This is a genomic window from Desulfoplanes formicivorans (genome assembly GCF_001748225.1).
GTDB classification, from domain to species: Bacteria; Desulfobacterota; Desulfovibrionia; order Desulfovibrionales; family Desulfomicrobiaceae; genus Desulfoplanes; species Desulfoplanes formicivorans.
Genome location: NZ_BDFE01000017.1, coordinates 403,295 through 460,077, shown reverse-complemented (window position 1 = coordinate 460,077; position 56,783 = coordinate 403,295). Strand labels below are relative to the sequence as shown.

At 52.6% G+C, this 56,783-nt stretch carries 57 protein-coding genes and 1 pseudogene (2 of these 58 running past the window's edge); 33 read left to right on the top strand and 25 right to left on the bottom strand.

Features of this window, described 5'->3' with window-relative positions:
* The 4 genes from DPF_RS11375 to DPF_RS11360 form a co-directional block, all read right to left on the bottom strand.
* Positions 1-723, bottom strand: the 5' portion of a protein-coding gene (locus DPF_RS11375) for an NAD(P)/FAD-dependent oxidoreductase (protein ID WP_069859754.1). It extends 180 nt beyond the left edge of the window; 723 of the gene's 903 nt are visible here — the first part of the coding sequence; the start codon lies at positions 721-723; the stop codon falls past the left edge of the window.
* Positions 724-809: 86 nt separating this feature from the next.
* Positions 810-2,384, bottom strand: coding sequence for a signal recognition particle-docking protein FtsY (gene ftsY / locus DPF_RS11370; protein WP_083254668.1), 1,575 nt, complete (start codon positions 2,382-2,384; stop codon positions 810-812).
* Between the two features lie 44 nt (positions 2,385-2,428).
* Entirely contained in the window at positions 2,429-3,085 is a 657-nt protein-coding gene (locus DPF_RS11365; RefSeq protein ID WP_069859753.1) for a Smr/MutS family protein, read from the bottom strand.
* Complete coding sequence (locus DPF_RS11360; protein WP_069859827.1) at positions 3,078-3,737, bottom strand: LOG family protein; 660 nt, start codon at positions 3,735-3,737, stop codon at positions 3,078-3,080. The genes DPF_RS11365 and DPF_RS11360 overlap by 8 nt, the downstream gene beginning before the upstream one ends.
* Before the next feature lie 361 nt (positions 3,738-4,098).
* Here DPF_RS11360 and DPF_RS11355 point away from each other — a divergent pair, with 361 nt between their 5' ends.
* The 9 genes from DPF_RS11355 to DPF_RS11320 all read left to right on the top strand — a co-directional run bounded on the left by DPF_RS11355 (position 4,099) and on the right by DPF_RS11320 (position 11,570).
* Positions 4,099-5,742 carry an MBL fold metallo-hydrolase RNA specificity domain-containing protein gene (locus DPF_RS11355; RefSeq protein ID WP_069859752.1) on the top strand — a complete coding sequence of 548 codons (1,644 nt, stop codon included), beginning with the start codon at positions 4,099-4,101 and terminating at the stop codon, positions 5,740-5,742.
* 6 nt (positions 5,743-5,748) lie between these two features.
* The gene (rsmD, locus tag DPF_RS11350; protein WP_069859751.1) at positions 5,749-6,318 is read left to right on the top strand and encodes a 16S rRNA (guanine(966)-N(2))-methyltransferase RsmD; all 570 of its coding nucleotides are present in this window, start codon (positions 5,749-5,751) and stop codon (positions 6,316-6,318) included.
* On the top strand, positions 6,294-6,806 hold the full coding sequence (gene coaD / locus DPF_RS11345; RefSeq protein WP_069859750.1) for a pantetheine-phosphate adenylyltransferase: 513 nt from the start codon (positions 6,294-6,296) through the stop codon (positions 6,804-6,806). Before rsmD ends, coaD begins: the two co-directional genes overlap by 25 nt.
* Positions 6,803-7,744, top strand: a complete 942-nt coding sequence (miaA, locus tag DPF_RS11340; RefSeq protein WP_069859749.1) for a tRNA (adenosine(37)-N6)-dimethylallyltransferase MiaA — start codon at positions 6,803-6,805, stop codon at positions 7,742-7,744. The genes coaD and miaA overlap by 4 nt, the downstream gene beginning before the upstream one ends.
* 537 nt (positions 7,745-8,281) lie before the next feature.
* The gene (locus DPF_RS11335; protein ID WP_069859748.1) at positions 8,282-9,259 is read left to right on the top strand and encodes a TP0624 family protein; all 978 of its coding nucleotides are present in this window, start codon (positions 8,282-8,284) and stop codon (positions 9,257-9,259) included.
* A 129-nt stretch (positions 9,260-9,388) separates the two neighbouring features.
* Complete coding sequence (locus tag DPF_RS14135; RefSeq protein WP_176724251.1) at positions 9,389-9,547, top strand: hypothetical protein; 159 nt, start codon at positions 9,389-9,391, stop codon at positions 9,545-9,547.
* A 178-nt stretch (positions 9,548-9,725) separates the two neighbouring features.
* Entirely contained in the window at positions 9,726-10,661 is a 936-nt protein-coding gene (locus DPF_RS11330; RefSeq protein ID WP_141721118.1) for a hypothetical protein, read from the top strand.
* Between the two features lie 87 nt (positions 10,662-10,748).
* Entirely contained in the window at positions 10,749-10,964 is a 216-nt protein-coding gene (locus tag DPF_RS11325) for a hypothetical protein (RefSeq protein ID WP_141721117.1), read from the top strand.
* A 30-nt stretch (positions 10,965-10,994) separates the two neighbouring features.
* Positions 10,995-11,570 carry a CDP-alcohol phosphatidyltransferase family protein gene (locus tag DPF_RS11320; protein ID WP_231702175.1) on the top strand — a complete coding sequence of 192 codons (576 nt, stop codon included), beginning with the start codon at positions 10,995-10,997 and terminating at the stop codon, positions 11,568-11,570.
* Between the two features lie 209 nt (positions 11,571-11,779).
* On the opposite strand, the gene DPF_RS11315 is transcribed toward DPF_RS11320, so the two are convergent.
* On the bottom strand, positions 11,780-11,980 hold the full coding sequence (locus DPF_RS11315; protein WP_069859826.1) for a twin-arginine translocase TatA/TatE family subunit: 201 nt from the start codon (positions 11,978-11,980) through the stop codon (positions 11,780-11,782).
* Between the two features lie 152 nt (positions 11,981-12,132).
* Here DPF_RS11315 and DPF_RS11310 point away from each other — a divergent pair, with 152 nt between their 5' ends.
* From DPF_RS11310 to DPF_RS11255, 12 genes are all read left to right on the top strand, one after another.
* Positions 12,133-12,537: a hypothetical protein gene (locus tag DPF_RS11310; protein ID WP_069859744.1), complete on the top strand. Its 405-nt coding sequence runs from the start codon at positions 12,133-12,135 to the stop codon at positions 12,535-12,537.
* 9 nt (positions 12,538-12,546) lie between these two features.
* Complete coding sequence (locus tag DPF_RS11305) at positions 12,547-13,371, top strand: hypothetical protein (protein ID WP_069859743.1); 825 nt, start codon at positions 12,547-12,549, stop codon at positions 13,369-13,371.
* A gap of 133 nt (positions 13,372-13,504) precedes the next feature.
* Positions 13,505-14,074: a helix-turn-helix domain-containing protein gene (locus DPF_RS11300; protein WP_069859742.1), complete on the top strand. Its 570-nt coding sequence runs from the start codon at positions 13,505-13,507 to the stop codon at positions 14,072-14,074.
* Positions 14,075-14,143: 69 nt separating this feature from the next.
* Positions 14,144-15,796, top strand: coding sequence for an AMP-binding protein (locus DPF_RS11295; protein ID WP_069859741.1), 1,653 nt, complete (start codon positions 14,144-14,146; stop codon positions 15,794-15,796).
* A gap of 81 nt (positions 15,797-15,877) precedes the next feature.
* Complete coding sequence (locus DPF_RS11290) at positions 15,878-16,549, top strand: HAD family hydrolase (RefSeq protein WP_069859740.1); 672 nt, start codon at positions 15,878-15,880, stop codon at positions 16,547-16,549.
* A 74-nt stretch (positions 16,550-16,623) separates the two neighbouring features.
* Positions 16,624-16,929, top strand: a complete 306-nt coding sequence (locus tag DPF_RS11285) for a YggT family protein (RefSeq protein ID WP_069859739.1) — start codon at positions 16,624-16,626, stop codon at positions 16,927-16,929.
* Between the two features lie 39 nt (positions 16,930-16,968).
* Positions 16,969-17,280: a DUF167 domain-containing protein gene (locus DPF_RS11280; protein ID WP_069859738.1), complete on the top strand. Its 312-nt coding sequence runs from the start codon at positions 16,969-16,971 to the stop codon at positions 17,278-17,280.
* A gap of 149 nt (positions 17,281-17,429) precedes the next feature.
* Positions 17,430-17,663, top strand: a complete 234-nt coding sequence (locus DPF_RS11275) for a DUF465 domain-containing protein (protein ID WP_069859737.1) — start codon at positions 17,430-17,432, stop codon at positions 17,661-17,663.
* A gap of 49 nt (positions 17,664-17,712) precedes the next feature.
* Positions 17,713-19,404, top strand: a complete 1,692-nt coding sequence (ilvB, locus tag DPF_RS11270; protein ID WP_069859825.1) for a biosynthetic-type acetolactate synthase large subunit — start codon at positions 17,713-17,715, stop codon at positions 19,402-19,404.
* A gap of 60 nt (positions 19,405-19,464) precedes the next feature.
* Positions 19,465-19,953, top strand: a complete 489-nt coding sequence (gene ilvN, locus DPF_RS11265) for an acetolactate synthase small subunit (protein ID WP_069859736.1) — start codon at positions 19,465-19,467, stop codon at positions 19,951-19,953.
* A 90-nt stretch (positions 19,954-20,043) separates the two neighbouring features.
* Positions 20,044-21,033, top strand: coding sequence for a ketol-acid reductoisomerase (ilvC, locus tag DPF_RS11260; protein ID WP_069859735.1), 990 nt, complete (start codon positions 20,044-20,046; stop codon positions 21,031-21,033).
* 229 nt (positions 21,034-21,262) lie between these two features.
* Entirely contained in the window at positions 21,263-22,879 is a 1,617-nt protein-coding gene (locus tag DPF_RS11255) for an FAD-dependent oxidoreductase (protein WP_069859734.1), read from the top strand.
* Between the two features lie 194 nt (positions 22,880-23,073).
* On the opposite strand, the gene DPF_RS11250 is transcribed toward DPF_RS11255, so the two are convergent.
* From DPF_RS11250 to DPF_RS11230, 4 genes are all read right to left on the bottom strand, one after another.
* Positions 23,074-24,432, bottom strand: coding sequence for an aryl-sulfate sulfotransferase (locus DPF_RS11250; RefSeq protein ID WP_141721116.1), 1,359 nt, complete (start codon positions 24,430-24,432; stop codon positions 23,074-23,076).
* A gap of 93 nt (positions 24,433-24,525) precedes the next feature.
* Positions 24,526-25,035: a hypothetical protein gene (locus DPF_RS11240; protein ID WP_069859731.1), complete on the bottom strand. Its 510-nt coding sequence runs from the start codon at positions 25,033-25,035 to the stop codon at positions 24,526-24,528.
* A 49-nt stretch (positions 25,036-25,084) separates the two neighbouring features.
* Positions 25,085-25,414, bottom strand: a complete 330-nt coding sequence (locus tag DPF_RS11235) for a helix-hairpin-helix domain-containing protein (protein WP_083254667.1) — start codon at positions 25,412-25,414, stop codon at positions 25,085-25,087.
* 11 nt (positions 25,415-25,425) lie between these two features.
* The gene (locus DPF_RS11230) at positions 25,426-26,523 is read right to left on the bottom strand and encodes an aryl-sulfate sulfotransferase (protein WP_231702174.1); all 1,098 of its coding nucleotides are present in this window, start codon (positions 26,521-26,523) and stop codon (positions 25,426-25,428) included.
* Positions 26,524-27,474: 951 nt separating this feature from the next.
* Between DPF_RS11230 and DPF_RS11225 the strand changes: the two genes are divergently transcribed.
* From DPF_RS11225 to DPF_RS11180, 11 genes and pseudogenes are all read left to right on the top strand, one after another.
* Positions 27,475-30,384 carry a hypothetical protein gene (locus DPF_RS11225; protein ID WP_069859728.1) on the top strand — a complete coding sequence of 970 codons (2,910 nt, stop codon included), beginning with the start codon at positions 27,475-27,477 and terminating at the stop codon, positions 30,382-30,384.
* A 15-nt stretch (positions 30,385-30,399) separates the two neighbouring features.
* A complete protein-coding gene (locus tag DPF_RS11220) occupies positions 30,400-31,557 on the top strand; it encodes a putative sulfate exporter family transporter (RefSeq protein WP_069859727.1) in 1,158 nt (385 codons plus the stop codon).
* Positions 31,558-31,567: 10 nt separating this feature from the next.
* Positions 31,568-31,720: a hypothetical protein gene (locus DPF_RS14130; RefSeq protein ID WP_176724250.1), complete on the top strand. Its 153-nt coding sequence runs from the start codon at positions 31,568-31,570 to the stop codon at positions 31,718-31,720.
* Positions 31,721-31,729: 9 nt separating this feature from the next.
* Positions 31,730-31,933 carry a hypothetical protein gene (locus tag DPF_RS11215; protein ID WP_069859726.1) on the top strand — a complete coding sequence of 68 codons (204 nt, stop codon included), beginning with the start codon at positions 31,730-31,732 and terminating at the stop codon, positions 31,931-31,933.
* 33 nt (positions 31,934-31,966) lie between these two features.
* On the top strand, positions 31,967-32,263 hold the full coding sequence (locus tag DPF_RS11210) for a ComEA family DNA-binding protein (protein ID WP_069859725.1): 297 nt from the start codon (positions 31,967-31,969) through the stop codon (positions 32,261-32,263).
* A 20-nt stretch (positions 32,264-32,283) separates the two neighbouring features.
* Complete coding sequence (locus DPF_RS11205; protein ID WP_069859724.1) at positions 32,284-32,754, top strand: cytochrome c family protein; 471 nt, start codon at positions 32,284-32,286, stop codon at positions 32,752-32,754.
* An 11-nt stretch (positions 32,755-32,765) separates the two neighbouring features.
* Positions 32,766-32,960, top strand: a complete 195-nt coding sequence (locus DPF_RS11200) for an Ig-like domain-containing protein (protein ID WP_069859723.1) — start codon at positions 32,766-32,768, stop codon at positions 32,958-32,960.
* Between the two features lie 15 nt (positions 32,961-32,975).
* Positions 32,976-33,458, top strand: a pseudogene (locus DPF_RS11195) (hypothetical protein); the annotation flags it as partial.
* A gap of 96 nt (positions 33,459-33,554) precedes the next feature.
* Positions 33,555-35,525 (top strand): ATP-binding protein, encoded by a 1,971-nt coding sequence (locus tag DPF_RS11190; RefSeq protein WP_069859721.1) that lies wholly within the window; start codon positions 33,555-33,557, stop codon positions 35,523-35,525.
* A gap of 17 nt (positions 35,526-35,542) precedes the next feature.
* A complete protein-coding gene (locus DPF_RS11185) occupies positions 35,543-36,925 on the top strand; it encodes a sigma-54-dependent transcriptional regulator (RefSeq protein ID WP_069859720.1) in 1,383 nt (460 codons plus the stop codon).
* A gap of 204 nt (positions 36,926-37,129) precedes the next feature.
* On the top strand, positions 37,130-38,482 hold the full coding sequence (locus tag DPF_RS11180; RefSeq protein ID WP_069859719.1) for an MATE family efflux transporter: 1,353 nt from the start codon (positions 37,130-37,132) through the stop codon (positions 38,480-38,482).
* 255 nt (positions 38,483-38,737) lie between these two features.
* On the opposite strand, the gene DPF_RS11175 is transcribed toward DPF_RS11180, so the two are convergent.
* From DPF_RS11175 to DPF_RS11165, 3 genes are all read right to left on the bottom strand, one after another.
* Positions 38,738-39,034: a thioredoxin family protein gene (locus tag DPF_RS11175; RefSeq protein ID WP_069859718.1), complete on the bottom strand. Its 297-nt coding sequence runs from the start codon at positions 39,032-39,034 to the stop codon at positions 38,738-38,740.
* A 38-nt stretch (positions 39,035-39,072) separates the two neighbouring features.
* Entirely contained in the window at positions 39,073-40,206 is a 1,134-nt protein-coding gene (locus DPF_RS11170) for a permease (protein WP_231702173.1), read from the bottom strand.
* Between the two features lie 89 nt (positions 40,207-40,295).
* On the bottom strand, positions 40,296-40,649 hold the full coding sequence (locus DPF_RS11165; protein WP_069859823.1) for an ArsR/SmtB family transcription factor: 354 nt from the start codon (positions 40,647-40,649) through the stop codon (positions 40,296-40,298).
* A 511-nt stretch (positions 40,650-41,160) separates the two neighbouring features.
* Between DPF_RS11165 and DPF_RS11160 the strand changes: the two genes are divergently transcribed.
* Entirely contained in the window at positions 41,161-41,817 is a 657-nt protein-coding gene (locus DPF_RS11160) for a divalent metal cation transporter (protein ID WP_176724248.1), read from the top strand.
* Positions 41,818-41,982: 165 nt separating this feature from the next.
* Here the strand turns inward: DPF_RS11160 and DPF_RS11155 are convergent, their stop codons facing one another.
* From DPF_RS11155 to DPF_RS11095, 13 genes are all read right to left on the bottom strand, one after another.
* Entirely contained in the window at positions 41,983-42,495 is a 513-nt protein-coding gene (locus DPF_RS11155; protein ID WP_069859717.1) for a ferritin, read from the bottom strand.
* 228 nt (positions 42,496-42,723) lie between these two features.
* A complete protein-coding gene (locus DPF_RS11150) occupies positions 42,724-44,010 on the bottom strand; it encodes an amidohydrolase family protein (RefSeq protein WP_069859716.1) in 1,287 nt (428 codons plus the stop codon).
* Between the two features lie 157 nt (positions 44,011-44,167).
* Entirely contained in the window at positions 44,168-45,109 is a 942-nt protein-coding gene (locus tag DPF_RS11145; RefSeq protein WP_069859715.1) for an ABC transporter permease, read from the bottom strand.
* A gap of 4 nt (positions 45,110-45,113) precedes the next feature.
* The gene (locus tag DPF_RS11140; protein WP_069859714.1) at positions 45,114-46,163 is read right to left on the bottom strand and encodes an ABC transporter permease; all 1,050 of its coding nucleotides are present in this window, start codon (positions 46,161-46,163) and stop codon (positions 45,114-45,116) included.
* The gene (locus DPF_RS11135; protein ID WP_069859713.1) at positions 46,160-47,695 is read right to left on the bottom strand and encodes an ABC transporter ATP-binding protein; all 1,536 of its coding nucleotides are present in this window, start codon (positions 47,693-47,695) and stop codon (positions 46,160-46,162) included. The genes DPF_RS11140 and DPF_RS11135 overlap by 4 nt, the downstream gene beginning before the upstream one ends.
* Before the next feature lie 94 nt (positions 47,696-47,789).
* A complete protein-coding gene (locus DPF_RS11130; RefSeq protein WP_083254664.1) occupies positions 47,790-48,782 on the bottom strand; it encodes a BMP family protein in 993 nt (330 codons plus the stop codon).
* A 299-nt stretch (positions 48,783-49,081) separates the two neighbouring features.
* Entirely contained in the window at positions 49,082-50,218 is a 1,137-nt protein-coding gene (locus DPF_RS11125; RefSeq protein WP_069859712.1) for a PQQ-dependent sugar dehydrogenase, read from the bottom strand.
* A gap of 267 nt (positions 50,219-50,485) precedes the next feature.
* Entirely contained in the window at positions 50,486-51,589 is a 1,104-nt protein-coding gene (locus DPF_RS13785) for an FRG domain-containing protein (protein WP_083254663.1), read from the bottom strand.
* Positions 51,590-52,320: 731 nt separating this feature from the next.
* Positions 52,321-52,731 (bottom strand): cupin domain-containing protein, encoded by a 411-nt coding sequence (locus tag DPF_RS11115; RefSeq protein WP_231702172.1) that lies wholly within the window; start codon positions 52,729-52,731, stop codon positions 52,321-52,323.
* 198 nt (positions 52,732-52,929) lie between these two features.
* Positions 52,930-54,078, bottom strand: coding sequence for a pyridoxal phosphate-dependent aminotransferase (locus DPF_RS11110; protein WP_069859709.1), 1,149 nt, complete (start codon positions 54,076-54,078; stop codon positions 52,930-52,932).
* Positions 54,079-54,103: 25 nt separating this feature from the next.
* Positions 54,104-55,129, bottom strand: coding sequence for a sugar kinase (locus DPF_RS11105; RefSeq protein ID WP_069859708.1), 1,026 nt, complete (start codon positions 55,127-55,129; stop codon positions 54,104-54,106).
* A 9-nt stretch (positions 55,130-55,138) separates the two neighbouring features.
* Entirely contained in the window at positions 55,139-56,059 is a 921-nt protein-coding gene (gene eda / locus DPF_RS11100) for a bifunctional 4-hydroxy-2-oxoglutarate aldolase/2-dehydro-3-deoxy-phosphogluconate aldolase (protein ID WP_069859707.1), read from the bottom strand.
* Positions 56,060-56,082: 23 nt separating this feature from the next.
* A protein-coding gene (locus tag DPF_RS11095; RefSeq protein WP_069859706.1) for an amino acid ABC transporter ATP-binding protein crosses the window boundary here: on the bottom strand, positions 56,083-56,783 show its 3' portion. It continues 34 nt past the right edge of the window; only the last 701 of its 735 coding nucleotides appear in the window; its start codon lies off the right edge, out of view; its stop codon occupies positions 56,083-56,085.

Sequence of the window (56,783 nt, the reverse complement as noted above, 5' to 3'; positions counted from 1 at the left end):
CAGGCCCAGGGAATAGGCAAAGTCCAGGGAAGAGGCCTCACCCCTGGCTACGAAAATCCCGTCCATGGGTTCGGTGGTGCCGTCATCGTACAAGACGGCTTCAAGACCGTTTTCCCCAAGGGCCTTGGTCACGGTCTTGTCCAGGATGGGGATGTCGGCTTTTTCCAGACGTTGCAAAAACGCGGGGGTCATGGTCAGGGCGCGTCCCTGGGTACAGATGGAAACATGAGGTGTGTATTCCTTGAGTTCCAGGGCCTGGTTGGCGGCAAAAATACCTTCGCCAACGACCATGACCTTTTTGTTCCGGTAAAAAAAGGCGTCGCAGCTGACGCAATAGGAGATCCCCTTGCCCTCGTAATCGGATGCGTTCTGGATCATGGATTTGACCCTGGCCACACCCGTGGCCAGGATGATGGCATCGGCCGTAATGGTTCCCTTTTCCGTCTTGACCTCGAAAGTGCCCTTGTCCGTGGGGTGAATACCCAGAACCCGTTCGCACCGCATGTCCACCCCGAACCGTTTGGCCTGGGCCTTGCCGCGTTCAATGAGTTCGCTTCCGGTAATGGGTTCCGGGAAGCCGAAGTAGTTGTCGATATCGTAATCCCCGGCGATTTTGGGCGCACATCCCAGAATCTGGGTGCTCAGGCCTGCTCTGGCCGTGTAGATGGCAGCTGAAAGGCCTGCCGGTCCCTGACCTACGATGAGAATCTGAACGTGGTTCATGTAGTGCTCCTAGTGGTGGGTATTCCTACCTGTTGTGCCGGGCACGCTGGACCCGGCAAGAAGCGTGTTGCTGGCGTGCCCGGGGATCAATCCAGAAGGGCCTTGGCAAAGTCCTCGCCGCTGAAGGGGCGCAGATCTTCCATTTGTTCGCCAAGACCGATGAAGGAGATGGGTATTTTGTATTCCAGGGCCACGGCCACGATGATACCGCCCTTGGCCGTACCGTCGAGTTTAGTAAGAACGATTTCGTCGAGGTCAACCGCTTCAGAGAACAGCCTGACCTGGGAGAGGGCGTTCTGCCCGGTGGTGGCGTCCAGCACGAGAATGGTTCTGTGGGGGGCACCGTCCATTTTTTTGCCCAGAACTCGCTTGATTTTTTTGAGCTCCTCCATCAGGTCCACCTTGGTGTGGATGCGTCCGGCCGTATCCATGAACACCTGATCATATCCCTGCTCAATGGCCATGTTCATGGCTTCAAAGGCAACAGCCGCGGGATCGGCACCATGTTCCTTGGCATAGAATCCCGCACCCACCCGTTTGGCCCAGATGTTCAGCTGTTCGATGGCTGCCGCCCGGAAGGTGTCGCCGGCGGCAACAAGGGTTTTTTTGCCCTGCATCTGGGCGCGATGGGCCAGCTTGGCAATGGTTGTTGTCTTGCCCACGCCATTGACCCCCACCATGAGTACGACCTCGGGGGTGCCTGTCTTGGCCGGACGCCGGGCCTCTTCAAAGATCTGGACCAGTTCGGCCTTGAGCATGTCCTTGAAGGCCTGGGCATCGGTGATGTCCTCACGACGTACCTTGGGGCGCAACCGTTCAAGAAGCTTGTGCGAGGCCTCGTAGCCCACGTCGGCCATGATCAGAATCTCTTCCAGCTCTTCCCAGAATTCGTCGTCAAAGGAGCCGGTCATGCTCAGCAGGTGATCAATCTGCTTGGAAAGCTGTTCCCGGGTCTTGGAGAGCCCCTGGGAAAGTTTCAGAAAAAGGCGACTCTGTTCATCTTCCTCGTCCTCAAGATCCAGGGCCAGGGCCAGCCGGTATTGGAGCTCCGACCTGAATTCTTCAACGCGTTCATACTCCATGTCCTCGAGCCATCGATCAAAACGATCGATGAAATCATCGGCCTCTTCGCGTGGAACTTCCAGTTGGGCCAGAAGAAAATGGAGTCGTTCCCAGAGTTTTTCCCCGCGTTCACTGACATCGGTCAGAAGGTGGGTCAGCCAGATGCTCAGCTTGGGCTCGGCATTGTCCAGGGCGTGGACCAGGTCCTGCTGCCAGGGCTCAAGCTGCGGGGCCTTGGGCTTTTCCTGGGTAAAGGTTTCGGGCAGGGGTTCCTGTTTGCCGGCAGGCTCGCCATGCGTTGTGTCCCCGGCTGCCTGGGCGGATGGAGCGTCCGGTTCTCCTGATTCAGACTTTTCTGGCTGGCTGGCCTGAGGATGAATGAGTTTTCGGAAAAAGGAGGGCGCTTCGTCGGGCTGGTGATCCGGTGCAGAGGATTCCTGCCGGGTTTGGGGGGCGGCAGCATCCGGGATTGTCGTGACCTGGGGCTGGCTGTCTATTGCCGCGTCCGTTGCTTTGTCAACGGATGCGGGTTCGTTCACGGCCCCGTGATCCTGGGTGTCCTTTTTCCAGATTTTTTTGATTTTCGAGAAAAATCCCATAGAAACTCCTTGAAGATGAATGCGTGCGGAAAGGTTCGTTGGTCTTAGAGCTTGTCAAAATGCATCTTGTTCCAGAAGATTTTGCCCTGCCCCTTTTTGCGTTTGCGTAAAAGAACATACAGGGCGCCGGCTCCACCGTGTCGGGGTTGGGCCGTACAAAACGCGAGCACGATCCGTTTGACCGGGTCCCTGGTCAGCCATGTCTGGACTCCCTGCCTGAGAATGCCCATGCCCAGCGGAGAGTTCTTGCCGCGCCCCGGAATGACCAGCACGCATCGCATCCCCTTGAGATAGGTTTCACGCATGAAGTCCAGAAAGGAAACCTGCGCCTGGTCAAGGGTCTGGCCATGCAGATCCAGATGCGCTTCCACGCTGAATGATCCGGCTTTCAGTTTGCGAAAGGTTTTCGGATCCATCCCCCTGACGTAGCCCTGGATGAAATCATGGGTGCTTTCCAGATCAAATTCGATTGTCTGGTGCACAAGTTCCCCGAAAGAGGGAGTTGTTCGGGGTGCAGCAACCTGTTTTTTTTCAGCGGATGGCAGGGGCGCAATATCCCGTCCCTGGCCGCGCAAGGGTGCCACATCCTGCATGGCACGGTTGAAAAGCTCTTCTTCCGAAGGAACGTCCTGGTCGGAAGAGGGCGGTTCCTTGCGGGAAGAGGCAAGGGTGATCTTCATTTTCTTGAACGGGCTATGCATGCCTTGTTTCCCGTGCGAGAATGTCCAGAACCTCCTCTTCCGTATCAACCAGATGGAACAGGGAGAGATCCGTTGGTTTGACGAATTGGGATGCGAGCAGAGAGGACTTGACCCAGTCCAGCAGGCCCTGCCAGAAGGTCCGGCCCACCAGGATCAGCGGGCAGGGCTTTATGCGTCGCGTCTGCATGAGAACCAGGGCCTCGCTGAATTCGTCCAGGGTACCGAATCCTCCGGGCATGATCACGTACCCCTTGGCATATTTGACGAACATGACCTTGCGGATGAAGAAGTATCTGAAATCACACTTGATATCAATATAGGGATTGGATTTCTGCTCAAAGGGCAGGTGGATGTGCAGACCTACCGAAGTACTGCGCGCGTCACGGGCTCCCTTGTTGGCGGCCTCCATGACACCTGGTCCTCCGCCGGAAATGATGGTGAACTGTCTGGACGCAATTTTTTTTGCCAAGTTGTAGGTCATGAGGTAGACTGGGTCGTTCCGCTTCACTCGTGCCGAGCCGAATATGGTTACGGCAGGTCCGATGTTATCCAGCTGCTCGAAGGCGTCCACAAATTCGGCCATGATTTTGAAAAGACGCCAGGAATTCTTGGAGGAAAGATCGTCAATCAGATATTGTTTGGTGTCGGGCATATCGGTCATGGGATGCTGCTTGCAGATAACAGGTTTATTTTGTAGAAAATCAGGAAAATGTGCCCATTGCTTCATCCGGGATTGATCGGGGGGCCAACCCCGGGGCGTGCACCTTTCGGCCCAGGCAAACAACATGCTGCGTGGCCGGAAGTATGCAGGGTTTTCGGGACACAAGCCGTCAGGGATGTTGTGCGTGCTGTTCGCGCTGTACATATGCCCGGGGGCCACGGGGCGCTAGAGGTCCAAGCCCCGGTTGCAGCATGTTTCAATATAGCAAAAGTCGATAAAGGGCAAAGATCGGAATCGTCCGTTTCAAGGTTCCCGGGGGTGCTTTGCCAGGTCATAGACAAGGAGCTTGGGTATGAAAATCAAGTTTGTGGGAGCGGCCAGAACCGTGACTGGTTCCTGTTATATCCTCGAAGCCGCGGGACATCGGTTTGCAGTTGATTGCGGCATGCACCAGGGCAACAGGGAAATTGAAAAGCGCAACTACAACCAGATCAATGCATACCATCCGGACAAGGTCGAATTCATCCTCCTGACCCATGCCCATATTGATCACTCCGGGCTGTTGCCACGGTTTGTGAGAAACGGTTTTTCCGGACCCATCTATACCACCACGCCCACGCGTGATCTGCTGGAAATCATGCTCAAGGACTCGGCCCACATCCAGGAGATGGAAGCGCGTTGGGAAAACAAGCGTAGGCAGCGTCACGGTCGCGAACCCATTGATCCCCTGTACGATCAGGAAGATGCTCAAAAGACCATCCCCCTTATTGAGCCGGTGGACTATGATACGGTTTTCGAGCCGGCTCCGGGGATTCGGGTCAAGTTCAAGGACGCCGGACACATCCTCGGATCGGGTTTCATCGAATTGTGGGTGGAGGAAAATGGCCGGGTGCAGAAAATGGTTTTTTCCGGTGATCTGGGACGCCCCAATCAGTTGATCATCAGGGACCCGGAAGTGGTCAATGATGCGGATTTCCTGTTTATGGAATCCACCTATGGAAACAGAAATCACAAGGACGAAAGCCGCAGTCGCGAGGAACTGGCCGAGGCCATCCGCTACAGCTACGGGCATGGGCAAAAGGTCATCATCCCGGCCTTTGCCGTGGAACGAAGCCAGGAGCTCATCTATTCCCTTCATCTGCTCGCCAAGGAAGGTAAATTGCCCGAGGACATGCCCGTGTATTTGGACAGCCCCCTGGCCATTCGGGCGACCAAGATCTTTCGCAAGTACAGGGAATTTTATGATGCCGAAAGCCAGGAAATCCTTTCCAACGGCGAGGATCCTCTTTCTCTGCCCAATCTGCGTTTGACCCTGAGCGCTGAAGAGTCCATGGAAATCAACCGCCTTGATGGGCCGGCCGTTGTCATTTCGGCATCAGGCATGGCCAATGCCGGGAGAATCAAACATCACCTCAGGCATAACCTGTGGAAGCAGGGGGCCAGTGTGGTTTTTGTCGGGTTTCAGGCTTTTGGCACGCCAGGGCGGAAAATCGTGGACGGGGCCAAGGAGATTCGTATCCTTGGAGAACAGATTGCGGTCAATGCCAGGGTTTTCACCATTGGCGGATTTTCAGCTCATGCCGGGCAGGAACAGCTGCTCACCTGGCTTTCCCATTTCTATAATCCCAATCTGCGGGTCTTTTTGATCCATGGTGAGTACGAGGGGCAAAAGGTCCTTGCTTCCCTGATCAGGGAGCGGTTCGGGTTTGAAGTGCACATTCCCGAATATCTTGAAGAATGTGATCTTGTGCCAGGAGAGGCGGTAACTCCCAGGCTTGAACCCGAAAAGGCCCATCCCGGGATTGATTGGGACTATCTTGTGGAGGATACGCGCAACCGGGTCAAACAGCTTGTTGAGAAAAAAGAGAGATTAACGGCCATGAACTGGGTCCATCAGACTGAAATCCGTGACAATCTGGTGGACATCAACGGACGACTTTCGCAACTCTTGTCCGAAATCTATCCGGATGCCGGCCAACAAACCTCGGATCATTAGAAACGCATGCATATCATAACGGGCAAATACAGGGGACGGGCCATCAAGACGGCTTCAGGCCCCGGATACAGACCGGCCACGGCCAGGGTCAGGGAATCCCTGTTTTCCACCCTGGAATCCCTGGGAATGCACTGGGAATCGACCAATGTGATCGATATTTTTGCCGGAAGCGGTTCTCTGGCTCTGGAAAGTCTCAGCCGTGGCGCTCCCCTGGCCTGGTTTATCGAAAAAAATCCCAGGGCTGCCAGGGTGATCAAACGAAATCTGGCCGATCTGGCGGTGGACCGATCCATGTACAGGGTCGTTTGCAAGGATCTGTTCAAGTTTTTGGACGCGCCGTGCGACAAGCGGTTTTCCCTGGCCTTTATTGACCCTCCCTATGGCAGGGATTTGCTGGTGCCGGCCGTGGACAAGCTGTTGACCACGGGGTTGCTGGCTCCTGGCGCTCTGGTGTGCGCCGAAGTGGAGGCCGGAGTCGACTGTTCCGACTGTTTCAAGGACAGACTGGTGCATATCAGAGAGAAAAACTATGGACAAACAAGGATATATATATGGGAGCTTCCGGCAGACGCATAGCCATTTATCCCGGCACATTCGATCCGCTGACCAATGGCCATGTCAGTCTGATACGCCGCGGGTTTGATATTTTTGATGGCGTTCTTGTGGCCGTGGCCGCTGATACCGGGAAAAAGACCCTGTTCAGCCTTGATGAGCGCGTGCGCATGGTCCGGGAGGTTTTTGCCCGGGAGCCCCGGGTCACGGTGGAGCCCTTTGCCGGTCTGCTCATGGATTTTGTGCGCAGGAAGAAATGCAAGGCCATTTTGCGCGGGCTGCGGGCTGTTTCGGATTTCGAGTATGAATTCCAGATGGGTCTCATGAACCGACGGCTGCACCAGGGGGCTCAAACCATTTACATGATGACCGATTACAAATGGTTGTACATCAGTTCGACCATCATCAAGAATGTGGCCGAACTTGGTGGCGACATCCGCGGGCTTGTGCCTGACAGCGTTGAAAAACAATTGATACGCAGATACCAGGAACTGCGGGAAGGGAAAGCATGAGCATGGATATTGTCTGTCTGGTCGGGGCCACGGGTGCCGGCAAAACAGCTTCGTCCCTGCATCTGGCCCGCTGCTTTCATGGTGAGGTGGTCAATTTCGACTCCAGGCAGGTTTACCGCGACATCCCCATTGTCACGGCCCAGCCCAGCGCGCAGGAGCAGGCGGTCTGTCCCCATCATCTCTACGGATATCTGGCCTCGGACATTCCGGTTCAGGCTGGCCGTTTCGTGGGAACCGTGCGCAAGACGCTTGAGGATATCACGGCCCGGGGCAATCTTCCCGTGCTGGTGGGAGGCACAGGCCTGTACCTGAAAACCCTGATTCAGGGCATTGCTCCCATTCCGGATATTCCCGGGGACGTGCGGACGCGGATCGAGGCCATGTGTGCCGATCAGGGCAGCCCGGCCCTGCACGAACGGCTCAAACGTCAGGATCCCGTGTCTGCGGCCAGGATTCATCCCAACGACAAACAACGCATCTGCCGGGCTCTCGAGGTGCTGGAAGGAACAGGCAGGCCCCTTTCCTGGTGGCACGTCCAGCCCGCTCATCAGCCCCTGGACATTCGAGCTCTCAAACTGGGCATTGGTGTTGATCTGCAAGCGCTTCGTCCCTTGCTGGCCCGCCGTATCGAGGTCATGCTCGAGCTGGGTGCCGTCATGGAGATGCAGGACGCGTATGCCGCATGTCCCAACAGGGATGCCCCGGCCTTTACCGGCATAGGATGTCCCGAACTTCTGGCCCATATTCTTGACGGCCTTGACCTTGCAGAAGCCAGGTCCCTCTGGTTGCAGAATACCCGTGCCTATGCCAAACGGCAGATTACCTGGTTCAAACGGGACCGGGAAATCAACTGGTTCGCACCCCATGATCTCAGGGAGATGGAAGAGCGTGTCAGAGCCTGGAAAGGCCGTGGCTCGACGAGGTATCTGGGCTGTTAGGTTGCTGTTGGCGATATGGGCTATCAGGTCCACTGGAATTGTACCCTGCCAATGGATCTCTACATTGCAAGTCATATACGTCGCGGATCATGACGTGGTCACATCCTCTCTGAGCAAGTCCCAGACATCCGTGCCCGACAATCCTGAAATTCACTGCCGACGTCAGCGTCCAACCCGAAGTCAAATGTACCCTGACCTGATTTTCTCGTTGTTTAGGGTTATAAACGATATTGGATAATTGTGTTGCAAACAGTGGTGAGTATAATAGTTTTTTAGGGTAAAAAATCGTTCTTTATTAGCAGTAACGATTATTGTTCCATATGTAACATTGCTAATATCAGCAGTAAACAAATCTGTATTGTCTTTTTTTGTGACAATACAGATAATTTTTGAAAATGGTTGGAAAATTTAATGCTTGAACCCAAAAATAAAACAGCTAAATATTACTTGCGCAAACTTGAGTAGCGGGTTAGCGGAAAATGCCACACTCAACTCTTTTCAAGTGCATTCAAGCCCTTGAATCAATGGGAGGAAGGTATGAAAATGGGTAAGCATGTCATGCTTTTGAGCTTGCTGTTTGTGTGTTCAGCCGTAACAGCCTGGGCATTGGGCACCAGCAATAATGAAGGATATGTTCAGACATTTGAGAATGGAGAGGTCAATTGGCAGTCCGGTCTGGTGACGGCCGTGGGTATCGGGGCTCCGCCGGCCAATGCTGTGAACATGGCTCAGGCCAGGGCCCTTGCCCGGCGGGCAGCCATTGTGGTGGCCAGGAGAAACCTGCTTGAAATCATCAAAAGGGTTCGGATTGATTCCGCGGCAACAGTCGGGGAATACATGGTCACAAACGATGCCATCAGGACCTCGGTCAGCGGATATCTCCATAACTCCCAAATTTACGATGTGGCCTACATGTCCGACGGGTCTGTAGAAGCAACCGTTGGTGTGAGCCTGCGTGGCGGTCTGGCCCAGATCGTCATCCCCAAGACCATGCCTTTTAAGGTGGTGGAACCCGCATTGCCCACGGATGCACAAGAGTCAGTTGCCGCCCCCATGACGCAGCCGACCGAATCGACTTCTGCTGCGTCGGCTTCATCTGAACCGGCAGATGTTACTGAACCCGTTTCAGATGAGCATGCTCCAGCTCAACCGGCACCAGCCGTTGAATCCGGGATGGTGGTTACCGGGTTGGTGGTTGATGCCTCTGGAAGCGGGGCCCACCCGGCCATGAGTCCCAAAATTATCGACGAACAGGGCAATGAAGTCTATGGTTCTGCTCTGGTAAGCCGGGAATACGCCATTCAGCAGGGTATGGCCGGATACGCCAGGGATGTCGAACAGGCCAAGGTTCGCCCCCGGGTCACGGATCAACCGTTGGTAGTTAGGGCCTTGTCAGCCATGGGCAAGGGGATGAGTGATCTGGTCATTTCCAACGCCGATGCCAACAAACTGCGGGCATTGACCGAGAACCAGGATTTTTTCGAAAAGTGTCGGGTGATGATCGTTCTCGATTGAGACGGATCGTGATGTCATGGGGCAAAAAAGAGGTTCATGATACTGCAAGCTTGATGAGAAAGGAAAGGGTGTGGATGCTGGCGGCGGGTTTGATGGCCATCGTTCTAAGGCGCGTAACGCAGTGGGATCATGGATACCCCGGAGCATCATTGCAACCTGGGCCTTGCGTTTCTGGACCAGGACAATCCGAGAGAGGCGGCCAGGGAATCCGATTTGGCCCTTGGCCTGGATAGCGGGTATGGTCCGGCGTGGCCAGCAAGGGATTGGTCATGGTCGTCCAGGGGATGACCATGACCTGAAGATGGTTCAAAAAGGGGGGCGCAAGGCAGATGAAGCCAGGGAAAATGAGCAGGCCCTTACTGCCGAGATCCGGGCGTACTCGGCCATGATTCGGTTCTGGTGGCCATCTGGCAATGTCACGGCCCTAGGGGCACGAGGAATCAATGATCATGAGGAGAAGGGGAATATGAAGTTTGCATGTGTTAGCCGGCCCTTGGGCCTGGCTGTTGCGTTGCTGTTTGTTGCCCTTGTTGTGCCGGGGAGGGCTGCCCAGCAAGTGGAAGTGAGCTGGCCCCTGGAACCGGGGCAGCAGGAGATGGACGTTCGCCAGCAGGTTCTGGACGCCGGGTTTATGAAAGGCGTCATCCAGCAGGCCGACGAACTGCTTGCCCAGCCCATGAATGAGGAACGGGCCGCTCTTTTCGGGACGTACATGAAGGATAAGGTTGCTGAACTGGTTCAGGGATATTCTGTTGTCAGGAGCACGGTGCATGAAAATCCTCCTTCCCTGGACATGGTTCTTTCCGTCACCCTGAATATTCCCGAAATCAAAAAGGATCTCCGACGATTGGGCATCCTGTATACCTGTACCCAGCCGGTTGCCTCGACCATGACCCTGTCGGGAGTGGACGCCGGAGACTGGCAGCGTCTCGAGGAATTGAAGACCCTGACCGGGGTGAATGCAGTGGTGTCCGGGTTGCAGGCAAGGGCTGATGTTGCGGATGTCCGGATCACCAAAGCCGATACCACCGCGTGGCAGGGCGAGCTGACCGCGTTCAACAGGACCTTTTCCTCCAGTGGCAAGAGCCTGGATGAGGTCTGGATCGCCCTTTGGCAAAACTATTTCAGCCTTGACAATGTGGTTGCCAGAACCTTTGCCACGGTTCGATTCAAGATTGATGGATGGTACGTTCCGGAAGGAATATCCTATTTCGATATCAGACTGTCCACCTGGAAGAAACTTGTGGAGCAGGCCCATCTTGTGCGTCTTGATCTGGAAACCGAAAGCCTGGGCGGGGTGTGGGAGGTTCGCACCCGTGACACCCAGGCCATGCGGGCACGACTGGAACAATTTGTGGCCGACAAAGGACTCAGATTGGTATCCTTTGATGGTGGGGTATAAGGGGACTGACGTAGCTGCGTTGTTGTCTATGAAGGCGCCATCAAGGTTGGGTATGCCCCTGTTTCGCCGCCAGCAGGATCAGCTTTGGTGACCAAACCCCACCGGGTGCAGGGACCTTCACGGGTTGCAGGGCCCCGGCGGGTTTCCCTCAGGGAGTGGATGGTTGTTGTGGCCAAGGGATACCGTTTTGCCATTTCCGCCACCGGAGCCTTGGGGGACCCGGAACCTTTTGCCATGGATATGGAGCGTCGGAATCCCTGGGTTGCCAGGAGTCTTGAGCGCGACAAAAGACTGTCTTTCTAGCAACACATGAGCCGGTGGTTACGTGCCAACATGCTGAAATCGATGTTTCATCACCCCAATTGGACGATTCCCAACATTCTGACCCTGGTCAGGATACTGCTCACGCCGGCCATTGTCATGGCCTTTGTGAACAACCATCTCGAGCTGGTCTGGATCATTTTTGCCATTGCAGGTTTTACGGATGCGCTGGATGGCTTTCTGGCCAGGGCCCTTGACCAGCGTTCGCTTCTGGGCGCGGTGCTTGATCCCCTGGCCGACAAGATTCTGCTTGATACCACCTATATCTGCATCGGTCTTCAGGGGTGGGTGCCTCCCTGGCTGGTGGTCCTTGTGGTCAGTCGCGATTTCATCATTGTGGGAGGATTGAGCCTGCTCGGCTTTCTGGGCGTGGATGTGACCACCAAGATCGACCCGTCTCTGGTCAGCAAATGCAACACGGCCGCCCAGGTGGCACTGGTCATTCTCATTCTTGTTGCCAGAACCTTTGGCTGGGACTGTTCAACATCCGAGTCCCTGCTTGTGCTCCTTGTCACCCTGCTCACCGTTGTTTCCGGTGTTCACTATCTTCTCAAAGGCATTGTCTTTTTTTCCGAAGGAGAGGACTGACGGGCCGGGGACGGGAGTTTGGGCGGGCCTGGATGATGAAAGGGGGCAGGATCAAGGGAAAAGCAGCCGGTTACCAGAGCCTCCCAACCTTTGAACGGATTTATTTGGCTTTGGCGGTGACAAGATCATACAAAAGGGAATCCTGATGCATCTCAGGATTCCCTTTTGTATGACGAAAAATCGTGTAAAAATGACAGGCTGATTGGTGACTAGGATTTGGTCGATGTATCGTCGTCTTTTTTGTCCTTGTCAGGGGTGACGTCGATTTCTTCGGGTTCGCTGGTGGCTTTCTTGAAATTTTTGATGGCCCGACCCATGCCCGAACCAATTTCAGGCAGCTTGTTCGCACCGAAAATGACCAAAACGATGACAAGTATGATAATGAGCTCTGGTATCCCTATTCCAAACATGGTCTCCTCCTCGTGAAAAGAGAAAATCTGATACCTTGGAGTCGGTTGCAGGTCAAGGTGGATGGGCGAGTTGAAAACACTTTTCTCCTGGCGCGGCTCGTGGTAGGTGAACCCCTCAAATTGTGAGATTTCATCAGGATCAGGGAGACGCTTTGCCGTCACGTGAACATCTTGTCAGATTGCCGGGCACCAGGTGCCGCTTTTACGCCCGTGGCCATTGCATGTACGAGGAGATGCTCAATCCCGGGTACCATGGATCATTTGCATGCACGGTCCTTGAGCGGCTCGAGTCGCATTTCGAGGGGTTTGTGAATCGGGTGGAGCGGTTCCAGATCGAGGATCTTACCGCCTCCATGATCTGGTCCAGATACGGGCGCAAGATGGCCCTTGCGGAAGTCTGTACACGTTTTGTCCCCGATCCCGGGGACACCCATGGCGCATGTCTGTTTCGGTATGACAAGGCCTGTATCCTGCGGTGTCCGGTTTGTCCCGGACGGTGTTCCAGGTACAAACTCGTGTCCAACGACCTCGAAAGAGGGGAACCTTTTCGTCAGTAAGGATCGCATATGTCCAAAGACAGGTTGATGATTCATTTTCCGCTCATGCATCCGCAGCTTTTGCCGGACAGCCTTCCCGACGCCATTCGGCTGATGGACCCGGGATGCGTGGAACAGGGTGAGGGTGAAACGGCCCGGTATTTTCGTTCCGGCGATCTGGTGTATGAAGATCGTCTTGCCCGGCAGTTTCTGCAGGACAGCCTTGAGTTTGGCGAGCAGTTTAAGCAGGCCTCGGATGCGGCCTATTTCCGGGCCGGAAGCATGGAGAATTTTTTTTCGGGAAGCATGCAGGAGATCAAGTCCGAGCTTCTTTCTCCCCCCAAGGATGGCGCTGAAGAGCTCAAGAAAAAGATGACAGATGCCCAGCTGCTTCTCTTGCTGGGCTTTCATCTCGAAGAGCAGATGCTGGAACTTGGAGCCCTGCAGCACAAGATCAATACCTCGGTGCGTGATTTTGAAGAAAATCTCGGCATGAGCGAGGATGATCAATGTGGTTTTGGCGCGAATTTTTCCAGTCATGGGCCGGGAACCCTTGCACACATGTCCATGGACTGGCGGCGTCTTGTGATCCCCTTTCTCTGGTTCGTGCCCGGTCAGGCCGGACTTGTGGTCAGTGATCTCCTCATTCTGACATCCCTGGAGGATAAGGGGCTGAAAAGAACACCTGTTTCCAGGGAGGACCTTGTTGAGGTTTTTCCGGATTGGAACCCGCATGTTCCCGTGACCTGTTCCATGGACAACATCTCGGGAGGAGAGTTGGCCGATCTGACCGGAGTAAAGGTTCCCGGGGAGCTCGCCAACAAGGAGATCATGCTGGTGGGGTGTTTGGTCTGAGGAAAATGCTCCACGACCCGCACCTCTCCCGGAAGCGGGACAGCGCACTTTCATATACCATGGCCTCATCCGATTGATCATCCTGTCGGATGAGGCTTCTATCACATATCAAGATATCAAGGAGGAATGTTTCATGGCCAAGGAAAAACTCGGTGAACGCATCAAGAACTTTCGGGAAATGAATGAACTTACCCGCGAGGAACTCGCTCAGCGCAGCGGTCTGAGCCTGGACTTCATCACTGGCCTTGAAACAGAAAGCGAATATCCGTCCCTAGGTCCCCTCCTCAAAGTGGCCAGGGCCCTGGGAGTACGTCTTGGAACCTTCCTTGATGACGAAGTCAGCAAGGATCCGCTGATTGTGCGTCTGGACGAGCGCAGGGAAGAACTGAGCATGCAGAGCCGCACGGACAAGTCCGTGGCCCTTCGTTTTTATGGCCTGGGCAAGGGCAAGATCGATCGCCACATGGAGCCTTTTTTCATCGAGATCCTTCCGGAATCGCGCAAGGACAAGACCTTGTCCTCCCACGAAGGCGAGGAGTTCATTGTTGTGGTTTCCGGTGAAGTGGAGCTCATCTACGGGCAGGAAACCACTGTGCTCAAGGCCGGTGACAGCATGTACTACAATTCCATTGTGCCCCATCATGTGGGGTGTGCCGGGGATGAACCTGCCGAGATCTATGCGGTTTTGTATTTTCCCGAATAGAGCCTGGATAGCGATCCGCGGATGACCCATGCGGTCTGATTTTCAACACGAAACATATTGAGGTATGTCATGACTCAACCTGCCTTGCGAGAACGTACCCTCGGGCAGATGCTCGACGAGGCCATCGAGAAATATCCTGACAATGATGCGGTTGTGTATGCGGACAGGGATTTTCGTTTGACCTACAAGGAATTCGGTGAAGTGGTTGACCAGACCGCCAAGGGACTCATGGCCCTTGGCGTGGAAAAGGGTCACAAAGTGGCTGTCTGGGCGAGCAATGTTCCTTTCTGGGTAACCCTGCAGTTTGCCACAGCCAAGATCGGGGCGGTGCTCCTCACGGTGAACACGGCGTACAAGACCAAGGAAGTCGAATATCTTCTTTCCCACTCCGAGTGCGAACACATTTTCATCATGGATGGTTTCCGGGACACGGATTACATCCAGACCATGTACGAGCTCGTTCCCGAACTCAAGACCCAGGCACGCGGGTACCTGAAAACCGATCGTTTCCCCCATCTGCAGAAGGTGTTTTTCCTTGGTCAGGAAAAGCACAGGGGCATGTACTCCATGCCCGAACTTCTGGCCATCGGCCAGATGGTGCCTGAACGGGAATATCTGGCCCGGCAGGATACCCTTGACTCGCATGACGTGGTCAACATGCAGTACACGTCGGGCACCACGGGATTTCCCAAGGGGGTCATGCTCACTCACTACAATATCGGCAACAATGGTTTCTGGATAGGTGAAAATCAGAAATTCACCAGCAAGGACCGAGTCTGCATTCCCGTGCCCCTGTTCCACTGTTTCGGATGCGTTCTCGGGGTGCTTGCCTGTGTCAGCCACGGCGCGTCCATGATCATCCTCGAGGGCTTCAATCCCGTACTCATCATGACCTCGGTGGAAACCGAGCGATGCACGGCCTTGTACGGGGTGCCGACCATGTTCATTGCCGTGCTCGAACACAGGCTTTTTGACAAGTTTGATTTCAGTACGCTGCGAACAGGCATTATGGCCGGTTCTCCCTGTCCCGTCAGGGTCATGCGTCAGGTCATCGACAAGATGAACATGGACGAAATCACCATTTGCTACGGATTGACCGAGGCCTCTCCGGTGATGACCCAGACCCGGGTGCATGATGATATCAGAAAGCGGGTCGAGACCGTGGGCCGGGCCATGCCCGAGATTGAGGTGGCCATCATGGATCCGGACACCGGACTTGAGGTCCCCAGGGGGACTGTTGGCGAAGTCTGCTGTCGCGGATACAATGTCATGAAGGGGTACTACAATATGCCCGAGGCCACGGCCAAGGCCATTGACAAGGACGGCTGGCTGCATTCCGGGGATCTGGGGGTCATGGATGAAGATGGGTATGTGACCATTACCGGCAGGATCAAGGACATGATCATTCGTGGCGGGGAAAACATCTATCCGCGCGAAGTGGAGGAGTTTCTCTATACCATGGAAGGGATATCCGATGTTCAGGTGGTGGGTGTGCCCAGCCGCAAATACGGTGAAGAGGTGGGTGCGTTCGTCATCCTCAAGGAGGGGTACGAGTATGCCCCCGAGGATGTGCGCGATTATTGCCGTGGCAAGATCGCCCGCTACAAGACTCCCAAGTACATTCATTTCATGGACAGCTATCCCATGACCGCCAGCGGCAAGATCCAGAAATACAAACTGCGGGAAATGGCAGGCAAACTGTTCCCCCAGGCCATGAAATAGGCCTGGCTCTCCGGGACCGAATGCGGATCTGATGCAGATTCTTTCGTTCCCCAACCCCAACGCGAGAACAGCCCATCCACCATGACATGTGTACGATCATCTTCCACGCACCGGGCAACTTCCCCTGTTGCCCGCGTGCGTGGAATCATTTTTGACTGTGACGGGGTTCTGTTTGACTCCAAAGAGGTCAATCGCCGATATTACAATGCATTGCGTTGTGCTCTCGGGTTGCCGGAACTTTCTCTGGCCGAACTCGAGTATGCCCACATGCAAACCGTATCCAGGGCCCTGGAGCGGATCATTCCCCGGGATCGGATGCAGGAGGTGCACGAGGTCCGCAAGGAATTGTCCTACAAGGATTACATCCCCTATCTCAAGCCCGCGGAAGGGCTCTATGCCCTGCTCGATACCCTGCGGAGCCGGGGGGTGCGCATGGCGGTCAACACCAACCGACTCGACACCATGGAGGTGATCCTTGAACGGTTTGATCTGTCCATGTATTTTTTCCCGGTCATAACTTCGGCCAGGGTTGTTTTTCCCAAGCCTCATCCCGAAGGCATTCACGCCATTTTGAGGGCCTGGAAGCTCGGCAGGGAGGAGGTCCGCTATATTGGTGATTCCAAAGTGGATGAAATCACCGCGATCAGGGCCGGGGTTCGGTTTTGGGCCTATGGGAACGAAAAGCTCATGGCCCATCGTCACATTGCGGATTTCTGGACTCTGAAAAACGAACTTGTTCGGGAAATGGCCTGATGTCAGCTGTCTCCCGGCTATTGTTTCTTGATTTTTAACCGGCTCTATGTTTTTGATTGGGTAGAGGAGGATCCATGTTCATTTTTGAAAATTTGCTTCACGCCGTTGCGATGCTTATTGATACTGTTCTTTCCCTGTATTTTTGGGTGGTTATCATTTCTGCGCTTCTTTCATGGGTCAACCCCGATCCATACAACCCCTTGGTTCGCATTCTGCGCAATCTGACCGAACCCGTGTTTTACAGAATCCGCAAATGGCTTCCTTTCACCTATATGAGCGGCATTGATTTCTCACCGGTCGTTCTTCTTCTTGCCATCCAGTTCCTCAAGATCTTTCTTGTGCGAACACTCTATCAGCTCGCAGGCATGTTTCCGGGGTAATTGCACCCTTCTTCACGTTTAATTCCATTTTTCACAATAATGCCAACAAACTATCCCGTGTATATCAAGAAGGTCGGTCCCCATGCATGGAAGCTCTGTGTCTGGGTTCAGCCCCGAGCCAAAAAAAGCGGGATTCAGGGGATGTATGGCGACCGGCTCAAGATCAAGGTTGCTGCTCCTCCGGTGGATCACAAGGCCAATCAGGAACTTGTGGGAACCATTGCCTCTGTTCTGGGCATAAAAAATCGGGATGTTCGTGTGCTCAGCGGGGAAACAGGGCGCAAAAAAGACCTGATCATTGAAACGGAAAAAGAGCCCTGCTGGGACAGACTTGGCGATTTTTCCGCATGATGCCGAAGCAGTGGAAACAGGCTTGCAGGTCAGCAGCAAGCCTTCCTGTATCAGCTTCGTGTATGGGAGTGACAGTGCGAGCAATGCTGCAATCAGCCAACACGTCAACGTGTTTGACGCTTTAACATACAGCAAACAGGAGAAGGCCTATGGAACAACGTGATCTTGAATTGATCGCTCAGTACAGTGAGACGGACGAGGAGCTCAAGGCGTTGTGGAAAGAACATCTAGCCTTTGAGAATTATGTGGAAAAAATGGCTTCAAAACCGTTCTTGACCCCAGAGGAAGATCTTGAGCTCAAGAACATCAAGAAGCAGAAACTGGCGGGCAAGACCAAGATGCTCGCCCTGTTGGAGAAGCATAGAGAACAGGAAAACAAGTGAAGATGTTTTCAATGACCTTCCCTCGCAGTGGAAGGAGGAGTAATTGATCATGGAGTTGACCGGAGCCCAGGTTCTGCTGGAAAGTTTGCGTCGGGAAGGAGTCGAGGTGGTGTTCGGCTATCCTGGCGGTGCGACCATTGATATCTATCATGAATTGCCCAAGTATCCTTTCAGGCATGTACTTACCCGGCATGAACAGGGTGCTGTTCATGCTGCTGACGGGTATGCCAGAGCGTCGGGCAAGGTAGGCGTATGCCTGGTAACGTCGGGGCCTGGAGCCACCAATACGGTAACCGGGATTGCCACGGCGTACATGGACTCCATTCCCCTGGTGGTTTTTACCGGCCAGGTGCCTACAAGCCTTATCGGGAATGACGCCTTTCAGGAAGCGGATATCGTTGGGATCACCCGTCCCTGCGTCAAGCACAACTACCTGGTCAAAGATATCAAGGATCTCGCCGAAACCATCAAGCAGGCCTTTTATCTTGCCAGTACCGGCAGACCTGGCCCGGTCCTCGTGGATCTTCCCAAGGATGTTCTCCAGGCTACAGTGGAGTACGCATATCCTGGAGAAATCCACATGCGCAGCTACAATCCCCATTACGAGCCCAATTCCAGACAGATCCAGCGGGTGGTCGACCTGATGCGGTTTTCCCGCAAACCCCTGCTTTTTGTGGGTGGCGGGGTGATCGGGTCCAACGCTTCCGAGGATATCCTCTGGATGGCCAAAAAGCTGAACATTCCGGTCATTGGCTCCCTCATGGGACTTGGGGCCTTTCCCGGCAATGAACCCCTGTGGTTCGGCATGGTCGGCATGCATGGGACCTATGCGGCCAACATGGCCGTGAACAATGCCGATCTGCTTCTTGCCGTGGGGGTCCGGTTTGATGACCGGGTCACGGGCAAACTGAGTTCCTTTGCGGAAAAGGGCAAGATTGTGCATATCGACATTGATCCCACCTCCATCCGCAAGAACGTTTCCGTGGATGTGCCCATGGTCTGCGACTGCCGCAGGGCCCTCAAGGCCTTGCGCAACGAGCTGGGCAAGGACACTTCCATCAACTGGGAAGAAAAACACGAAGAATGGGTCACCAAGATACGGACATGGGAGAAGAGTCAGCCCATGACGTATGATACAAACGGTTCTTCCTTTATCAAACCCCAGATGGTCATTGAAACCATTTACGAGCTCACCAAGGGGCGGGCCATCATTGCCACGGAAGTGGGGCAGAACCAGATGTGGGCCGCCCAGTTCTACAAATATCACAAGCCTAGAACCCTGCTCACCTCGGGGGGGCTGGGCACCATGGGATACGGATTTCCCGCGGCCATAGGCGCCCAGCTGGCCTTTCCCGGTTCCCTGGTCATTGACGTGGCCGGCGACGGATCCATCCAGATGAACATTCAGGAGTTGGCCACGGCTGTCAGCTATGAATTGCCCGTGAAGATCGTCATCCTCAACAACGGACACCTGGGCATGGTCAGACAGTGGCAGGAACTTTTCTACAACCGGAATTATTGTTCAACCTGTCTGCACAAGAATCCGGATTTTGTGGCCCTGGCCAAGGCATATGGGGCGCAAGGGTACAGGATCGAGAAACGTGATGACGTAGCTCCTGTATTAAAGGAGGCATTTGCCACCAAGGAGCCGACCATTGTGGATGTATTGGTCGAGCCGGAAGAAAACGTCTACCCCATGGTACCTGCGGGAGCGTCTTTGACCGACATGCTGCTCGTCTAGCCCAAGGCCCTGTATTGCAATCCATCCCCGGGGGTATCCCGGGATTTCCAGGAGTGTCCCATGCGTCATGTACTTTCCATACTCGTTGAAAACGAACCAGGAGTGCTTTCCCGTGTCGCAGGCCTGTTCAGCGGCAGGGGATTCAATATAGAATCGCTCAATGTGGCCCCCACCCTTGATGCCGGGGTTTCCAGAATGACCATCTGCACCAAGGGCGATGAACAGATCATCGAACAGATCATCAAGCAGCTGCGCAAACTGGTCACCGTGATCAAGGTGGTTGATCTGACCCATCAGCAGGCTGTTGAGCGGGAAATGGTTCTCATCAAGGTGAGTGCCGAGGACAGCAGGCGGGCGGAGATTTTGCGCATTGCCGATATTTTTCGTTGCAAGGTTGTGGATGTGGCTGCCAATGAACTGACCCTGGAGATCACCGGGGATCAGGGCAAGATCCGGGCGATCATCAATCTGTTGCAGCGGTTCGGGATCAAGGAAATTGCCCGTACCGGCACGGGAGCCCTCCGGCGGAGCATGCAGCTTGAGGAGTAGTCTTTGCCACGCACAGTGGCATAATAATGGAAAACCGGTTGGCTTGCGAAAGAGTCGGTATTTTTTCATACAGAAGTTCAAGGAGAACCCATGAAAGTCTATTACGAACAGGATGCAGATCTTACATGCTTGCAAGGGAAAACCATCGCCATCATCGGCTATGGCAGCCAGGGTCATGCCCATGCCCAGAACCTTCGTGATTCCGGCCTCAACGTGATTGTCGGGCAGCGTCCCGGCGGTCCCAATTTCGATCTTGCCAAAGAACACGGCTTCGAGCCCATGAGTGCTGCCGAGGCCGCCCAAAAGGCCGACGTGATCATGATTCTCATCCAGGATCAGTATCAGAAGGCCTTGTACGAGAACGAGATCAAGCCCCATCTTTCCGCTGGCAATGCCCTTGCCTTTGGTCATGGTTTCAACATCCATTACGGCCAGATCGAGCCGCCCAAGGATGTGGATGTCATCATGATCGCTCCCAAGGGACCTGGCCATCTGGTCCGGCGTGAGTACGAAAAGGGCGGTGCGGTTCCTTCCCTTATTGCTGTTCATCAGGATGCCACGGGCAAGGCCAAGGATGTTGCCCTGGCCTATGCCAAGGGCATTGGTGCCACTCGGTCGGGCGTACTGGAAACCACCTTCAAGGAAGAGACGGAAACGGATCTTTTTGGCGAGCAGGCGGTTCTTTGCGGCGGAGTCAGTGAACTGATCCGCAGCGGTTTTGAAACCCTGGTGGAGGCCGGGTACCAGTCGGAAATGGCCTTTTTCGAATGCATGCATGAACTCAAGCTCATTGTGGATCTCCTGTATGAAGGCGGATTCAAGCGGATGCATTATTCCATCAGTGATACGGCCGAATACGGTGATTATGTTACCGGTCCCCGGGTCATTGGCAAAGAAAGCAAGGCGGCCATGAAACAGGCCCTGACGGAAATCCAGGACGGCACCTTTGCCACCAACTGGATACTGGAAAACCAGGCCGGATGTCCCTCCTTCAAGGCCAAGCGGCGCATTGCCCATGAGCATCAGATCGAGGAAGTGGGGGACAAACTGCGGTCCATGATGTCCTGGCTTCAGAAGTAAGATCGTTTGACATACTCTTTCTTCAAAGGGGGAACCGATGGGTTGAATCGGTTCCCCCTTTGTCGTATTGTACATGGTATCTCCCCTCATATGCCTGCACAGGACCGGGGTGCAGGTTGCCAATGATTGGCAATTTCCTGCAGAAAGTGTCAATGTGCGTGCTTGGATCCCGCCCATATCACGAGGCGATCCCTTGCCGTTTTATCCCATTTAGCCATTGGAGAGAGCCATGTGCCCATTGTTTGCCAAGGACAAGGAAAAGAAGTGGCTTTTAGACGCCCCCAGCAGGGAGCATCTCAAGAATGTTTTCAAGGAGCACCTTGATAAGGATGTGCAAATTCTCTTGTTTGCCTCGGAGGAAGAAAACCAGCCCTATGGTGAATTCTGCCGTTCCCTGTTGCACGATCTGCACCGGCTGGATGCACGGATCTCTTTTGAGGAATATGATCTGTCTTCTCCCCAGGCCAAGACCCATGACGTGACCCGGGCACCCACCCTGCTGGTGCAACCGGATCAGTATGCCATCCGTTTTACCGGAGCCCCGGCCGGGGAAGAGGCCCAGACATTGATTCAGACCCTTTTTCTGGTTTCCACCGGCAGGAGCGGACTGGCCGAAGATGCCCGGGCCACCCTGGCTGCTCTTAAGGAGAAAAGGCATGTGCGGATTTTTGTGAATCCCGGATGTCCCTACTGTCCAGCTCAGGTGCTCAACGGGATCAAGGCGGCCATTGAACGGCCCGATCTGGTTGCTGTGGAATGCATTGAAACGGGTGAAAACCAGGATCTTGCGGAAGCGTTTCATGTGGGCTCGGTTCCCCATACGGTCTATGGTCCGGAGCTGGAGACCAACGGAATGGAGCCGGAACAGGTTTTCATGGAACAGCTGGTGACCCTTGTACCCTCCAAGGAGGTGGCCGGGGAGGATTTTCTCTCCGGGGAGGAAATGTCGATCGATCTGGTCATCGCCGGTGCAGGACCGGCTGGCTTGGCCGCGGGCATATATGCTTCGCGGGCGGGTCTGTCGGCTGTTGTTCTGGAAGGGGGTATTGTTGGAGGCCAGGTTGCTGTCACTCCTGTGGTGGAAAATTATCCGGGCTTTTCGTCCATTGGCGGGAAGGAGCTCGTTGCAGTCCTCCTGGACCAGGCCAGGGCCTATCTTCCGGTGCAGGAGGGCGAGGAGGTCGTGGATGTTTCCCTGGGCCGCCATGTGACTGTCACCTCCACCAAGGGCCGATATCGATGCAAGGCGCTTTTGGTGGCAACCGGAGCAACCTGGAAACATCTCGGCCTGGATGGGGAAGAACGCTTTCTGGGGCGTGGGATCAGTTATTGTGCTTCATGCGACGGGTATCTGTACAAGGGCAAGGAAGTTCTTGTGGTTGGCGGCGGCAACACCGCCCTTACCGAGGCCCTGCACCTCAGGAATCTCGGGGTTGATGTGCGCATTGTGCATCGCAGGGACGCGTTCAGGGCGGAAAAACATTTGCAGGACGCAGTGGAGCGGGAGAAGATTCCTGTTTTGTGGAACAAGATCGTGGTGGGGCTGCATGGCAAGGACGTGCTTGGCGAGGTTGAGCTGGAGGACACGCAAACCAAAGAGATCCAAAAGGTCAAGGTCCATGGGGTTTTCCTGGCCATTGGCATCAAGCCCAATACTTCCATTGTGACTCCCCTGGGCATCAAGGTTGATGCCAATGGATATGTTCAGACGGATGGCCAGGGCCGCACCAGCCTGCCCAGGATCTATGCGGCCGGTGACGTGACCGGCGGTGTTCAGCAAATTGTGACCGCCGTGAGCGAAGGCAGTGTGGCTGCCATGAGCGTGTTCGAGGACCTTGGCCGATAGAAGCGTTGAACCATCTGGGTCATGGACATGTCGCCTTGCTTGAGATTCCATGGATGGACATAAAGAAGATGTAAATAATTTTGCATTGATAGAACATGAGAACCCGGCGCGAGCAGGCGTTTTCCTGTCCAGATAACAAAGGCCCCGACACGTTCTGTGTCGGGGCCTTTGTCCGTTTATGCATTTATTCTGTCTTAGATTGCAGTGGGAGTAACGTGGAAATCAGGATTGTCCGGAGGAATAACCGGTAGTTCCTGAGGCTTGGGGAAGTTCTTGAACTGTTCACAATAATCATAAGGAATAGGCCGTGCACGGGAAACATCACTGACGTTGACATATTCCCAGACGATTTCTCCGCCTTCCGGATGATTCATGTCCGGAACGACTTGAAAAATTCTACCGGTATTGTCTGAAGAAACCAGGACGTTGCCGTTGGGCAGTTTGGTCTGGGAACTTTTGGTTTTTGAAAAGAATCTCATGTTGGAATATCCGCAGCTTTCGTATTTCCATACAAAATTTTTGGTCACGGGATTGATTTCAATTTCCAGACTTTGGCCAACACGGTCTCGGTTGCGCGGGAACAGGCCGTTATCAAAGAAAAGGATGTTTCCGGCCCCGGGGCAATTTTTGGGAATCATTTCCACTTCGTGCACGTGAGACATGCCACCCTTGTAATTATGGGTATAGGTGTACACGATTCTTTTGGTATCTTTATCGATAATGACGAATTTGTCGTGGTTGCGGGGGTTGTAGATAATATTTCCAGGCTTGAAACGTTTGTCGCCTTCGTCATACCAATGGTTGGGAGGAATAACCGAGGCGGTATTGCCGTGGGTCCAATCCGGGATAACGTTTTCAGGGCTGAAGGTGTTCACGTCCATATCAGGATCATCACCGGCATTCCATCTCCAGACAATTTTCTTGTCCGGAGTAACTTCGATAATGGAGTCTCCGACCAGTTTGACACCCTTGCGGCGAATGGTTCCCCACCAGGGCACGGTCACGTTCTTGACTTCCTTCAAACGGTGAGCCGGTACAGGACCTTCGCACAAGATCAGGGTGTTGCCATTATCAAGGCGGGTAACATAATGGTGCGGTTTGTATTCACATTTGTACTCCCAAACCAGATTGCTGTCCCAATCCCTCTCTTCCACAGTGGATGACTTGCTGTTGATGCTCAAAAGATGACCGTTCTTGAGCAGGACATCTCGACGGTTGGGGGTAGGTTTGACGGACCATGTGTGCATGACATTGCCATTCATATCAATCAGTTTGACCGAAGTAGCCATATTGCTCACGGAACCTGAAGCCGTTCCTGAACTCTTGATGGACTTTGTCCCTTTTTTGGCTCGCATATCACGATGTTTGGCGTCACGGCTATTATAGAGTTTATCATCCTGCGGGACCAGAACATAGCTGTTATATGCCTTTGAAGGATTATAAATAGTCGTTCCTGTGGGAAAGACAGAAGGAAATGCCCATGCGGAAACAGCACAGCCTACAGAAAAAATCGCAGCAGCTGCTGTTGTGGCCAATACCTGTTTTAATTTCATTATACAACTCCTTTCAAAAATAATAGTGGTTGAATACCTACATGAACAGGCCAGGCAGTTTCCAGATTATGCTTTCTGGCCTGTTCAGAAATACTAATATCCGTACATGGCCTGAGGACTCAGTTCGATATCGAACCAACCGCTCATCATGATCAGCCAGTCACTCTGCGTATTCTTGCGGATACCTTCTGCCGAAGAGTACGGTGTGCCGGCAAAGACGACGATGGTCTGTCCTTTGGTGAAAACATCATCTTTGATGAAATACTCTCGATTACCCGATTCAGAGACTTTCTTGAGTTCTTGATCTGTCAGTATTTTTTTAAGAACAGGGCCGTTGTTCTGCGCATCTCCGGGAACACCATTCAAAACAATGTAGGGAGATTTTTTATAGGCATCAAATTCGGCTGTTGTAATTTCCTTCACAGGAAACTCACTTTCCTTCAGGAAGTTGATCCAACCTTTGAGAGCTTCTTTTTGAGTGTCGCCAACGACAACGATAAGCTTGTCGCCTGAATCTGCATGACTGTTTGTTGAAAATCCAAATACAAATGTTGCCAATAATAATGGTAACAATAAAAGTTGTACATTAAACCATCTGGTCATTTTTATATCCTCTGTTTTGATTTTATTAATACGTGACAATATCTTCTCATTAACACTTTGAAGGAGCAAAAGTCATTTCAGCGTTATCTGGATCATACCAAAGGCTTCCATTTTCTTCTACAGGGTTAATGCTTTCAAGTATGCTGTTGTCGATTCCTGGGACATCCATAAGATCCTCAGCATATTTGAATGGCTTTTCTTTGGCAGCTGCAATGATAGCTTTAGCGATATCTTCAGTAATATCTGCATCAGGGATACTCATTAGCTGTTCGATCGTTGCATGGTTCAAATCAAACGGTTCAGGTTCATCTTGGGCAAAAACCTGGCCTGACAAACAGACAATGAGCAACATCACGAGTAAGGGGATAATACACTTCATGGGGTCTCCATTTATTGTTGAGCAGGTATCCGCCAAGTGGTGTTGTTTGGCGGAATGACTGCATGTTCTTCTGGTTTTTCAAGCTGTGGAACATAGTCGTAAGGTACCCGGTAGGCACGGTAGACAAGGTTGTAATTCCCGCTTTTGGTATAATAGGGACTGATGTATTCCCAGACGATTTCATGACTGGGTGTAACTTCCTGGAACTGGCCCACAGAACCGTTTGTAATCAGGGTGTTGCCATTGGGCAGCCTCTGGGCTGAACTGACATACGAGCTGTAGAATTTGCATTCGTCTCTGAGCCCCATGGTTTTACCGGATTGTTCCCAGACCTTATGCAGGTTGGTGGGGTTAAATTCCACAACACGCGAATAATCACGGCGACCGCTGGACCAACCAAAAGGCGCACCCTGGTTGGGAGCTCCATAGCCGGCAAATCCGCCGTTGTCATAGACCATGATATTACCGGCTCCAGGCAAACCTTCGGGAATCATATGGGCATGATGCTGACCGATGAACTGACCCAGTCGGTACAGGGCTCGTTTGTGGGTCTTGCCATTGAAGGTCCATTCATCTTCAGGGTAGAAGGTGGGGCCAACCTGCCAGACGATCTTTTTGGTTTTCTTGTCGATAATGCAGACAATATTTGTTTGACGGTTGGAAATGATGATATTGTCCGGATGAAAGGCGGCATTTCCAATCGGATCTTCTGTGTACCAGTGATTGGGCCCAAGATAGGAGGCCGAATTGGTATGGGTCCAGTCAGCCCCTTTCTTCCCCGGAGTGCGGGTCATGGAATAGGTGGGATACTTGCGAATGGTTTTTTTGGCAGTTTCTGAAAAATGCATCTCATCAAAATGATCTGATGCCAGCCAATCCCAGATGACCTTCCCATTTTTATCAACTTCGACAATGTAATCATCGTACAGCATCTTATTGGTAATTTTGTCATTTCTGACAAATTTATGGGTCAGGATCAGCATTTTACCCTTATAGTTATCAAGAGGTGCCGCAGGGGTATAATATCCCACAGAGTTGCCTTCAAACTGGAAGTCATGGTGCGCGCCAGCCCGAGGAATCCGGCGAACCACATTTTCCTTCCAATCCATGACCACCAGATCCGTGGAACTCGGGTCGTCCCAAACCCGTCCTTTCTTGTCCGGAGCTGGACGCATGGCCCCGGCCAGATAGCCGCCCTTCAAGAGTTTGGGCGGATGTTCGGCCTGGCACATGTTTTTCCATTGTTTGACCACATTGCCATTCATATCAATCAGAACCGTGCCTTCGCTTGGAACTTCGGTTCCAAAAAGGGTGTATCCATTCCAGCATTTATTCGGATCATAGATGGTGGTTCCGTGCGGATACACTGTTGGAAAGGCCAGAGCCTTCCATGGACGTACTGCTGTTGCCGCAGCAACGGCTGCAGCTCCAAGCAGAAATTGCCTTCTTTTCATGCTCGCTCCTTATTTGCGCTTACCAAAAATTCACACCATAAGATGTTTCTTGTGGAATAAAGCACAAAGTATGCCTAAAGAATAAATCGTTCAAAATCAGATGGATATATTGCAGTTGAGGGCCATTGTGTATGATTTCACATACATCTTCACGCGAGCCTGTATGAGTTTCCATACACTTGAACCCCCCAAAAGACCTGTGGTGTGAGACAGGTCTTTTGGGGGGTTCAAGTAATTGTCGGATGCGATGATAACACCCCGATAATGTTTGTTTTTCAGGGTGCGTTCAGTGCAGAAAAGACGGATTTCATTCCCCGGGAGCCGGGATTTCCGGGGAGACAGGAATGTCCATACACATTCCATGGATGGTCTGTAGAAGGATTTCAGCGTAGTCAGCAAGGATGTTCGCTCTCAAATTCACGCGATACAGGCCATGGCATGGGAAGCTTGTGCGGGCATTCATACAGTTGAAGTCATAAGTTGGAGAGATATTTTTAATAATTATGTAAATTCAATATGTTAAGATGTGTACGACAGCCTGGCATATTTTTTGTTTGTTCTTGAGAGACATTTCACGCATTCAGACTTCAGCAGGAAGAACAACACATGAAAAAAAACACATCAATAGTCTTGGTTCTGGCCCTGATCTTTGTCATGGGCTTTACGCAGAGCGGGACCTGTGCGGGAACTGACCCGCATGGACTTTCGCCAGCAAATGACATGACCTTTCTGCCGCATTTAGCCGGTTTACGGAATAAGGTTTTCAAAAACAGAGACGGGCAGAGCAAACACCTCTCCGAGGCCATTGTGCTGCGCCAAAGCACCATCAAAAATGGTCAGGCAAAAGTCCTTCCCGGGGGACTGTTTTATATCTCCGAAACTTCCGGAGATGCCAGACCTCTCATGCGCGACCCTTTTCTGCTTCTGGGCGAACATGCGTATCTGGTGGATCTGAGCACAGAGAAAAAAATTTTTAACGATGTTTCCATTACCAAAGGAGAACGGAAACCTTTTGGTACAACAGGGTACCGTCTCTGGTTCGATTACTCCACAGATCATTACCAAAAGCCCTATGGCGAATTTGCCGTCATTTCTCCTTCCGGGGGCTGGCCGCTGGAGTTCCCCATTGCCTCAAAATTCAGTGGGCGTGAAGACACCCGCACTCTGGACCTCAAAGAAGGCATGACATCACAATTGCTCCAGTTTTATATGGACAAGACCTACTATCTCGGGGCGAGCAAGTACGTAGCCAAAGACATAGAGTTCGATACAGCCACATTCAGTTCCATTGAGTTCCCCGTAGTCACCAGGGCCACTTTTGCCCTGGAACGGCCAGTGACTCTGGAGGTCCGCCAGGAAGACTACCGGTTGTACATGGATAAACGTATCTACGCCTATCGCCAGCCCAATGGATTTTTGGTCAAGGTCACCAACTTTACCGGCAGCAAGGTCCTGGCAGAAAAGCTGATACAGCCGGCCACTGCTCAGAATTATAAAAATCGGAACGATGCAAAAGACAGGTATGTCCTCAATGTACCCGAAGAAGACATGCGAGTGGAACTTGTTATTGATCCGACCTTTCTTAAAAATTCCGACTTTACCCCGTGGGCCACGCATAAGGCTCATGGTTTTGGCAGCGGGCACCTGTCTTTTGTCATCTACCGGAATTTGATCTCCGTAGAAAACAATCAGCCTTGGCCCCTGGACAAACGGTACAACGTGGTTTTGGAAGCCAACCCCAAAACCGGTATGCTTCAACGTCTGCTCCTGGAAAACAATGAAACCATTACCCTTGATGCTGCCAATGCATCCTATGACGGCCCGACAAAATATTCGGAAATCTGGAACCGTCCGGCTTTCAAAGTCGTGGCCAAAGATTTTGGGCCCAAAACAGTGCATACCCTTTATGTGCGGGATTATTATGGTATGCGGACCGATAACATGGTCATGTGGCCCAGCGAAGGCAAAGAAAACCTGGATTTTTTTCTGGGTTCTTCCCCTGTGCTGGAACCCATTATTGAAAGCAGCTTTCTGCAACGGTTGGCTGATTCATCTCTGGGGGCCATCATCGAAGAATCACGCTTTTCTTCCTATCCCAAGGTAGTTTCCAGCAGTGAATTCTACGAACCAGACCACACCGCTCCGCTGGTAGCTCGATTTAAGGGGCTGAAGCGGAAAATTTTTCGCAACCGCAACCATGAAAAGCTCCTTTCGGCCGAGGCCGTGTTTATCCGGGGGAGCTATGTCGACTACAAAAACGGTCGCATTGTTATCCCTCCAGCAGGCTTGTGCTATACAACCAGAAACGCCCGGAACATACGTACTCTTGCGGCTGAACCCTTTTTCATGCTCGGCAAAAAAGCGTATCTGACTACCTTCACGTCCGGTACCTATGTCCTCAAGAATCTCAATCTGGATTTTTGGAAAAACCAACCCATGGGAGACGGGAATCTCATGTACTGGCAGGATCAGCTTTTGGGCGTACGCAACAAGGCCCTGCGTTATACCGGTATGACCTATCTTGATGACCGTCCGGTCGGTTCCTTGAGCCTGATGAAATATTCAGGCAACCGCTGGGGTTCCCATTTCTTCATTGCCCAGGGGTTTGATCAGAACGATCCGGGCAATCGGTATTACATGCCCGAGGTGTTTGCCGAAGGTGCCACCTTTATTGTGCCTGAATATGTGGGTTCCAATTATGTACGGATCAAGGAATTCGCCACTCCGTCCATCAATGCCATTAGTTACACCTTAAGCAAACCCAAAAGCGAGCTTCTGCAAAGCGGTGACACGGTGCCGCTCGGTGACAAGATCCTGCGCTGCACCAGTGTGGATGAACAATGCGGAACCGTGGGGGTGGAAATTATCGATGCCTCGGGAACCGTCCTGGCCAGCAAGGTGCTAGGTCCGCTTAATACCGTGACAAACTCCCTGTTGCCTCAGCATATGGAAACTGCCCGAAAGATGCAGCTGCGCCTGGGTCCTGTCATGGTGGAAATGGATGTGAAAAAGCCTTTCAAGCAGGGCAAAGCCCAGCTCTACACGTATACCGGCATCGAAGATATGAAGCGTGATACCCCCTATAAGCATGATCCGCGTTTTATGGTCCGTCCGGATGTCTGTGGCCATTGCTATCAGTTTAACGAACTGTTGCTGGACAACCCCCAGCAGATCGTTCTGGACAAGGATCATCCCACCTACGAAGGCCCCAAAGATGCTGACGGTCAACCGTTGTTCAAAATTGTCATCGACAGTTTTGATGGCGAAATGATCATGGCCTGGCACATCGAAGGCCATCACCGGGGCAGGGTGTGTACCACCGGCAACTTGGCGTTTAGACCTCGGAATAATGTGGACGTGCTCTTGGGCATCAACGGAACGATCGAAGGCTTTCTCCGTCTGTCCATGCTTCCCAGGCTGGCGTTCAGAGATGCCTGGAGAACCGGACATGCTGCCCCGGCTACAACCATCAGTGGTGCAGTTAATACAGGCGGTTCCGCCCATATCCGCAGATAACAAAGGACTCAAATGATGAATACACTATCAACCGCCACGTACGAAATAAACAGAAGTTCTTTTTTCAGTGCCCTGTACAGTCTGAAAACTGTGCTGCCCGGACTGCTGGCCATGTTCTTTATAGCCATTTTCAGCAATAACCTGGTCGGGGTTCCCAACCCTTTCACCCTGCAAAATCTTTTTGCCTGGCTGGACGGGGTCATCGGGCCCCTGCACCACCAGTCCTTCTTTCAGATTATGAACTCCAACTTTGTCTGGAACCCCTTTTTGATGGGGTTGGTTATCGGCAACGTCTTTGGAGTTCCCGACGCCTGGAAACGAGGCCTTTCCTATATCCACCTGATGATGCCCCTGGGCATTATCATGCTGGCCCCGCATTTCATGTTCGGACATGCGGCCAAACTGGGTTTCATCCCCATTCTGATCTGTGTAGCCGCCCTGTTCGTCACGGCCACGATTACGTTGTACACCGGCAAACTGCTGAAACTCGATGACCGGCAAACATCCATTGTTGCAGGCGGTCTTGCAACAGGAGACCCTCATGCAGGGGTCATTCTCATGCCGTTGATCAAGGCCAAAGGCGGGCAGGTCATTGGGGCTTCGGCCTGTGTGATCCTCTTTGGAATTATTGCCATGCTGGTTCTCCCACTGGTCGGTCCACTCGTTGGCATTCCGGACAAATATTTCGGTCTGGCCGCAGTTACCACGGTGGGCAATGGTGCACAGGGGCTTTTTGCAGCCTTCAGCATGAGCTATGAGGCGGGACGATATGCCACATGGTTTGACGTGGGTCGTCATGTGATCATGCCTGCAGGTTTCATCTATGTCTTTGTGGTCATGTTCATCCGCAAGCTCAGAAACAAGGGAAATAATATCATCTATTCCACCGGGGATATGAAAACCTTTCCCGTCTGGCTTATGGTATTCATTTTTTGTTGGGTCCTGGCGTGCCTGCACGTGTTCAGGCAGCCGGCTGCCCACGCCATTTTCAATATGGTGCAATGGGATTTTTCCATGGCCGCCGCAGCCCTGGGGTTGAGCCTGCCGTTACGGGACATCGCTCAAAATGGTCTTCGATGTTTTGCCGTGACCTGCATTGCTGGGTTTGTGCGCATGGCCCTGCTGCTCGCTGTCATTCTCATTTGTGTTCAAACCGGATTGCTTCCGGCCTAAGGAGGTTTTTATGACGATCAACGAACATACCACGGATCAGGACGGTTTCGATTATATGGCCAATACCGGCCGGGAAGAATGTGACCGGGATATGATCGGTATTGTCCTGGCCCTGGCCATCACTGCCTTTATAACCTTCTGCCAGTATGTTGGCCTGCTCTAGGAGAAAACCATGCACGGAATCTATTATTACCTGAAACCGTTGTTTGCGATTTTTCTGATGCTTATGACCCTGGCAGCTCTGTATATGGGAGTTTTCAAGGCTGACCGCACCAGCGCATCTTTTTTTACCAAAGTATGTTCCGGGATTGCCAGCGGAGTCCTCTCCGTGGTGGCCTGGTCCTTTTTATACAGTCATCAATATCTTGGCTGGTAACCCAAAATAAAAACACCGGAAGGAGAATGTAGAATGAAACAAATCATGGTAATCCTGCCACTGTTCGCAGTTCTGCTCTTGGCAGCTGTCCCAGGCTTTGCCGGGGATCACGACGGCAAGCAAAACCTCAACACAATCACGGTGGAGCAGCTTGCCGAGGTCCCGGGGGTTGGTCAGGAACTGGCCCAAAAAATTATTGATGCCCGTTCTGAAAATGGGGAATTCGTGGACATGGATGAACTGCTGGACGTGGATGGCATCGACAACAGCAAGCTGCGAAAGCTCAAAAAGCATCTGTATCTGGAAGCCGCTTCCAGCTGTAACTGTTAGTCCGGGAAAAGGAAAAAATCATGAATCGCCTATACGTTCTTTTGTGTGCCGTGGTCGTCAACGTATGCATTGTTTCCTTTGCCCAGGCAGAGTTTTTTGGGGAATATGTCGGAGTTAAGGCGTGTGCGGACTGCCATGAAGCCAAGGTTCATGGCTGGATGACGACCCCCCATGCCCGTGCTTTTGCCGATCTGGCAGAACAGGGAGAAGAAAAACAAACCACGCCCGGTTGCGTAAAATGTCATGTGGTGGCCATGGAGGCAGAGGGCGGTTTCATCGATATGGATCTGACACCGGAACTTATTAATGTGCAGTGTGAAAGCTGTCACGGCCCCGGAGCCAGACATGTTGAAAGTGAAGATCCGGGAGATATCATCAGACATCCTGATGAAGCTTCGTGTCGAACCTGTCACACCCCGGGGCAAGACAAAAACTTCAACTATGCTATCAAGTCAAAATTCGTGCATGGTGAACGTTGTATTGAAAAATAAGGAAAAAACATATGGTTAAAAAGATATTCGCATTGGCCATGCTCTTTTGCAGCCTGACCCTTCCTGCCTTTGCCGGCGGCCTGGGGTTCAGTACGAAAACCATAGATTTCGGAACACTGCGCGAAGGTCCGACCGCCCAAAAAAAAGTGATTCTGTCCAACATCGGCAGCGAACCGGTGACCATCACCAACGTTACTACTTCCTGAAGCTGCACGACAACGACGCTTGGAAAGCGTCGTTTGCAACCCGATGAGAAAACCACATTAGTTATCACCTATAGAACGTTCAAGTATGCGGGAAAATTTGATAAAACAGTGACGGTTTTTACCGGAGACAGCAAGGAAGATGCCCATATTATTCATATCACGGGCTTTGTAGAAGCCATTCCCATGGGTGTAATCGAGGTCAGCCCCCGGAAGGTCGACGTGGGCGAACTCACGCCTGACAGGCAAAATCAGGTGCAGATCATGATCAAAAATACCGGCGACGCCCCTCTGACCGTCACTTCCATTACCTCCATGAAGTTCAAGAGCACCTACTTCACGGGCGAACTGGTTATTCCGGCCGGAAGGAGCCTCCCTGTAACCTTTGGCGTACGCCCGGTCCGATCCGGAAGATTCCTTGACATCCTTCTCGTATATTCGGATGCGCGCAATGACATCGGCAAGGGGTACAAGGTTGTTCTTTCCGGAACAGCCAAGTAAGCAAAGACCCCCTCCATCCCTTTATTCCCGGTTTCTTTTTCATGCACCTTTCTGCAGGAGAGGAAATCGGGAATTTTTGAAAAAACAGCACTTTTTATGGTGGCGAAAGAGAAGCATAAACCGTACAAGGCACCCATGTTTTGCACACGCATTCCTGTTTTTTTGCTTCTGATTCTTCTCCTGCCGGGTTTGCCGCCGGTACATGCCTCGTCCCGACCAACCTATACCATCGGGGTCCGGGCCATTTCCCCTCCCTTTTCTTTTCTGTCCATACAAGATGGCCAACAAATCATCCGCGGATATACCATTGACGAATGGCTGATGATCGGAAAAATTATCCAGGCTGATATCAAATTTGTCCAAATTCCTGACCTGAACAAACGCAAAGAACTGCTTAAAAACGGCAAGATACATTTTATTTCCCACGGTACGCAAAAGCTGGCTGATGAACTGGGATACACATTTATCCCGGTAAATTACAGTTTGAAACAACATCTCTATGTCCATAAAGGGTGTACCTCGGTCACCTGCCTGAAAGATCTGCACAACAAACGGGTCATTATCATGCAGGGGGTCGATTATGAATCCTCTATGCGTAGTCTTCGCAAGTCCATCAACGTTCCTTCGTGTCTGGAAGCCTTGAATATGCTCAATAGAGGTGTTGTGGACGTGTTTATTGCGCCTTCGGAGAAGGAAGCAGATTATATTATTGCGGACCAGGAATTCAAAAATGTTTTGAAAAAAGGTATGCCTCTCAAAGAGATACCTTTAGGAATTATGGTTCCACCAAACACTCCTGATCTTACCCAAAAACTTGAAAAGGCAGTGGAGGATCTGAAGAAAAACGGATCACTGGAACAACTCCGTGAAAAATGGTTTGGTCGTTCCATTACAGAAACCTTCCGGTTGGGACGGTATATCCGGCATCTGCTTTTCGTCTTGGTCGGGCTGGCAACGTTTCTTATGCTCGCCATGGCCTGGAGTTTTCTTCTTCGCCGCAAAGTGGCCAAGGTAACGAAAGATTTACAGCGCACGGAACAACGTTATCGGGTACTGATTGAATCTTCACCGGACATGATTTTTCTGGTCAATAAAGAAGGTCGTATTCTGCATGCCAACAAACAGGCCTGTGTCATGTTAGCCCTTGCAGCAGGTCATGATAATCTGCGGTTGGACCAGATCTTGGTGCAAGGGGAGGTGCCGGCAATGGCATCATTTCTGTGTCATGTTTTCAGCGAAGGCTATGGCAAACACGAGTTTACTCTGCAAAGCCTTTCAGGAAACAAGGTGTTGGCAGAGATTGCAGGGCAGCTCATTCAAGAAGAACAGACAGAAGCTCTGGGGTGTCTTTTTGCCCGCGATGTGAGCGAACGCAACAAAATGGAAGAAGATCTCATCCAGTCTGAACGGCTGGCAATTATCGGCAAGATGGCCGCCTCGGTAGCCCACGAAATAAATAATCCACTGAGTATTATTCAGGCGAACGCCGAAGAACTGCTTTATGCCGACGACCTTTCCGAAGATCTTCGGGAAGGTCTTTCAGCCATTCTGCGTAATGCTGAACGAGCCGGGGAAATAACCGGCGGAGTTCTGGCTCAGGCGGCCCCCAAAGCGCAATGCAAAGAAAGAATCAATGTCCTTGATTTGCTTGAGGAAAGCGTCATGCTGGTCGGCCCCAAAGCCAAAAAGGATACCATCCGCATCAATGTGAGTGATGACCCACTCTTTATTTACGGTGATATCCGTTCCCTGCAGCAAGTCTTCATGAATCTGCTCTTTAATGCCATTGAAAACATGGACCCCGGCAAAGAAATAACCCTGAGTGCCGACAAGACCGGGAGCGGAGAAAACAGTACTATCCAGATTGTGGTCCGGGACCAGGGCAAAGGCATTGCCAGAGAAAATCTTCGCCAGATTTTTGAACCGTTTTTTACTTCTCGCAAGGGCGGTTTCGGATTGGGCCTTTTTATCACCAGACGGATGGTGGAACGGAATAACGGCCTGATTTATGCGGAATCTGAACCCGACAGAGGAACTTCGATAATCCTGGAATTTCCAGCTGTTTAAACTAATGGAAAATAACCATGCCCGATAAGATTCTTCTGGTGGACGATGAAAAAGAGTTGCTGACCGTTCTGAAAAAATCTCTGACACGACAGGGCTATAAAGTTTACACTGCCGAAAACGGAGAAGAAGGCTGGAATGCCCTTGTTGAAACCATGTTTGATCTGGTCATAAGCGATCAGGCCATGCAGCCGGTGGACGGTCTGGAATTGCTCCAGCGCATCCGCAGTATAGACCACCACCAGCCCTTCATCATCATGACCGGTGCAGGCAGCATTGAAAGCGCAGTGGAAGCCATGCGCATGGGGGCCTTCACCTACATTACCAAACCTTTCAAAACCCAGGAACTGGCACTTTTGGCCGGGCGGGCCATTGAGTATGGTAAATTGCATCGCCGGCTGGAAGATTACGATTCTCGCGAGAAGCAAAATGCCACTGCCGGTATGGTCGTGGGAAACAACCCCGTTATCAAGCAAATGCTTTCCACCATTAAAAAGGTTGCAGACTCAGAGGCATCTATTCTCATCCAAGGGGAAACCGGGACCGGGAAATCCATGTTTGCCAAGCATATTCACAAGATCAGTGCCCGCAAGGACAAGCCTTTTTTTACCATCGACTGTGGAGCATTGTCCGAACACCTTTTGGAAAGCGAGCTCTTTGGTCATGTCAAAGGGGCTTTTACCGGAGCGGTTCGGGCCAAGCGAGGGCTTTTGGAAGAAGCTCAGGGCGGAACTATATTTCTGGATGAAATCGGCGAACTCACCCCCTCAACCCAGGTCAAACTCCTGCGAGCCATTCAGGAAAAAGAAATCAAACCCGTAGGGGGCAACATTCCCATACATATCGATGTTCGATTTATCTCCGCGACCAGTCGTAATTTAAGTGAAGAAGTGGAAAAAAACGGCTTTCGCAAAGACCTTTATTATCGTCTGGCCGTCATCCCATTGCATCTGCCAGCGTTGCGAGAACGCAAGGAAGACCTGGGTTTTTTTGTGGACCATTTCATTCGTAAATGTAACAAAATGTATAATAAGAAAGTTACGGAATTGGATCCAGCAGCCATGCAGGTGCTTATGAATTCTTCCTGGAAGGGAAATATCCGGGAACTGGAAAATATTATTGAGCGGGCAGTGCTCCTGACCGATGATACGGTCATCGCGGTTGATTCGTTATATCATTATGTCAGACCTTCCACACCACCCGTGGCCTCGGAAATCGATACCTCCTCATCCCTTAAAGAAGCAGTGGAACAGGCCGAAAGAGCAGCCATCCGTAAGGCCCTGAAAGAGGCTGCAGGTAACCGGTCCAAAGCCGCCCGGGTACTTGGCATAAGCCGCCGTACTTTGTACGACAAGCTGGAATTGTACGATTTTAATAGTCGGGAAACTCCGTCAACAGCTTGAAATTATTTGGTCATTATCCCAGGACCATATGTTTTGAATAACCAGAAAAGTTACAGTATAACTGTGATTTTTCTGGTTATAATTCTTTTGGCGCAGGGCAACGGTAATATCATCTCAAGAATTCGAAGCGGTTGGGGGCCACCTTAAACTTTTTTGACACATGCTCCTGCATGGTGCACAATTCCCTGTTTTTCAAGGAAGATCATGAAAGATTCACAACGCATGGGCACGGAACATATCGGCAAACTGCTCATATCCTTTTCCGTGCCCTCCATCATCGCTGCGGTTGTCACCTCCATGTACAATGTGGTTGACCGCATATTCATCGGCAATGGAGTGGGCTCCCAGGGCATTGCTGCCGTGTCCATCTGTTTTCCCATCATGATGATCATGATGGCCTTTGGCATGCTCATCGGACGAGGCGGCAATGCCCTGGTATCCATCAGGCTGGGGGAAAACAAACAGGCCGAGGCCGAGATGATTCTGGGCAATGCCTTTGGCCTGTATATGCTTCTGGGAGTGGGATTCACCTTTTTTGGCCTCATCTTTCTTGATCCATTGCTTGTGTTTTTCGGGGCCAGCAAGGCCATCCTCCCTCTGGCCAGGGAATATCTCTTCATTATCCTTCTGGGGAGCCTCATGCATGAGATTTCCTTTGGCATGAACAATTTCATCCGGGGGGAGGGCAATCCCACCAAGGCCATGGCGACCATGCTCATCGGGGCGCTTCTCAATGTCATTCTTGATCCCCTGTTCATCTTTGTTCTGGACATGGGCATCCGGGGGGCTGCCCTGGCAACCGTCCTGAGCCAGACCGTGTCCGCCTTGTGGGTGTTGCAGTATTATGCCAGCGGGACGGCCCTGCTTGATCTTCGATGGCGCCATTTTTTTCCCCGGTGGCCCATTGTCAAGGCGATCATGAAAATCGGATCGCCTCCGCTGGTCATGAATCTGGCGGGCTGCCTGATTGTAGCCATAACCAACCATGCCCTGGTCCGGTACGGCGGGGATGTGGGTGTTTCGGTCATGGGGGTCATTTTCAGCGCGTCCATGCTTTTGATGATGCCCTTAAATGGGCTGTGCCAGGGAGCCCAGCCCATTTTCGGGTATAATCACGGGGCTGGCCGACCGGATCGGGTCAGAAAGGCCCTGATTTTGACCCTTGCCTTTGGAACCGGCTTTGCCCTGTGCATGTTTCTGATGATCCAGCTTGGTGCCGGACGGATTTTTCAGCTTTTCAATGCCGCAGACACCTCTTTTGTGGCCATGGGCACCCAGGCCATCCGCATCAATATGGCCATGGTTCCCTTGATCGCGTTCCATTTTGTAACGGCCAACTATTTCCAGGCCATCGACAATCCCCGGGTGGCCATGTTTCTTTCCATGACCAGGCAGGTAATGTTTCTTCTGCCCCTGTTGGTGATCCTGCCCATGTTCTGGGGATTGCAGGGGGTATGGCTGGCCGGACCTGCTTCGGATCTGGCCTCGGCAGCCATTGCCGGTGTGCTGCTGGTGCGGGAACTGGGTGAAGACGGTAGACTTGGAAGGGAGAAGTAAGGCGGCAGAAATGTTTTGAATGCACAAGGAGCAACCCTGATGCGGGTCATGCTCTGCAGACTTTTGGGGCACTACCTGCCCAGAAAAAAGCCCCTCATTGAGGGGCTTTTTTGACTTGGTTGGGAAGGAGGAATGATTTATTGATGAACTCGACCCTGGTGAACATGGTGTCTTTTCCAGTCTCCTGGGCCTGTGAGCAAAGGATCCGTGGACATGGTTGTTCTTCCGGGGTTCTTGTTCACCATATGGCATCCCCTAGCAGTTGCCGCCGCAGGAGCAGCATCCGCCACAAGAAGCAGGTGAAGAAGGGGCATCACCAGCCCCGTCTATCCATGCGGCAATGTCCTTTTTGGAAGGAACCCTACCGGTGGTTTTCACAACTCCGTCAATGGCAACGGCCGGGGTGGACATGACCCCTGCAGCCAGCATTTGCTGGAGATCAGACACTTTTTCCACGGTGATGTCCTTGCCCGAGGCCTTGACGGCCTCCCTGATGAGTTTTTCCGTTTCCTTGCATTTGGCGCAGCCAGGTCCGAATACTTTGATTTCCATAATGTTCTCCCGTTTGGTTGTTTGTTGGCAGATTGTGTTTAGACGACGTACGGGCCAAGGATGTTGAACAGCCAGCCCACCAGGGTGAAGATGATCCATAGATAGCCTATAAAGGTTGCCTGGAGTTTGAGGGTCATGACCTGCCGCAACATCATCACCTCCGGGATACTGGCGGCCACGGCGCTCATGCAGAATGCCATGGTGGTGCCAATGGGCAGACCCTTGAGGAGCAGGCTTTCCATGATGGGGACTATGCCGGTTACATTGGAGTACAGGGGAATGGCCACCATAACCGAGGCAGGAACAGTCCACCACTCGCCGGCGCCGAAGTTTTCGGCAAACCAGTTGTCCGGCACCAATCCGTGGAGCAGGGCACCGATACCCACGCCGATGATCACCCATTTCCAGACGCGCTTGAAAATGGAGACCATTTCCTCATAGGCAAAGGTGTGGCGCTGGCGCACGCTTAGTTTCTGGATCTCCCCGGCCTCGTTGACAAACTCATGTGCCGGGGCTTTTTTCATGGCTTCAATCATGAACGGCTGCAACCAGCGATCGGCTTTTAATGTGTCCATGATAAAGCCGCCAAAGATACCTGCGGTCATGCCCACCAGCATGTAAATCACCGTGAATTTCCATCCGAGCAACCCCCACAACAGGACCACGGCAATTTCATTGATAAGGGGAGAGGTCATTAAAAAGGCCATGGTTATGCCGATGGGGATACGGGCCGTGGTGAATCCCAGGAACAGGGGAATGCTCGAGCAGGAGCAAAAGGGGGTGATGGCACCAAAAACAGCGCCCAGAAAATAACCGAGACCGCGTCGCTTGCCTGCGAGATAATCACGGACCCGCTCCACGTTCAAAGACGCACGTATCCAGGCTATACCGTAAATAAGGGCCACCAGAAGGAGCAGGATTTTCACCGTGTCATAGATGAAAAACTGCAGGGACATGGCTAGATGGGAATCGGAATCCATGCCCCACAAGTCAAAGACCAGCCAGTTGGAAGCAGGCAGGATATTACCGTAGGCAAGCCACCAGAGGACGGCCAGAAAGGTGATGACGGCAAGATATCTGAAATTCCAGTTTTTGGCGCCATCATCCATAAGGGAAGCCGCAACACGGGGAGACGAGCAGCAACAATCGGTGTTTTTGGATGGAGTAGACATGGTTTTCTCGCTTGAATTACTCATGGGTTTGATCAACGTTCGTTGAAATGTTGATATATTGAAATAAAAAAACAGGCCTCAAGGTCCGTTTACACACGATCCGGAAGCAGTCCTGGCGCCAGCTTGCTGGTCTCTCTGAATTTCTGGCATGTTGCAGGATTGTCCGCGCAACACTCGGAAGTCAGATAGGCGACAATGTCCAGCATTAACGGGATATTTGCCTTGTAGCGCATGAACCGTCCCTGGCGTTCCACATCGGCCAGACCGCTTTGCACAACAACTTTCAGGTGGAATGACAGGTTGGTGGATGGAATATCGAGCTGCTTGGCAATGTCCCCAGCCACCAGGCCGTTGGGAGCGTTTTTGACCAGGAGCCGGAACAGGTCGAGGCGCACATCCGATGCGAGCGCTTCAAAAATTTTGCTGGCCTGTTTGCTTTCCATGTGATGAAATTTCAACATCAATTGAACAATGTCAAGTGGTATTTTTCAACTTTGCCAGCTGTCGGCAAGAAACCGTGTTATTTCTGCAGGATATATCCTGGCCAGCAACAGGTATACCCAAAGGGTTTGAAAGTGAGAACAAAGGATCACGTCTTCCTCGGGCTGTTTCGGGGAGGCGGACTGACGTAACCGGCAGGAGAACGGTCATGGCAGGGGGTATTGAATACCCGGGATTTTGCAATCAAGGCGTGATGGCCGGAGGGTGCTCCCGGAATCACGGCCTTGCAGGAGGAGACAACAGGCATGGGCCCGGGCCAGGCGAGGCCAGCAGAGCAGTCCGGGTATACCGCAGGGAGTTTCTTTTGACCTCCCATGCGTTGACCTTGTTCTGGCCACCATTTCCGCTGTGATCATCGCGTCGGAAAATGGCGCGGTTGCCCCGCCTGATTATCAGACACCTTCCATATGGAGCATTGCATCCATCGGATTTGTCGTTATCATGATGGGTTGGATGCCCGCTCCCATTGAGATTTCCTGCCTTACCTCCATGTGGCTGAAAAGTCAGAAAAGCAAGCAGAATGTCACCCCGAGTTCAGCCTTGTTCGATTTCAATGTGGGGTACGTGGGAACAGCATTTCTGGCCGTGGTCTTTCTGGCCCTTGGCGCCCTTGTCCTCCATGGCAATGGGCAGGAATTGAAAACTTCCGGCATCGGTTTTTCCCATCAGTTGGTGAGCATGTATGCCTCAACCATTGGGGAGTGGTCACGTTACCTGATTGCTGTTATTGCTTTTTTTTGTATATTTGGAAGTACCATTACGGTTATCGACGGGTATTCGCGAGCTATTGCCGAAGCACAGCGCCTTATGCAATCCAGAAGGATCGAAAAGCTTACCTATCATAACACGTGGATGCTCATTGTCAGTGTTGTCGCAATGATCATTTTGCTTTTCTTTACATCCAAGCTGATGACCATGCTCAATTTCGCAATGATCCTATCCTTTATGACCACACCAGTGTTTGCCCTGCTCAATTATCGCCTGGTAATGCAATCCCGGTTAAAGGGCGAACTGGCCTTAACCGCCCGCATGAAGGCCCTGAGCTGGATAGGCCTGATCTATCTGTTCGGATTTCTGGCCGTATTTGTCTGGTGGAAATGGTTGATGTAGTTTTTTCCCCGTTTATAAGCAAAAAACACATTGCACCTATACGTATATTTGGCGAACAGGTGTGATGTGTTTTTTTGTGGGAATATTTTCAGAAGGTTTGAAGCTGATGAGACATACGAAACCCCAAGAGAAGATCTCCAGGGGATTCGTATCCGGTAGTCCGGGTTACGCTTCAGTCTGGGGTGGGGTAAACACGCGTTGCCCCATGTCCCGGTCGAGCATGAAAAGGCCGCTGCCGGAGTCACCCATCAGTTTGATCTTGTTCAGCACGTCACCCACAGAGTCCTCTTCTTCTACCTGTTCACTGACAAACCACTGGAGGAAGATCGTGGACGCGTGGTCTTTTTCTTCCATGGCCAGATTGACCAGATTATTGATCAGGCCCGTCACTTTCTGTTCATGTTCCAGAGTTGCCTCCATGACAGCCCGGGGGGATTCCCACTCGGTGGGAGGGCCTGCAATGGGAGCCAGTACAACCTGACCACCCCGCTCCATGATGTAATCATAAAATTTCATGGCGTGGAAGAGTTCTTCCTGAGCCTGGGCCTTCATCCAGCCGGCAAAGCCCGGGAGGTTTTGGTTTTGAAAAAAGGCCGCCATGGAAAGATAGAGATACGATGAGTACATTTCAGCATTGACCTGATCATTGAATGCCTTTTCCAGTTTTTTCGAAAGCATGGGAGATCCTCTTTTTTCGTTAAATGATTCCGGGGTAGTGGTATCTATAAACTCTGATATGGAAATTGTCACTGCCCCATGGTGAATATTCTACCATTTCAGGATTGTTGTGACAGGGGTTATAGGCAGAGGTTTGTCGACTGTGCAAACTCCGCCAAAGAACGTGTTGGCAAGCCGAGGGAGATGAACCTTTCTTGTTGCAAGGCCATGGGAACCGGGAGGGTCGTGCTACCGGTCTTTTCTTCCAAGGCGGAAATCAACCTCTTTCGTTTTTCCAGGGAGATGAACGCGTGCTCGGACTGGATCGGTTTCCGCGATCACATGGCCTCGCCGGATGACGGCCAGGCGGGGCGGTTTCAAGCGGATGGCCTCCATGACGCTCCCGGCCTGGAGCATGATCAAGTCCGCGTTGCACCCGGGTTGAAGGCCGTAGCCCGAGAGACCCATGATCCGGGCTCCGTTTGTCGTGACCGCACCGAAGAGTTGTTCCTGGCCATCAACTCCTGTCATGTGCAGACAATGGGCAGCCATGTGGGCCACTTCGAGCATGTCGTGACTGCCCATGGGATACCAGGGATCCATGACGCAGTCATGACCCAGGGCCACGTTCACCCCCCCGGCCATGAGTTCAGGAACCCGGGTCAGTCCGCGGCGTTTGGGATAGGTATCCTGACGTCCCTGCAAGGCAATGTTTACCAGGGGGTTGCTGACGCAGTGCAGCCCCGCCTCGGCCATGAGCGGGATAAGCTTGGTGACGTAGTAATTGTCCATGGAGTGCATGGAGGTCAGATGAGAGCCGGTTACCCTGCCGTGAAGTCCGAGGCGGGTGGTCTCATAGGCCAGACTTTCCACATGGCGGGAGTGGGGATCGTCGCTTTCGTCGCAATGCATATCCACCATCAACCCCCGCTGGGCAGCGATTTCACAGAGTATCCGGACGGATTCCCGCCCCTGATCCATAGTGCGCTCAAAATGGGGAATGCCACCCACGACGTCAACGCCCTTATCCAGGGCCCGTACGAGGAGATCCAAGGCTCCGGGGGAGCGTAGGACTCCGTCCTGGGGAAAGGCCACGATCTGTATGTCGACAAGATCCTTCATCTCTTCCCGGACCTCCAGAAGCACATCCACGGCCATGAGAGAAGGATCGCATACGTCCACATGGGTTCGGATGGCGAGAGTGCCTTTGGCCAGGGACCAAGTCAGCATTTCCATGGCCCTGTCCTTGATGGCCTGGGCGGTAAGATCAGGCTTGAGCTCTCCCCAGATCTTTATGCCTTCGAGCAGGGTACCACTGCGGTTCAATCGGGGCAGCCCCAGGGAGAGGCAGGCATCCATGTGAAAATGCGGGTCCACAAAAGGCGGGCAGACCAGATTACCGTCCGCATGGATTTCCCGAGCACCCTCTACCTCGATGTTGGGGGCTATGGTTTCAATGCGTCCTTCCATGCAGCCGATGTCCACACGTTGGTCCCGGCCTGGAATGGTGGCGTTTTTGATGATCAGATCGAACATGAATGTTTTCTCCTCGTGGTGATATTTTTCAGGAACGCAAGGGGCATGACGGCGGTACTTGTCATGCCCCTTGCGTTTTTCGTGATGAAGCGTGTGTCGAGCTGTCCTTGCACGTCGGGTTTGTTCCGTGGAACTTCCCTGCGGCACAGTTGCCGCCTTATCGTTCTCCCTTGCGAAACGGCACCAGCAGCGCTTTGGGATAACTGGCCTTTCTGGACATGATCACCAGGGCAATGATGGAAAAGACATAGGGCATCATCAGATAGACCTGATACGGGATGAGGGAGATTGATTGCTGCTGAACGCGCATCTGGATGGCGTCGAAACCTGCGAAAAACAGGGCGCCGAGCAGTGCCTTGCCCGGTTTCCAGGAGGCGAAAACCACCAATGCGATGCAGATCCATCCACGGCCGTTGATCATGCCGATATAGAAGGCGTCAAAGGCAGAGAGGGTCAGATAGGCTCCGCCAACAGCCATGAGAGCCGAACCGGTCATGACGGCCAGGGTCCGGATCAAAAAGACGTCAACTCCCTGGGATTCAGCGGCCATGGGATTTTCTCCCACCATGCGCAGAGCCAGGCCTGCCGGGGTGCGGTACAGTCCGTACCAGACAACCCCAAGGACCGTGAGGGCCAGCAAGGTCATGGGGGATAGGCTGAACAGAATCGGGCCGATGCCGGGAATATCCGAAAGAAACGGAATATCCACGGCTTCAAAGGGAATGATTTTGGGAGGAGTAGTGGCCTCGGGGAGGAGCATTCTGAAGACAAAGGAGCTCAGGCTCGAGGCCAGCATGGTGATGCCGATGCCTGTTACGTGCTGGGAAAGTCCCAGATAGACGGTAAACAGGGCGTGGATGAGGCCGAAGAGGGCGCCGATAAAGGCCGCGAAAACAACCCCGCCCCACAACGTGCCACCCTGGTAGACCCACATCCAGCCGGACATGCATCCCGCGGCCATGATTCCTTCAATGCCCAGGTTGAGCACTCCGGCCCGTTCGCAGATGAGTTCACCCAAGGTTCCAAAGAGCAGAGGCGTGGCCATCCGGATGGTGGCGATCCAGAATCCGCTTTCAAAAAGAAGTGCTGTCAGATCCATATGGTTACCTCCACCTGATCCGGTAGCGGACCAGAAGCATGCTTACGATGACGGCCAGCAGGGAGAGGGCCGTGGTCACATCGGCGATATATGTGGAAATGTTCAGGGCACGGCTCATGGAATCGGCCCCGATCTGGATCACGGCCACGAAAAACGCTGCCAGTATCACCCCTAAAGGATTCAGGGCCGCCAGCATGGCGACGACAATGCCCGAATAGCCGAATCCCGGTGAGAGATCGATGGTCAGGTAGCCCCGCAGGCCGCAGAGCTCACTGACCCCGGCGCATCCGGCCAGTCCGCCGCTTATGATGGCCGTACGAATGATGGTGGAGGTAACGGGAAGACCGGCAAAGGTGCTCGCCTTGAGGTTGGCACCCACGGCCCGGATATCGAATCCCCATACCGTGGCGCGCATGAGCACCCAGGTTCCCAGGGCGCAGACAAGGGCGATGATCAGTCCCAGATGGATACGCATTTTGGGCAGCAAAGTGGGGAGGATGGCTGCATCCACCACCGGATTTGCCTGAGGCCATCCCATGGCCATGGGATCTTTCCACGGCCCGAAGACCAGCCAGTTGACCACCAGAAGAACAATGAAATTGAGCAGCAGGGTGGTGACAACTTCGTCGGCTTTGAGATGGGTTTTGAGCAGAGTCGGCAAGAGCAGGAGCAATCCCCCGGCCAGCCCGCCGCTCAGAAAAAGAAAAGGAATCATCACCGGAGCCGGGAGATCAATGGCTCCGGTACCCAGCCAGGTAGCCAGGCAGGCTCCGGCATAGAGCTGGCCTTCGCCGCCAATGTTCCACAATTTGGCCCGGAAGGCCACGGCAGCTGCAAGTCCTGTGAAAATGAGAGGCGTGGTTCTGGTCAGGGTTTCGCTCAGGGCAAAGGTCGAGCCCAGGGCCCCTTTGATGAGAAGGTAAAATGCCGTGAACGGGGAGGCTCCGGCCCAGACGATGAGCAGGGAACACAAGGCCAGGGCAATGAAAACCGCCATAAGAGGGGCCAGCAGTTTACGGGTTAGGGAGACATTCTGACGGGGTTCGAGTCTCATGCCGCCCCCTGTGATCGTGTACGTCCGTCTTGGTCGCTCATGAGCAGACCGATACGGGTACGGTCCGTATCTTCGGTCCGTACCGGGGGACTCAGGCGGCCTTCGTGCATCACCTGGATGCGGTCGGCCAGAAGAAACAATTCGTCCAGGTCTTCGGAAATGACCACAAGGGCGGCCCCCTGTTTGCGGGCCGCAAGGAGCTGTTGGTGAACAAAGGCGGTGGCGCCCACGTCCAATCCCCAGGTGGGCTGGTTGGCCAGGATCAAGAGAGGGTTTTCCGAGAGGATGCGAGCCAGGATGAGTTTTTGCATGTTGCCGCCGGAAAGATTGCGTACCGGACCGTCCAGGCCGGGACAACGGATATCGAAGGCGGCTATGAGTTTTTCAGCCCGGCGGCGGAGTTTTTTGAAATTGATGCATCCCCAGGTTGTGCCCTGTGGTGAGTGGATAATTTCTGAGGAGAGGTTTTCAAGTACGCTCATGTCTCCGATGAGTCCTGTGCCCTGTCGGTCATCGGGAATGCGGCCCATGCCATGACGGATCATGGTCATGGGTGAGGTGGATGTCATGGAACGTCCGTTGAGGAGGATAGTGCCTTCATCGGGAGTGATCAGGCCGCAAAGCAGATCTGCCAGCCGGGCCTGTCCGTTCCCGGAGACTCCGGCGATCCCCAGGATTTCTCCTTCATGCATGGTGAGATCGACAGCTTTGAGCTGGCTGGTTCCGTCCGGATCGGTCACGCTGACTCCGTCCAGAGCCAGAACTGTTCTGCCTGATTTGCGTGATTCGCGGTGGGGAACGGGAACAGACCCGCCGATCATGGCGTGGGCCAGATCCCGGGAAGAGGTTGCGGCCGTGTCCGTTTCATGGACAACCTTACCGTGACGCAGGACCACGCACCTGTCTGACGCGCGCATGACTTCCCGCAGTTTGTGGGTGATGAAAATGACAGAGAGTCCCTTCTCGGTCATGGTCCGCAGGGTGGCAAAGAGCTGGTCGCTTTCCTGGGGAGTGAGCACGGCCGTGGGTTCGTCCAAAATGAGAATTTTCGCATCCCGGTACAGGGCTTTGAGAATTTCTACGCGCTGGCGCTGGCCCACGGAGAGGTCGGCAACTCTGGCTCCGGGATCAACGGTGAGACCAAAAGTCCTTCCTATTTTCCGGATACGTTTGGCAGCGGCCCCAAGGTGTAGGCGCAGGGAAAGCAAGGAACGGGTTCCAAGGACGATGTTTTCAAGCACGGTCATGTTTTCAGCCAGAGTGAAATGCTGATGGACCATGCCTACACCGCGTTCCAGGGCAGCCCTTGGCGAGCCTTGGGGAAGTTCCCTGCCAAAGAGAAGTACCCTGCCTTTATCAGCCACATAATGGCCGAACAGAATGTTCATGAGGGTGGTCTTGCCGGCCCCGTTTTCACCCAGCAGCGCCAGCATTTCGCCCTTGGCAAGATCGATGGAAATGTTGTCGTTGGCCAACACCGGGCCGAAGCTCTTGGTGATGTTTTGGAGACTGAGGACGCTATTTTGGGTCATGAGAAACCTTGTGGGAAGAACCCGTAAAAAAGCGATAACCCGCCGGGCGGACCTGACGGGCGTCCGGCGGGTTCATTGCACGGGAAAGACGGGATTAAAAGGTGGATTTGGGTTCCTCATCGTTGATGGGGATTACCAGTGCCCCAGATTTGATGGCCTGTTCCTGTTGGGCGATGAGCTTTTTGACCTCGTCCGGAATCCGGCTCTCAAACTCGTGGAAGGGGGCCAGGGACGAGCCGCCTTTGGCCATCATGGTCCACTCACGGTAGTCTTCAGCCGTGAAGGTGCCTGCTTTGACCTTTTCAATGGCGTGTCCGAGAGCAGCGTCCATGTGCCACAGAGCCGATGTGACCACCACGTCCTTGCCGTTTTCTTCCAGGTTCATGTCGTTGACGTTGCCAAAGGCAATGATCCCTTTTTTCCGGGCTGCGTCCACCACCCCGCCGCGTTCGGCGTAGAGAACGTCTACACCTGCTTCCACCTGGGCAAAAGCAAATTCCTTGGCCTTCGGCGGATCATACCAAGAGCCTATGAAGGAAACCTTGAATTGAACGTCGGGGTTGACTGCCTTTGCCCCGAGCATGAAGGCATTGAACAGCCGGTTGACTTCCCCGATAGGGTAGCCGCCGACCATGCCGATCTTGCCGGTTTTGCTCATCTTGGCGGCAATCATGCCCATGAGATAACAGGGTTCGTGGATATAGTTGTCGAAGACGGACAGATTGCTACCGTGGGGACCGAAGGAGTCGCCCATGAGAAAAGCCACTTTGGGATAATCAGCCGCCACCTTGCGCACATCACGGGTGATACCGAAGGCCTCGCCCACGATGAGATCGGCGCCGCTTTCGCAGTACTCGCGCAGAACCCTGATATAGTCGGTATTGGAAATTTTTTCGGACCAGACATAGTCGATCTCGCCGGCCGCCGCGCTTTTGGTCAGGGCTTTGTGCAGGGTTGCGTCCCATTTCTGCTGGATGGGTTGGGTATAGATGCCGGCCACCTTGATTTTTCCGGCATGGGCGCTCATTGGAAGGATGGCCAGGCCCACGATGAAGAGGAGCGCCAGGGTTTTGCCTATTCCATTCATGAAGTTTTCTCCGTTTATGTGGTTGAAGGTGAACCGCAAATGGGTATGCCCGGTTCAAAGGCGTCGATGGTTAAGCAAGCTTTGTACCAAAAATATAATATTTCAGGGGAGAGGGAGGGTTGGAATAAACCCAAGGTATGTGTGGGGAGGCGTATTGGCAAAATTGTCAATAAGTCCTTGGTGAAATCCTGAGCGATGACGCTTTTGTGTACATACTTGTGAAGATCTGTGATAAAAACAAGAAAACTGCATGGTGTAAAAAAGATACTCAACGCCCGGCATACTTCATATGCCTTTTCCTACATGGGTGTGAGCCGAATCAGGCGGCCGCCTTGTTCATCCTCCAGCACCCATAGGGCGCCTTGAGGGCCCTGCTCAACCTCTCGAATGCGCTGGCCCATGGCAAAACGTTCAGCCTCGTGGGCATGCTCACCCTGCATGGTGATGCGCAGCAGACATTGTGAGCGGAGTCCGCCGATAAATCCATTGCCCTGCCATTGAGGGAACATGGATCCGGAGTAGATGATCAGACCTGATGGGGCCACAGTGGGGATCCAGTAGAGGGTAGGGGCATGGAATTCCGGACGGGTATCATGATCCGGGATGGGAATGCCGGAGTAGTTGTCGCCCCAGGATACAATGGGCCAACCGTAATTGTGGCCGCGCACGATACGGTTGAATTCGTCACCATGCCGGGGTCCCATTTCATGGACCCACAATTGTCCCTGGCTGTCAAAGGCAATGCCAAGCATATTGCGGTGGCCCAGAGTCCAGAAGGTTTTGGCCAGTTGGCCCTTGTCCTGAAACGGATTGTCATGGGGGACTGATCCGTCAGGGTTGAGCCGGATGATCTTGCCCAGATTCTGCTCCCAGCTTTGGGCAGGTGTTTGCTTTTGCCGTTCACCCGAGGTGATGAAGAGATGCCCATCCGGGCTGAAGGCCAGGCGGTGGGAGTAATGCCCATTACCCGTGACTTTGGGTTGCTGCCGCCAGATGACTTCAAGGTCTTCCAGTCGGGGTGATGCAGAGGGGAGACGCAGCCGGGCCCTGGCAACAACAGCTCCCCGTTTCCCGGATGCATCCTCCTCGGCATAGGACAGGTAGACCCAGTGATTTTGGGCGTAGTCGGGGTGGAGAATGATATCCCCCAAACCGCCCTGACCCCCGTAGGCCACCAGGGGAACATTGGCGACAGGTGTCTTGGAGCGGTCATCCACGTGAAAAAGGAGCAGAGTGCCCTGTTTTTCGGTTATGAGCAGGTTGCCATCGGGCAGAAAGGTCATGGCCCAGGGTTCGTTGAATGTGCCAAAGCTCTGGGCAGAAAGTTTTGATCCGGCAGTACCGTCAATTGTGGTCCGGGAAGACTCGGCACAGGCACCGGATGCCAGCAGGACAAACCACAGAAAAAGGTAGTTCATGAAGCGCAATGATCGCATAGTCGTTCCCCCTGTTGTATCTTTTCGGTCTCGTAGTCGGACCCCTTGCTGATTAAAAAAATCACTTGATCCTATGTGCACGATTTCGGGGAAATTGGAAAAGGATTTTTTTGTGACGACCAGGGGATCACATGGCATTGGGAGAATACAGGGGGGTGATGGAGAAGGATTTTTGAGGGGTTATAGTTTCAGTGTGGTCCCGCTAACGAAGGAAATGGCGAGTAAATTCAAGTGAGTGAACTGATAAGAGAATTAAAAACAGCAATATTATAAAGGATCTGAACAACCACGATATTTAATGTTTTTTATATAAAGGTCACGCCTTCTGCGCCATTCATTTGCGGTTTTCTTGAGAATATCATTTTCAGGGCATTGAATGGGTTGGTTTGTTATTTTATAACCTTCATTTAGAATTATTGATTTTACATCTTCATATGAAAGTTCACTAGGTAGTAAATTGTTTTGAATCGATAATTCAATTGATTTGTATGTCACTGTTTTGTTTTGTCTCAAGGAATCTATAAGGTCTTCAAATGGGTCTTTTGGAAAAAGTGAAATGGCTCCACCAACGGCATCGCTATATTTTTGTGCAAGATCTTCTGTAACAATAAATTTTTCAGTATAAACACCAGGAAAATGTTCTAGATTTTCATTTTTACCTAGCTCCAAGCCAAAAGCCTTTTGTGCAAAAGGTCTAGGAAATGGATCTAGGCCAATTGGCATCATATCTGTAGTTTTATGTCTTGTTTTAATCATTTTTGCAATATCTATGGTATATAGAACTGCTAAATTACCCACTGCAGCTTTTGGATTGTCAATACCTTGTGAGAAATCATGGGTAGCAAAGAACATGGCCACTTTTTTTGATCTGGTAAGGTCTAGCATTTTGGTAGGGTATTGGTAGTGCTGAGCAATTGCCTGCAAGTTAAAATCAAATTGTAGGCCATCAAAACGCCAATTCATCATAATGTCGTTCACTGCAGGATGAAATTTTATTAAATTGAATAAATCTAATCGCTTAATAGTCCAGTATATTTGATCTTTATATGTGTATTGATCGCGAAACAAGCTTGGCTTACAGTTAGGATAATATTCTGATTGCCCTCTGTATAGACGCGGACTAAATTCTGGTCCAGGCATCATGCGGTACGTATTTTCAGATGTTTGTACTAAAAATAAATCATCTTCATTACCTGATGTTATACATCCAATTTGATTAATAATTACATTGTCATTAGAAACATTAAAAGGAAGTAACATCCCAATATATTCTTGAAATGATAAAACATGCTTGCCATGTCTTTTTTGTTGTTTTTTCATTTTGGCTGTATTTAATTGCACGGTTATGTAGTTGTCACTGTTAGTGGTCATGCTATAGACACGATGGGTCGGTGTTAGGCTTTTATTTTAACAGTCAGCTAAGATAAGTGGATGAATTGTCCACGGAAACAATTTTGTATGTTTACTGCAGGTGGTTGCTGTCGTATTTGGGCTGTTGTCATCTTTATCTGCATGACGTGTGTGCCGAGAGATCTGAAAGTTTGTATTGATAATCTGATTGCGGGTAATCACCCTATGTTCATCGTAATTGACAGGTTTTATAGGGTATTTTTGTTTTCATAAACGCTGGCATAGCAATCCGATAACCGGAAAGGGGGGTCTTTATATTCACCCGTCGGTTGGGCATCATTTTGTAATAATTCGTTTCTATCGCATCACCTAATTGCATGACACAAGAGCTTGGAAAGTGCATTTTGATGTGTTGCGTTGCCCCCGTTCGAGGTTATCCTTCTGGAATTGTTTTAAATTCTTCTTTGGTGGCCGCCTAATACAAAACGGCCCGAAAGGATTATCTTTCGGGCCGTTTCCAGTAGGAACTGCGTGGGTTGGGCTGTGTTTACACCTTGAGGTTGCAGAACTTGCAAAACCGGTTGATGCCTTCCCGAATCTGCTCGGTATCCGCGCAACAGGAGAGAGGATGAATTTGTCCGAGTTATGGCCAGGTCAGACCGCTGGTCGTTGTTGCGGGTGAGAACCGTCTGGAAACACCAGGAGTTTCATCGACAATTTCATCAAATCCGTGTTGTCCGGTTCTGCGCTGTTTATTTCCGATTCGTGTCTTTGATGTTTTTTATGGTTATGAGCTTGTCCTTAACTCCGGCATAAAAGACCATTATTTCCGCTGGTTCAGTGCCTTCGTTTATACCGTAGTGAAGACTATCAACCACTTCAACAATGGGATCTCCGGCTTTGAGGTGCAGGGTTTTATTATCCGTAGTAACAACAGTTAATTCACCTTTCAATAAAACACCTGCGTTAATTACAGGGTGTTCATGTAGCGGAAGTTTCATTTTGGGTGGAATTTCAATCTTGAGTATTGTTACTTCTGGCTGCCCATTGGGATAGGCTGGTAAGGTTTCACCGTTCCAGCTTGATGTTGTTTTGGTTAAAACATCAACAGTGACACTTTGTTCATTGAGTGCAAAAGCATTGGTTGAAAGTATGCATGTCAAACATACTATGTGCAAGATGCATTTTATCATTGTTTTTCTCTCTTGTGGTAAAGGTGAGGTCACTGGTGTTTATGAAGCCCAGCGCATAGCCATCCCTGACAGGCGTTGTGAGCAACTGTTTTGAACGGAAAACGGCCCGGAAGGAGAACCTTCCGGGCCGTTTGGGTGTACGTCCATCAATTACCGGTGTCCAGTGTCTTACACCTTGCTGTTGTAGAACGTGCAAAATCGGTTGATGCCTTCCCGGATCTGTTCGGTGTCCGCGCAAAAGGAGAAGCGGATGAACTTGTCCGAATCCTGGCCAAAGGTCAGGCCCGGGGCCGTGGCAACGCCGGTTGCCTTGAGCAGTTCCTTGGCAAAGGTGTAGGAATCCATGCCGGCCTTGGAAATATTGGCCATGAGGTAGAAGGCTCCCTTGGGACGGGAGAATTCAAAACCTTCCTGTTGCAGTTTGTCCATGACCAGATCTCGGCGTTCCCGGTAGGCTTCCACCATGGTGCCAATGCAGTCCTGGGGACCGTTTAACGCGGCCTCGGCTGCCTTCTGGGATACTGCCGAGGCACAGGATACATAGGGTTCCAGAATCTTGTTCATCTGGGGGGCTACCTCGGTGGGAGCGCTGTAATAGCCCACGCGCCAGCCGGTCATGGCGTAGGCCTTGGATACCCCGTAGATGGAAATGACATGGCCGTTGGGATCGATATTCAGGGGCGAGTGGTGTTCTCCGTCAAAAACGATCTTGTCGTACACTTCATCGGAAAGGATGTAGATGTCATGTTTTTTGGCGAATTCCACCAGTTTTTCGATGGTTTTTTGGGAATACACGCCTCCGGTGGGATTGGACGGGGTGTTGATGATCATGACCCTGGTGCGGGGGGTGATCAAAGGCTCCAGATCCTCCATCATGGGCTCAAAACCGTTTTCCTCCCGCAGGGGGTAGAAAACCGGGGTGCGTTCCATGGCAATGGTCTGCATGTAATAGTTGGGCCAGCCCGGATCAGACAGCAGGACTTCATCGCCGGGATTGGTCACGGCCATCATGGCCTGGGCCAGGGCAAACACGGAACCCGGGGCAATACCGATCTGTTGGATGCCGACCTGGCCACCGTCCCTTTGTATCTTGCCCAGACAGGCTTCACGCAGGGAAAGCAGACCGTTGTTGGCGGTATATTTGGTAAAACCGTCGTGAATCGCCTTGCAGGCGGCCTCTTTAATGTGATCGGGGGTCTGGAAGCCGGGCTCGCCCAGTTCCATGTGGATGACATCGTCCATGCCCGAGGCCAGATCCATGATGACACGGATTCCGGAACGGGGCATCTTGTTGAGAGATTCGCAAAGAGTTTTCATGAGGTATTCCTGGAGTACTTTGAGGTTATCTTTGATCCCGACCCGCTGCACCTTGGGCAAGGGTCTGTATTTCTTCATGTGTTGCCCGGAGGAAATCACCGGGAATGGAGTGTTTCAGGGCCCCGGCAGCCACTGCAAAATCAATGGTTTCCCGGGAGTCGCCTGTCTTGTCCAATGCATGCAGCAAACCGGCAGTAAAGGCGTCGCCTCCGCCGATACGGTCCACAATGTCTTTCATTTCAAAAACAGATGAGGTCCACATGGCCTCCGGGGTGACCAGCAGGGCGGCAGTGGACTGATGGTCTGCGGATCGGGTCCGGCGGACCGTGATGGCGATCTTTTTGATATTTGGCCAATGCTCAAAAACCTCATCGGCCATGGGGCGGTATGCTGTCGGGTTGTGGTAGATATCCTCTTCGTCAACCCGGGCAGAAAGGCCCAGACAGGATTGAAAGTGCCCCTCATTGCCGATGAGCACGTCCACGTATTCCATCATGCGACGGTACACGTCAACATGGTTGACCTGGTACTGCCAGAGGGTTGCGCGCAGGTTCAGGTCGCAGGAAACAGTGAGTCCCATGTCCCTGGCGGTTTTCATGGCCTCAAGGGTGCAATGCATGGCTGTTTCGGAAATGGCCGGGGTGATGCCTGTTATGTGGAACCAGTCCCGATGGGCCAGGAGCTCGCGCCAGTTGAAAACTCGGGGCTCGGCCCTGGCAATGCAGGAATCGGCCCTGTCGTACACCACCTTGATGGGCCGCTGGTTGGCACCGGACTCCACAAAGTACAGACCAAGACGACCTTTGCAAAAGGCGATTTTGGAGACATCCACCCCGTGTTTGCGCAGTTCATCCCGCACGGCAATGCCAAGGTCGTTGGTTGGCAGGGCCGTGACAAAAGAGACATCTTCGCCAAGACGGGCCAGGCCTACAGCCACATTGGCTTCGGCGCCAGCCATGGTCACTTCAAGGGATGGGGTCTGGAAAAGCCGTTCGTATCCGGGGGCCTTGAGCCGCATCATGATTTCACCAAACATGGCATAGCGGGTCATGGTTGGCTCCTATGGTTTTTCAACGAGTTGAATGGAGAGATTGCCTATGGTTGCACTCATTCGGGCCGAACGGGTGGTGGGGTCAATGGGGCCCACGTTCTGGCCGTTGCTTTCAAGCCAGACAGCTGCCCGTTGAATGTTGTTGCATGCAATGCACAGGCTGCCTGCCTCTGTCTTGGAAGCGGCAAGGGGCACAAGTCCCGGAACAGGAGTAGGCACAAAAACCTTGGCCAGGGTCTGGAGCAGGGCCAGACCGGTTTGGTCGTTGTTGGTGCCCACCTCTGCTGCAAGGAGTTCAAAGCCGTGCAGACGGGCCAGGGCTTCCTGGGCGTTGCGGGTGATCTGGTCGAACCGGCCGGCATCAATATAGTTTCGTTTGGCAATCCATGTGCCGCCCACAGCCAGAACGCAGTCATTTTTGGCGTAACTGATCAGATTGTCCGGATTGATGCCGCCCAGGGGAAGAAATCGGATGCGTCCCTTAAAGGGAGCGGCCATGGATGCCAGTCCCTTGATGCCGCCTCGGGATTCGGCGGGAAAGAATTTGACGGCCGAGAGGCCTGCTTCCAGAGCCAGTTCGATACCTGTGGGACTGTCAATGCCGGGGATGATCAGCAGATCATTGGCAACACAGTAGTTGACAACGCTGGGGTTGAAACCCGGAGTGACAATGTAACGGGCACCTGCCTCCCTGACCTGGTCCACCTGTTCGGGAGTCAGCACGGTTCCGGCACCAACGAGCATGTCGGGATAGGCCTGGCGAACGGCCTTGATGGCCTCGCAGGCCACCGGGGTGCGGAGGGTGATTTCCATGGCGGCGATGCCGCCGTCACGCAGGGCCTTGGCAACGGGAAGGGCGTCTTCAAGTCGTTCGATTTCAACCACCGGGAAGATGCCGGCGGTCTGGATTGCTTTGAGTATGTTCTGCATGGTCTGTCCTTGAATGGGCTGGATTAATCGTGGGTAATCTGGCGCATGAATTGGCGTGTGCGTTCGTTCTGGGGATTGTCAATGAGCTGACTGGGCGAGCCTTCTTCAACAATGACTCCACCATCCATGAAGATCATCCTGTCGGCTGCCTTGCGGGCAAATCCCATTTCATGGGTGACCACAAGCATGGTCATGCCCGACTGGCTGAGTTCGCCCATGACATCCAGAATACCGCCGGTGAGTTCCGGGTCCAGGGCCGAGGTGGGTTCGTCAAAGAGCATGACATGGGGATTCATGGCCAGACCCCGGGCAATGGCCGCACGCTGCTGCTGGCCCCCGGAAAGATTGTCCGGATAGACATCTACCTTGTCCACGATGCCCACCTTGTCCAGCAGGGACCGACCGATTTCCCGGGCCTCGTCAAGGTCCTTTCCCAGAACCTTGGTCAGGGGCATGGTGATGTTTTCCATGATGGTCAGATGGGGGAACAGGTTGAAGCTCTGGAAGACCATGCCGACGCGGCGCCGCAGATCGAGGAGGTCCGTGTCCGGGGCGTGCACCGAGGTCCCGTCAACAATGACTTCACCAGCCTGAATCTTTTCCAGGCCGTTGAGGCAGCGGAGCATGGTCGATTTGCCCGAACCGCTGGGTCCGGCAAGGATGACGGTTTCTCCGGGTTCGACATCAAAGCTGACCCCTCGAAGGACTTCAAGGGTGCCGAAGC

What these genes read in the sequence shown, in the direction of transcription:
- DPF_RS11110 (WP_069859709.1), bottom strand. Translation starts at nt 54,078, where the DNA reads ATGAAAACTCTTTGCGAATCTCTCAACAAGATGCCCCGTTCCGGAATC.
- DPF_RS11200 (WP_069859723.1), top strand. Translation starts at nt 32,766, where the DNA reads ATGGTTAAAAAGATATTCGCATTGGCCATGCTCTTTTGCAGCCTGACC.
- DPF_RS11230 (WP_231702174.1), bottom strand. Translation starts at nt 26,523, where the DNA reads ATGGATTGGAAGGAAAATGTGGTTCGCCGGATTCCTCGGGCTGGCGCG.
- DPF_RS14135 (WP_176724251.1), top strand. Translation starts at nt 9,389, where the DNA reads ATGGATACCCCGGAGCATCATTGCAACCTGGGCCTTGCGTTTCTGGAC.
- DPF_RS11240 (WP_069859731.1), bottom strand. Translation starts at nt 25,035, where the DNA reads ATGACCAGATGGTTTAATGTACAACTTTTATTGTTACCATTATTATTG.
- DPF_RS11255 (WP_069859734.1), top strand. Translation starts at nt 21,263, where the DNA reads ATGTGCCCATTGTTTGCCAAGGACAAGGAAAAGAAGTGGCTTTTAGAC.
- DPF_RS11280 (WP_069859738.1), top strand. Translation starts at nt 16,969, where the DNA reads ATGCCAACAAACTATCCCGTGTATATCAAGAAGGTCGGTCCCCATGCA.
- DPF_RS11335 (WP_069859748.1), top strand. Translation starts at nt 8,282, where the DNA reads ATGAAAATGGGTAAGCATGTCATGCTTTTGAGCTTGCTGTTTGTGTGT.
- DPF_RS11215 (WP_069859726.1), top strand. Translation starts at nt 31,730, where the DNA reads ATGCACGGAATCTATTATTACCTGAAACCGTTGTTTGCGATTTTTCTG.
- DPF_RS11190 (WP_069859721.1), top strand. Translation starts at nt 33,555, where the DNA reads ATGGTGGCGAAAGAGAAGCATAAACCGTACAAGGCACCCATGTTTTGC.
- DPF_RS11205 (WP_069859724.1), top strand. Translation starts at nt 32,284, where the DNA reads ATGAATCGCCTATACGTTCTTTTGTGTGCCGTGGTCGTCAACGTATGC.
- DPF_RS11300 (WP_069859742.1), top strand. Translation starts at nt 13,505, where the DNA reads ATGGCCAAGGAAAAACTCGGTGAACGCATCAAGAACTTTCGGGAAATG.
- ftsY (WP_083254668.1), bottom strand. Translation starts at nt 2,384, where the DNA reads ATGGGATTTTTCTCGAAAATCAAAAAAATCTGGAAAAAGGACACCCAG.
- DPF_RS11315 (WP_069859826.1), bottom strand. Translation starts at nt 11,980, where the DNA reads ATGTTTGGAATAGGGATACCAGAGCTCATTATCATACTTGTCATCGTT.
- ilvC (WP_069859735.1), top strand. Translation starts at nt 20,044, where the DNA reads ATGAAAGTCTATTACGAACAGGATGCAGATCTTACATGCTTGCAAGGG.
- DPF_RS11235 (WP_083254667.1), bottom strand. Translation starts at nt 25,414, where the DNA reads ATGAAGTGTATTATCCCCTTACTCGTGATGTTGCTCATTGTCTGTTTG.
- DPF_RS11155 (WP_069859717.1), bottom strand. Translation starts at nt 42,495, where the DNA reads ATGCTTTCGAAAAAACTGGAAAAGGCATTCAATGATCAGGTCAATGCT.
- DPF_RS11140 (WP_069859714.1), bottom strand. Translation starts at nt 46,163, where the DNA reads ATGAGACTCGAACCCCGTCAGAATGTCTCCCTAACCCGTAAACTGCTG.
- DPF_RS11330 (WP_141721118.1), top strand. Translation starts at nt 9,726, where the DNA reads ATGAAGTTTGCATGTGTTAGCCGGCCCTTGGGCCTGGCTGTTGCGTTG.
- coaD (WP_069859750.1), top strand. Translation starts at nt 6,294, where the DNA reads ATGGGAGCTTCCGGCAGACGCATAGCCATTTATCCCGGCACATTCGAT.
- DPF_RS11320 (WP_231702175.1), top strand. Translation starts at nt 10,995, where the DNA reads ATGCTGAAATCGATGTTTCATCACCCCAATTGGACGATTCCCAACATT.
- DPF_RS14130 (WP_176724250.1), top strand. Translation starts at nt 31,568, where the DNA reads ATGACGATCAACGAACATACCACGGATCAGGACGGTTTCGATTATATG.
- DPF_RS11210 (WP_069859725.1), top strand. Translation starts at nt 31,967, where the DNA reads ATGAAACAAATCATGGTAATCCTGCCACTGTTCGCAGTTCTGCTCTTG.
- DPF_RS11285 (WP_069859739.1), top strand. Translation starts at nt 16,624, where the DNA reads ATGTTCATTTTTGAAAATTTGCTTCACGCCGTTGCGATGCTTATTGAT.
- rsmD (WP_069859751.1), top strand. Translation starts at nt 5,749, where the DNA reads ATGCATATCATAACGGGCAAATACAGGGGACGGGCCATCAAGACGGCT.
- DPF_RS11165 (WP_069859823.1), bottom strand. Translation starts at nt 40,649, where the DNA reads ATGGAAAGCAAACAGGCCAGCAAAATTTTTGAAGCGCTCGCATCGGAT.
- DPF_RS11160 (WP_176724248.1), top strand. Translation starts at nt 41,161, where the DNA reads ATGCCCGCTCCCATTGAGATTTCCTGCCTTACCTCCATGTGGCTGAAA.
- DPF_RS11145 (WP_069859715.1), bottom strand. Translation starts at nt 45,109, where the DNA reads ATGGATCTGACAGCACTTCTTTTTGAAAGCGGATTCTGGATCGCCACC.
- DPF_RS11150 (WP_069859716.1), bottom strand. Translation starts at nt 44,010, where the DNA reads ATGTTCGATCTGATCATCAAAAACGCCACCATTCCAGGCCGGGACCAA.
- DPF_RS11125 (WP_069859712.1), bottom strand. Translation starts at nt 50,218, where the DNA reads ATGCGATCATTGCGCTTCATGAACTACCTTTTTCTGTGGTTTGTCCTG.
- DPF_RS11355 (WP_069859752.1), top strand. Translation starts at nt 4,099, where the DNA reads ATGAAAATCAAGTTTGTGGGAGCGGCCAGAACCGTGACTGGTTCCTGT.
- DPF_RS11170 (WP_231702173.1), bottom strand. Translation starts at nt 40,206, where the DNA reads ATGTCTACTCCATCCAAAAACACCGATTGTTGCTGCTCGTCTCCCCGT.
- miaA (WP_069859749.1), top strand. Translation starts at nt 6,803, where the DNA reads ATGAGCATGGATATTGTCTGTCTGGTCGGGGCCACGGGTGCCGGCAAA.
- DPF_RS11180 (WP_069859719.1), top strand. Translation starts at nt 37,130, where the DNA reads ATGAAAGATTCACAACGCATGGGCACGGAACATATCGGCAAACTGCTC.
- ilvN (WP_069859736.1), top strand. Translation starts at nt 19,465, where the DNA reads ATGCGTCATGTACTTTCCATACTCGTTGAAAACGAACCAGGAGTGCTT.
- DPF_RS11225 (WP_069859728.1), top strand. Translation starts at nt 27,475, where the DNA reads ATGAAAAAAAACACATCAATAGTCTTGGTTCTGGCCCTGATCTTTGTC.
- DPF_RS11135 (WP_069859713.1), bottom strand. Translation starts at nt 47,695, where the DNA reads ATGACCCAAAATAGCGTCCTCAGTCTCCAAAACATCACCAAGAGCTTC.
- DPF_RS11365 (WP_069859753.1), bottom strand. Translation starts at nt 3,085, where the DNA reads ATGCATAGCCCGTTCAAGAAAATGAAGATCACCCTTGCCTCTTCCCGC.
- ilvB (WP_069859825.1), top strand. Translation starts at nt 17,713, where the DNA reads ATGGAGTTGACCGGAGCCCAGGTTCTGCTGGAAAGTTTGCGTCGGGAA.
- DPF_RS11295 (WP_069859741.1), top strand. Translation starts at nt 14,144, where the DNA reads ATGACTCAACCTGCCTTGCGAGAACGTACCCTCGGGCAGATGCTCGAC.
- DPF_RS11305 (WP_069859743.1), top strand. Translation starts at nt 12,547, where the DNA reads ATGTCCAAAGACAGGTTGATGATTCATTTTCCGCTCATGCATCCGCAG.
- DPF_RS11250 (WP_141721116.1), bottom strand. Translation starts at nt 24,432, where the DNA reads ATGAAATTAAAACAGGTATTGGCCACAACAGCAGCTGCTGCGATTTTT.
- DPF_RS11360 (WP_069859827.1), bottom strand. Translation starts at nt 3,737, where the DNA reads ATGCCCGACACCAAACAATATCTGATTGACGATCTTTCCTCCAAGAAT.
- DPF_RS11220 (WP_069859727.1), top strand. Translation starts at nt 30,400, where the DNA reads ATGAATACACTATCAACCGCCACGTACGAAATAAACAGAAGTTCTTTT.
- DPF_RS11185 (WP_069859720.1), top strand. Translation starts at nt 35,543, where the DNA reads ATGCCCGATAAGATTCTTCTGGTGGACGATGAAAAAGAGTTGCTGACC.
- eda (WP_069859707.1), bottom strand. Translation starts at nt 56,059, where the DNA reads ATGCAGAACATACTCAAAGCAATCCAGACCGCCGGCATCTTCCCGGTG.
- DPF_RS11130 (WP_083254664.1), bottom strand. Translation starts at nt 48,782, where the DNA reads ATGAATGGAATAGGCAAAACCCTGGCGCTCCTCTTCATCGTGGGCCTG.
- DPF_RS11290 (WP_069859740.1), top strand. Translation starts at nt 15,878, where the DNA reads ATGACATGTGTACGATCATCTTCCACGCACCGGGCAACTTCCCCTGTT.
- DPF_RS11175 (WP_069859718.1), bottom strand. Translation starts at nt 39,034, where the DNA reads ATGGAAATCAAAGTATTCGGACCTGGCTGCGCCAAATGCAAGGAAACG.
- DPF_RS11105 (WP_069859708.1), bottom strand. Translation starts at nt 55,129, where the DNA reads ATGACCCGCTATGCCATGTTTGGTGAAATCATGATGCGGCTCAAGGCC.
- DPF_RS13785 (WP_083254663.1), bottom strand. Translation starts at nt 51,589, where the DNA reads ATGACCACTAACAGTGACAACTACATAACCGTGCAATTAAATACAGCC.
- DPF_RS11275 (WP_069859737.1), top strand. Translation starts at nt 17,430, where the DNA reads ATGGAACAACGTGATCTTGAATTGATCGCTCAGTACAGTGAGACGGAC.